Annotated in this window: 46 protein-coding genes and 3 tRNA genes (1 of these 49 running past the window's edge); 15 read left to right on the forward strand and 34 right to left on the reverse strand. The window is 73.6% G+C overall.

All coding sequences use genetic code 11. The annotated features are described in order from the left end of the window. Window positions 1–4 precede the first annotated feature (4 nt). The 5 genes from LWC33_RS26060 to gltX all read right to left on the reverse strand — a co-directional run bounded on the left by LWC33_RS26060 (window position 5) and on the right by gltX (window position 2,785). Window positions 5–217 (reverse strand): hypothetical protein, encoded by a 213-nt coding sequence (locus tag LWC33_RS26060; RefSeq protein WP_233307317.1) that lies wholly within the window; start codon window positions 215–217, stop codon window positions 5–7. A 715-nt stretch (window positions 218–932) separates the two neighbouring features. After that, window positions 933–1,005 (reverse strand) — tRNA-Glu (locus LWC33_RS26065). A 74-nt stretch (window positions 1,006–1,079) separates the two neighbouring features. Next, window positions 1,080–1,152 (reverse strand) — tRNA-Glu (locus tag LWC33_RS26070). Window positions 1,153–1,174: 22 nt separating this feature from the next. After that, window positions 1,175–1,246, reverse strand: a tRNA-Gln gene (locus LWC33_RS26075). Window positions 1,247–1,312: 66 nt separating this feature from the next. Beyond that, window positions 1,313–2,785, reverse strand: a complete 1,473-nt coding sequence (gene gltX / locus LWC33_RS26080; RefSeq protein WP_233307318.1) for a glutamate--tRNA ligase — start codon at window positions 2,783–2,785, stop codon at window positions 1,313–1,315. A 55-nt stretch (window positions 2,786–2,840) separates the two neighbouring features. On the opposite strand from gltX, the gene LWC33_RS26085 reads away from it, so the two are divergent. Further along, on the forward strand, window positions 2,841–4,118 hold the full coding sequence (locus LWC33_RS26085; RefSeq protein WP_233307319.1) for an FAD-dependent oxidoreductase: 1,278 nt from the start codon (window positions 2,841–2,843) through the stop codon (window positions 4,116–4,118). Window positions 4,119–5,182: 1,064 nt separating this feature from the next. Here LWC33_RS26085 and cimA read toward each other — a convergent pair. Then, on the reverse strand, window positions 5,183–6,802 hold the full coding sequence (cimA, locus tag LWC33_RS26090; RefSeq protein WP_233307320.1) for a citramalate synthase: 1,620 nt from the start codon (window positions 6,800–6,802) through the stop codon (window positions 5,183–5,185). A 280-nt stretch (window positions 6,803–7,082) separates the two neighbouring features. Between cimA and LWC33_RS26095 the strand changes: the two genes are divergently transcribed. Beyond that, on the forward strand, window positions 7,083–7,397 hold the full coding sequence (locus LWC33_RS26095; RefSeq protein ID WP_233307321.1) for an EthD family reductase: 315 nt from the start codon (window positions 7,083–7,085) through the stop codon (window positions 7,395–7,397). A 73-nt stretch (window positions 7,398–7,470) separates the two neighbouring features. Beyond that, the gene (locus LWC33_RS26100; RefSeq protein WP_233307322.1) at window positions 7,471–9,786 is read left to right on the forward strand and encodes a helicase-associated domain-containing protein; all 2,316 of its coding nucleotides are present in this window, start codon (window positions 7,471–7,473) and stop codon (window positions 9,784–9,786) included. 142 nt (window positions 9,787–9,928) lie between these two features. Here the strand turns inward: LWC33_RS26100 and LWC33_RS26105 are convergent, their stop codons facing one another. From LWC33_RS26105 to LWC33_RS26135, 7 genes are all read right to left on the reverse strand, one after another. Then, the gene (locus tag LWC33_RS26105) at window positions 9,929–10,981 is read right to left on the reverse strand and encodes a 3-isopropylmalate dehydrogenase (protein ID WP_233307323.1); all 1,053 of its coding nucleotides are present in this window, start codon (window positions 10,979–10,981) and stop codon (window positions 9,929–9,931) included. A gap of 235 nt (window positions 10,982–11,216) precedes the next feature. Then, the gene (locus tag LWC33_RS26110; protein ID WP_233307324.1) at window positions 11,217–14,372 is read right to left on the reverse strand and encodes a S8 family peptidase; all 3,156 of its coding nucleotides are present in this window, start codon (window positions 14,370–14,372) and stop codon (window positions 11,217–11,219) included. 246 nt (window positions 14,373–14,618) lie between these two features. After that, window positions 14,619–16,226 carry a phosphoglycerate dehydrogenase gene (gene serA, locus LWC33_RS26115; RefSeq protein ID WP_308191008.1) on the reverse strand — a complete coding sequence of 536 codons (1,608 nt, stop codon included), beginning with the start codon at window positions 16,224–16,226 and terminating at the stop codon, window positions 14,619–14,621. Window positions 16,227–16,363: 137 nt separating this feature from the next. Then, window positions 16,364–17,359 (reverse strand): LLM class flavin-dependent oxidoreductase, encoded by a 996-nt coding sequence (locus LWC33_RS26120; protein WP_372476693.1) that lies wholly within the window; start codon window positions 17,357–17,359, stop codon window positions 16,364–16,366. A gap of 154 nt (window positions 17,360–17,513) precedes the next feature. Continuing rightward, entirely contained in the window at window positions 17,514–18,518 is a 1,005-nt protein-coding gene (gene ilvC / locus LWC33_RS26125; RefSeq protein WP_233307325.1) for a ketol-acid reductoisomerase, read from the reverse strand. A 76-nt stretch (window positions 18,519–18,594) separates the two neighbouring features. Continuing rightward, window positions 18,595–19,104 (reverse strand): acetolactate synthase small subunit, encoded by a 510-nt coding sequence (ilvN, locus tag LWC33_RS26130; protein ID WP_233307326.1) that lies wholly within the window; start codon window positions 19,102–19,104, stop codon window positions 18,595–18,597. A 34-nt stretch (window positions 19,105–19,138) separates the two neighbouring features. Beyond that, window positions 19,139–21,094, reverse strand: coding sequence for an acetolactate synthase large subunit (locus LWC33_RS26135; RefSeq protein WP_233307363.1), 1,956 nt, complete (start codon window positions 21,092–21,094; stop codon window positions 19,139–19,141). A gap of 316 nt (window positions 21,095–21,410) precedes the next feature. On the opposite strand from LWC33_RS26135, the gene LWC33_RS26140 reads away from it, so the two are divergent. The 3 genes from LWC33_RS26140 to LWC33_RS26150 all read left to right on the forward strand — a co-directional run bounded on the left by LWC33_RS26140 (window position 21,411) and on the right by LWC33_RS26150 (window position 24,823). Next, a complete protein-coding gene (locus LWC33_RS26140; RefSeq protein WP_233307327.1) occupies window positions 21,411–21,863 on the forward strand; it encodes a PH domain-containing protein in 453 nt (150 codons plus the stop codon). Window positions 21,864–21,870: 7 nt separating this feature from the next. Further along, the gene (ilvD, locus tag LWC33_RS26145; RefSeq protein WP_233307328.1) at window positions 21,871–23,712 is read left to right on the forward strand and encodes a dihydroxy-acid dehydratase; all 1,842 of its coding nucleotides are present in this window, start codon (window positions 21,871–21,873) and stop codon (window positions 23,710–23,712) included. A gap of 133 nt (window positions 23,713–23,845) precedes the next feature. Further along, window positions 23,846–24,823, forward strand: a complete 978-nt coding sequence (locus LWC33_RS26150) for an aldo/keto reductase (RefSeq protein ID WP_233307329.1) — start codon at window positions 23,846–23,848, stop codon at window positions 24,821–24,823. Window positions 24,824–24,888: 65 nt separating this feature from the next. Here LWC33_RS26150 and LWC33_RS26155 read toward each other — a convergent pair whose 3' ends face one another. Both LWC33_RS26155 and LWC33_RS26160 read right to left on the reverse strand, forming a co-directional pair. Then, window positions 24,889–25,743: a phosphotransferase gene (locus tag LWC33_RS26155; protein WP_233307330.1), complete on the reverse strand. Its 855-nt coding sequence runs from the start codon at window positions 25,741–25,743 to the stop codon at window positions 24,889–24,891. After that, window positions 25,740–26,321 carry a DoxX family protein gene (locus tag LWC33_RS26160; RefSeq protein ID WP_233307331.1) on the reverse strand — a complete coding sequence of 194 codons (582 nt, stop codon included), beginning with the start codon at window positions 26,319–26,321 and terminating at the stop codon, window positions 25,740–25,742. Before LWC33_RS26160 ends, LWC33_RS26155 begins: the two co-directional genes overlap by 4 nt. A gap of 88 nt (window positions 26,322–26,409) precedes the next feature. Between LWC33_RS26160 and LWC33_RS26165 the strand changes: the two genes are divergently transcribed. Then, window positions 26,410–26,856 carry a PPOX class F420-dependent oxidoreductase gene (locus tag LWC33_RS26165; RefSeq protein ID WP_233307332.1) on the forward strand — a complete coding sequence of 149 codons (447 nt, stop codon included), beginning with the start codon at window positions 26,410–26,412 and terminating at the stop codon, window positions 26,854–26,856. Between the two features lie 39 nt (window positions 26,857–26,895). On the opposite strand, the gene LWC33_RS26170 is transcribed toward LWC33_RS26165, so the two are convergent. Then, window positions 26,896–27,807, reverse strand: coding sequence for a 2-hydroxyacid dehydrogenase (locus LWC33_RS26170; RefSeq protein WP_233307333.1), 912 nt, complete (start codon window positions 27,805–27,807; stop codon window positions 26,896–26,898). Between the two features lie 52 nt (window positions 27,808–27,859). Between LWC33_RS26170 and LWC33_RS26175 the strand changes: the two genes are divergently transcribed. Further along, entirely contained in the window at window positions 27,860–29,026 is a 1,167-nt protein-coding gene (locus LWC33_RS26175; RefSeq protein ID WP_233307334.1) for a PQQ-dependent sugar dehydrogenase, read from the forward strand. An 816-nt stretch (window positions 29,027–29,842) separates the two neighbouring features. Here LWC33_RS26175 and gatB read toward each other — a convergent pair. The 3 genes from gatB to gatC are packed head-to-tail and all read right to left on the reverse strand — an operon-like array spanning window position 29,843 to window position 33,203. Beyond that, window positions 29,843–31,348, reverse strand: coding sequence for an Asp-tRNA(Asn)/Glu-tRNA(Gln) amidotransferase subunit GatB (gene gatB, locus LWC33_RS26180; RefSeq protein ID WP_233307335.1), 1,506 nt, complete (start codon window positions 31,346–31,348; stop codon window positions 29,843–29,845). Continuing rightward, window positions 31,345–32,850, reverse strand: a complete 1,506-nt coding sequence (gatA, locus tag LWC33_RS26185; protein WP_233307336.1) for an Asp-tRNA(Asn)/Glu-tRNA(Gln) amidotransferase subunit GatA — start codon at window positions 32,848–32,850, stop codon at window positions 31,345–31,347. Before gatA ends, gatB begins: the two co-directional genes overlap by 4 nt. After that, window positions 32,847–33,203 carry an Asp-tRNA(Asn)/Glu-tRNA(Gln) amidotransferase subunit GatC gene (gene gatC / locus LWC33_RS26190; RefSeq protein WP_233307337.1) on the reverse strand — a complete coding sequence of 119 codons (357 nt, stop codon included), beginning with the start codon at window positions 33,201–33,203 and terminating at the stop codon, window positions 32,847–32,849. Before gatC ends, gatA begins: the two co-directional genes overlap by 4 nt. A 292-nt stretch (window positions 33,204–33,495) precedes the next feature. Here gatC and LWC33_RS26195 point away from each other — a divergent pair, with 292 nt between their 5' ends. Continuing rightward, window positions 33,496–34,155: an ACT domain-containing protein gene (locus LWC33_RS26195; protein ID WP_233307338.1), complete on the forward strand. Its 660-nt coding sequence runs from the start codon at window positions 33,496–33,498 to the stop codon at window positions 34,153–34,155. Between the two features lie 5 nt (window positions 34,156–34,160). Further along, window positions 34,161–35,318, forward strand: a complete 1,158-nt coding sequence (locus LWC33_RS36255; protein ID WP_233307339.1) for a PucR family transcriptional regulator — start codon at window positions 34,161–34,163, stop codon at window positions 35,316–35,318. A gap of 149 nt (window positions 35,319–35,467) precedes the next feature. Here LWC33_RS36255 and LWC33_RS26205 read toward each other — a convergent pair whose 3' ends face one another. From LWC33_RS26205 to LWC33_RS35675, 7 genes are all read right to left on the reverse strand, one after another. Further along, window positions 35,468–36,673, reverse strand: a complete 1,206-nt coding sequence (locus LWC33_RS26205; RefSeq protein ID WP_233307340.1) for a fatty acid desaturase family protein — start codon at window positions 36,671–36,673, stop codon at window positions 35,468–35,470. A gap of 54 nt (window positions 36,674–36,727) precedes the next feature. Continuing rightward, a complete protein-coding gene (locus tag LWC33_RS26210) occupies window positions 36,728–37,783 on the reverse strand; it encodes a ferredoxin reductase (protein ID WP_233307341.1) in 1,056 nt (351 codons plus the stop codon). 187 nt (window positions 37,784–37,970) lie between these two features. Then, window positions 37,971–38,693, reverse strand: coding sequence for a 3-keto-5-aminohexanoate cleavage protein (locus LWC33_RS26215; RefSeq protein WP_233307342.1), 723 nt, complete (start codon window positions 38,691–38,693; stop codon window positions 37,971–37,973). 164 nt (window positions 38,694–38,857) lie between these two features. Then, entirely contained in the window at window positions 38,858–41,224 is a 2,367-nt protein-coding gene (gene ligA, locus LWC33_RS26220) for an NAD-dependent DNA ligase LigA (protein ID WP_233307343.1), read from the reverse strand. Window positions 41,225–41,300: 76 nt separating this feature from the next. Further along, the gene (locus LWC33_RS26225; protein WP_233307344.1) at window positions 41,301–43,004 is read right to left on the reverse strand and encodes an AMP-binding protein; all 1,704 of its coding nucleotides are present in this window, start codon (window positions 43,002–43,004) and stop codon (window positions 41,301–41,303) included. Next, the gene (locus tag LWC33_RS26230; RefSeq protein WP_233307345.1) at window positions 43,001–43,822 is read right to left on the reverse strand and encodes an alpha/beta fold hydrolase; all 822 of its coding nucleotides are present in this window, start codon (window positions 43,820–43,822) and stop codon (window positions 43,001–43,003) included. The genes LWC33_RS26225 and LWC33_RS26230 overlap by 4 nt, the downstream gene beginning before the upstream one ends. Then, window positions 43,819–44,649, reverse strand: a complete 831-nt coding sequence (locus LWC33_RS35675) for a MaoC/PaaZ C-terminal domain-containing protein (RefSeq protein WP_308191009.1) — start codon at window positions 44,647–44,649, stop codon at window positions 43,819–43,821. The genes LWC33_RS26230 and LWC33_RS35675 overlap by 4 nt, the downstream gene beginning before the upstream one ends. Window positions 44,650–44,771: 122 nt before the next feature. Between LWC33_RS35675 and LWC33_RS26245 the strand changes: the two genes are divergently transcribed. Both LWC33_RS26245 and LWC33_RS26250 read left to right on the forward strand, forming a co-directional pair. Beyond that, window positions 44,772–45,395: a TetR/AcrR family transcriptional regulator gene (locus LWC33_RS26245; RefSeq protein WP_233307347.1), complete on the forward strand. Its 624-nt coding sequence runs from the start codon at window positions 44,772–44,774 to the stop codon at window positions 45,393–45,395. Between the two features lie 111 nt (window positions 45,396–45,506). Then, window positions 45,507–46,871: an MFS transporter gene (locus LWC33_RS26250; RefSeq protein WP_233307348.1), complete on the forward strand. Its 1,365-nt coding sequence runs from the start codon at window positions 45,507–45,509 to the stop codon at window positions 46,869–46,871. Between the two features lie 52 nt (window positions 46,872–46,923). Here LWC33_RS26250 and LWC33_RS26255 read toward each other — a convergent pair whose 3' ends face one another. Continuing rightward, on the reverse strand, window positions 46,924–48,171 hold the full coding sequence (locus LWC33_RS26255; protein WP_372476694.1) for a uroporphyrinogen decarboxylase/cobalamine-independent methonine synthase family protein: 1,248 nt from the start codon (window positions 48,169–48,171) through the stop codon (window positions 46,924–46,926). Between the two features lie 211 nt (window positions 48,172–48,382). Here LWC33_RS26255 and LWC33_RS26260 point away from each other — a divergent pair, with 211 nt between their 5' ends. Further along, entirely contained in the window at window positions 48,383–49,165 is a 783-nt protein-coding gene (locus tag LWC33_RS26260; protein WP_233307349.1) for an Rpn family recombination-promoting nuclease/putative transposase, read from the forward strand. A gap of 7 nt (window positions 49,166–49,172) precedes the next feature. Here the strand turns inward: LWC33_RS26260 and mnmA are convergent, their stop codons facing one another. The 6 genes from mnmA to LWC33_RS26290 all read right to left on the reverse strand — a co-directional run bounded on the left by mnmA (window position 49,173) and on the right by LWC33_RS26290 (window position 55,793). Beyond that, a complete protein-coding gene (gene mnmA / locus LWC33_RS26265; protein WP_233307350.1) occupies window positions 49,173–50,258 on the reverse strand; it encodes a tRNA 2-thiouridine(34) synthase MnmA in 1,086 nt (361 codons plus the stop codon). A gap of 47 nt (window positions 50,259–50,305) precedes the next feature. Beyond that, window positions 50,306–51,517: a cysteine desulfurase family protein gene (locus tag LWC33_RS26270; protein WP_255692994.1), complete on the reverse strand. Its 1,212-nt coding sequence runs from the start codon at window positions 51,515–51,517 to the stop codon at window positions 50,306–50,308. A 120-nt stretch (window positions 51,518–51,637) separates the two neighbouring features. Then, on the reverse strand, window positions 51,638–52,606 hold the full coding sequence (locus LWC33_RS26275; protein WP_233307352.1) for a lysophospholipid acyltransferase family protein: 969 nt from the start codon (window positions 52,604–52,606) through the stop codon (window positions 51,638–51,640). Between the two features lie 32 nt (window positions 52,607–52,638). Then, window positions 52,639–53,400: a GNAT family N-acetyltransferase gene (locus tag LWC33_RS26280; protein WP_233307353.1), complete on the reverse strand. Its 762-nt coding sequence runs from the start codon at window positions 53,398–53,400 to the stop codon at window positions 52,639–52,641. 613 nt (window positions 53,401–54,013) lie between these two features. Then, entirely contained in the window at window positions 54,014–54,973 is a 960-nt protein-coding gene (locus LWC33_RS26285; RefSeq protein ID WP_233307354.1) for an electron transfer flavoprotein subunit alpha/FixB family protein, read from the reverse strand. A 34-nt stretch (window positions 54,974–55,007) separates the two neighbouring features. Further along, entirely contained in the window at window positions 55,008–55,793 is a 786-nt protein-coding gene (locus LWC33_RS26290) for an electron transfer flavoprotein subunit beta/FixA family protein (protein WP_233307355.1), read from the reverse strand. Between the two features lie 477 nt (window positions 55,794–56,270). On the opposite strand from LWC33_RS26290, the gene LWC33_RS26295 reads away from it, so the two are divergent. Continuing rightward, window positions 56,271–56,585: a hypothetical protein gene (locus tag LWC33_RS26295; RefSeq protein ID WP_233307356.1), complete on the forward strand. Its 315-nt coding sequence runs from the start codon at window positions 56,271–56,273 to the stop codon at window positions 56,583–56,585. 6 nt (window positions 56,586–56,591) lie between these two features. On the opposite strand, the gene LWC33_RS26300 is transcribed toward LWC33_RS26295, so the two are convergent. Further along, entirely contained in the window at window positions 56,592–57,155 is a 564-nt protein-coding gene (locus LWC33_RS26300; RefSeq protein ID WP_233307357.1) for a Uma2 family endonuclease, read from the reverse strand. Window positions 57,156–57,274: 119 nt separating this feature from the next. On the opposite strand from LWC33_RS26300, the gene LWC33_RS26305 reads away from it, so the two are divergent. After that, window positions 57,275–57,671, forward strand: the 5' portion of a protein-coding gene (locus tag LWC33_RS26305) for a class I SAM-dependent methyltransferase (protein ID WP_233307358.1). It continues 395 nt past the right edge of the window; only the first 397 of its 792 coding nucleotides appear in the window; it begins with the start codon at window positions 57,275–57,277; its stop codon lies beyond the right edge, outside the window.

A 57,671-nucleotide genomic window follows, 5' to 3' on the forward strand; every position in this document is an offset into this window, starting at 1 on the left:
ACTCCTACGCGGAGTACGACGACGCCCCGCCGAGCAAGGGCCGCTCTCCCTTCCTCATGATCGGGGCGGGCGGGCTGGTCGCGGCGGTGGCGCTGGTCGCCACGGTGGCGTTGTGGCCGGACAACAGCTCGGTGAGCAACGCCACCAACCGGATCGACAGCAGCGCCATCGCGCCGGTCCCCACGCCCGACCCCGCCACCCCCGCACCCACCGCCACGATCGACCCGACGCGTGAGGAGACAGCACCGGAGCAGGCCGGGCGGGCCAACCCGCGTCCACAGGGGCCGGCTCCCAGTCAGCCCCCTGTGGCACCTCCGCCGGTGCCGCAGCCAACCACGCCGCCGCCCACGACACAGCCGACTACCCCGCCGCCGACTACCGAGCCAACGACGCCGAAGCCCACGACGCCGAAGCCCACGACGCCGGAGCCGACGACGCCATTGCCTTCAGGAGCGGCTCCGCCCGTCTAGCCATTGCTAACGCAGTGGCCCTCTCTGGGTACGCGGAGGTGCTTCGGATGAGGCGTGCCGCGATCTTGCGGTAGCGAGACGGCTCGCACTAGTAGCCGTCCTCTGATGGCGAGATGAACCTCAGGGCTATGGGGAGCGCGTCCACCAGCCCTGAGGATCATCTCGACCAGGGGCGGCCGGCGCTCAGCTACACATCATCATCTGGTGCCGCCACGGCCTCTCGCCGACCTCCGCACACCCCATCGCGTCCCACTCTCGTGAGATGAGCACCACTGTTCTTCCGCGTCTCCTGAACAGCGCTGTTGCTCATCGGACGACCCGTTGTCCCGCCGAGCCGCATTGAGGCCCCGTCACACAGCAGCGGGAGCCGCGCAGATTGTGAGCCGACCCACGACATTCATCGGAGAATGGGCCGGAAATGCAAAGATCCCCATCCCGGAGAACGGGATGGGGATCTTCGAGTAGCCCCGACGGGATTTGAACCCGCGCTACCGCCTTGAGAGGGCGGCGTCCTAGGCCGCTAGACGACGGGGCCTCGAACAACACACAGCATGTACGTACCACCAGCGAAGATGCCCACCCCGGCGAACCGGGATGAGAACCTTCGAGTAGCCCCGACGGGATTTGAACCCGCGCTACCGCCTTGAGAGGGCGGCGTCCTAGGCCGCTAGACGACGGGGCCGCGTGGAAACCGTGTGTTTCCGCTGGGGTACCAGGACTCGAACCTAGACTAACTGAACCAGAATCAGTCGTGCTGCCAATTACACCATACCCCAAGGAGACACGCGCACCGGCGGGCTGCCGGAGCAGTTCCGGTGTCCGCGTCCCTTGCAGAGAAGACTCTAGACCACGCCCTCCGAGCCCTGCACGGCACCCCCCAGTCGCTGCAGGGACCGGTCGCGTCCGAGCAGCTCCATGGACTCGTACAGCGGCGGCGACACGGTCCGCCCGCTGATCGCGACGCGCACCGGGCCGAAGGCCTTCCGGGGCTTGAGGCCCAGCCCCTCGACCAGCGAGGTCTTGAGCGACTCCTCGATGGCGGCCGTGGTCCACCCGTCGACCTGCTCGAGGCCCTTGATGGCCGCGGTGAGGACCTGGTCGGCGTCGGGCCCCAGGGTCTTGGCCGCGGCGTCGGCGTCGAGCTCGAAGTCCTCCTCGGCCACGAACAGGAACTTGAGCATCCGCGCGGCGTCGGAGAGCACCTGGCTGCGCTCCTGGACGAGCGGGGCGGCGGCGGTGAGGACCGGGTCGTCGGCGGAGACGGTGACGCCCTCGGCCGCCAGGTACGGCACCAGGCGTCGGGCGAAGTCGGCCGGCTCCAGCGCGCGCAGGTGCGCGGCGTTGATGGCCTCGGCCTTCTTGAGGTCGAAGCGGGCCGTGTTGGACGACACGCGGGAGACGTCGAAGGCGGCGACCATCTCGTCGAGGGAGAAGACGTCGCGGTCGTCGGCGATCGACCAGCCGAGCAGGGCGAGGTAGTTGAGCAGGCCCTCGGGGACGAAGCCGCGGTCGCGGTAGTGGAAGAGGTTCGACTCGGGGTCGCGCTTCGACAGCTTGCGGTTGCCCTCGCCGGTCACCAGCGGCAGGTGCGCGTAGACGAACGGCCCGTTCCCGATCCCGACCCGCTGCAGCGCCTCCAGCAGCGCGATCTGCCGCGGGGTGGACGAGAGGAGGTCCTCGCCGCGCAGGACGTGCGTGATGTCCATGAGGGCGTCGTCGAGCGGGTTGGTGAGCGGGTAGAGCGGGGTGCCGTCGCCGCGGGCGAGCACGAAGTCCGGGACCTGGCCCTGCTTGAACGTGATCTCGCCGCGGATCAGGTCCGTGAAGGTGATGTCGCGGTCCGGCATGCGCAGCCGGTAGACGGGCTTGCGGCCCTCGGCGCGGAAGGCCTGCTTCTGCTCCTCGGTGAGGTCGCGGTCGGCGTTGTCGTAACCGAGCTTGGGGTCCCGGCCCGCCGCGCGGTGCCGCGCCTCGATCTCCTCGGCACTGGAGTAGGACTCGTAGACCTCGCCGGCCTGCACGAGCCGGCCGAGGGCGTCGCGGTAGAGGTCGCGCCGCTCGCTCTGCCGGTAGGGGCCGTGCGGGCCGCCCTTCTCGGGGCCCTCGTCCCAGTCGAGGCCGAGCCAGCGCAGCGCGTCGAGGATCGCCTCGTACGACTCGACGCTGTCCCGCTGCGCGTCCGTGTCCTCGATCCGGAAGACGAAGTCGCCCTGCTGGTGACGGGCGTGCGCCCAGTTGAACAGGGCGGTGCGGATGAGTCCCACGTGCGGGGTGCCGGTGGGCGACGGGCAGAAGCGGACGCGAACTGTACTCATGGTGGGGCCAGGGTAGCCCTGGCGCCCCGACCCGTTCCGGCGTACATTTCAACACATGATGAATAACGACCGCACCACCGCCTGCGTCGTCGGTGGCGGTCCCGCAGGGATGGTCCTCGGGCTGCTGCTGGCCCGGGCGGGCGTCGAGGTCACCGTGCTGGAGAAGCACGCGGACTTCCTGCGGGACTTCCGCGGCGACACCGTTCATCCCTCGACCCTGGAGCTGCTCGACGAGCTGGGCCTCGGCGCGCGGTTCGACGCGATGCCGCACCGCCGGGTCGACAGCATCACGGCGATGCTCGACGGCGGCACCGTGCCGATCGGCAACTTCTCGCTGCTCCACCACCCGCGGCCCTACGTCGCGCTCGCGCCGCAGTGGGACTTCCTGGACCTGCTGGCGGCGGCCGCCGAGGAGGAGCCGACCTTCACTCTGGTGCGCAACGCCGAGGTCACCGGCCTGCTCACCGACGCAGACCGGGTCACCGGCGTCCGCTGGCGGGACCGGGTCACCGGCGAGGAGCACACCCTGCAGGCCACGGTCACCATCGGCTGCGACGGGCGCGGCTCGACCGTGCGCGAGGCGTCGGGGCTGCGCAGCCGGGCATTCGGCGTGCCGCTCGACGTCGAGTGGTTCCGCCTGCCCCGCCTCGAGGGCGACCCCGCCGGGGGCGTCGGGCGGTTCACCCGCGGGCACTTCGCCGTCATGATCGACCGCGGCGACTACTGGCAGTGCGGCTACCTGATCCGCAAGGGCGGCGACGCGGAGCTGCGCGCGAAGGGCATCGAGACCCTGCGCACCCGGATGTCGCGGCTGATCCCGTGGACAACCGACCGGGTCGGCGCGCTGCCGAGCTGGGACGACGTCTCGCTGCTCGACGTCCGGCTCGACCGGCTCCGCCGCTGGTCCAGGCCGGGACTGCTGCTGATCGGCGACGCCGCGCACGCCATGTCCCCCGTCGGCGGGGTCGGCATCAACCTCGCGGTGGCCGACGCCGTCGCCGCGGCCCGGATCGTCGGGCCGGCCCTGCGCTCGGGCCCGGTCTCCCCCGTGCGACTCGCCGGGGTACAGGCGCGGCGGTGGTTGCCGGCGGCGGTGATCCAGGGCGTCCAGCGTGGGCTGCACCGGGTGATCCTGGGCGCGGCGCTCGACGTCGACCCCGACGCCCCGGTGGCGCCGGCGACCGAGCTCCCGCCGCTGGTCCGGTTCGTCCAGCGGCACCCCGGGCTGCAGATCGTGCCCGCGCGGCTGTTCGGGCTGGGCCTGCTCCCCGAGCACGCCCCGTCTTGGGCCCGGCGGCCGCAGGCCCCGGTGAGTGAGCCCGCGGGGGTGTGAGGGGCGGAGGTCTCCCGGACCCGGGGGGAACCTAGCCCCGGGTCCACCGTCGATGATCAACGATCCTGGACGAGGAAGGTCGAGTTCCGACATTCGACGTCCACGAGCAGTGATCATGGGCGGAGCGGATCCTTCGCCGCTCGGAGCCTCGCCGACAGGCCGAGATCACCAGATAGGGACCGAGAGGGTCGAATTCCGACCCTCCACGTCTACGACCGGTGATCATGCCGGGGAGCGAGGACCTCGCCGCTCCCCATGAGCCTCACCGTCAGCCGAGATCGCTCTCCGTGGACGGAGACGGTCGAAACTCAACCTTCCACGTCCAAGACCGATGATCATGCCGGGAAGCGACCCCTCGTCCCCCGGGGGGGCCTCACCGACAGCCAAGATCGCTCTCCGTGGACGGAGACGGTCGAAACTCAACCTTCCACGTCCACGACCGATGATCATGCCGGGAAGCGACCCCTCGTCCCCGGGGACCTCACCGACAGCCAAGATCGCTCTCCGTAGACGGAGACGGTCGAAACTCAACCTTCGACGTCCACGACCGGTGATCATGCCGGGAAGCGACCCCTCGTCCCCCGGGGGGCCTCACCGACAGCCAAGATCGCTCTCCGTGGACGGAGACGGTCGAAACTCAACCTTCGACGTCCACGACCGGTGATCATGCAGCGGAGCGGATCCCTGCCCCCCGGGAAGCCCCGTCGGCCGCCAAGATCACCACCCCCGGACTGAGACGGTCGAAATTCGACCCTCGACGTCCACGACGGGCGATCATGCGATCGTGGGCGTGACGGCCAGCCGCCCTTCCCATCTCAAGATCACTGACCGTGGGGGGCGAGAGTCGAATTCCGAGCCTCACCGTCCACGACCGGTGATCACGGCCCGCGCCGAAAGGTCAGGCCCGCTGGGAGCCTCCTCGCCCGCCGGGGAGCCTCGCCGGCGGGTCAAGATCACCACATAGGGACCGAGAGGGTCGAATCCCGACCCTTCACATCCACGATCGGCGATCATGACCCCGCCAAGACCTCAGAGCCGCGCCCATGTCTCGAACCGCCGGGATCTCAGACCGCCGCGGGGGTGCGGGTGCGGAGGGCGGCGAAGGCGAGGGCGTCGACCAGCGCCAGCCAACTGGCCTCGACGACGTTGGAGTGCACCCCGACCGTCGTCCACTCCCCGCGGTGGTCACTGGTCTCCACCAGCACCCGCGTGACGGCGTGCGTACCCGCCGAGCCGCCGGGCGTCAGGATGCGGACCTTGTAGTCCGACAGCTCGACGTCGGCGAGCCACGGACAGGAAGGCTCCAGGGCGGCCCGCAGGGCGGCGTCGAGGGCATTGACCGGGCCGTTGCCCTCCCGCGTCGCGATCCGCCGCTCGCCGTCGACCAGCAGCTTCACCGTGGCCTCGGCGACGGCGTCGGCCCCGGCCCGCTTCTCGATGATCACGCGGTAGGACTCGAGCGCGAACGGCACGGGCGACTCCTCGCCCAGCGCCCCGCGCATCAGCAGCTCCAGCGAGGCGTCGGCGGCCTCGAAGGACCAGCCCTGCGCCTCGCGCTCCTTGACCGTGCCGACGACCACCGACACGGCCTCCGGGCTGCCGGCCATGTCCAGGCCCAGCTCGGCCCCCTTGAGCTCGACCGACGCGCGCCCGGCCATCTCGGTGACCAGGACCCGCTGGGTGTTGCCGACCTCGGCCGGGTCCATGTGGTTGTACAGCTCCGGGTCGACCTTGATCGCGCTCGCGTGCAGCCCCGCCTTGTGCGCGAACGCCGAGGTCCCGACGTAGGGCTGGTGCGTGTCCGGGGCGAGGTTGGCGATCTCCGCCAGGGCGTGCGAGACGCGGGTGAGCTCGGACAGCGAGGGCAGCACGGGCAGGTCCAGCTTCGTCGCGAGGTTCCCGACGACGGCGAACAGGTCGGCGTTGCCGGTCCGCTCGCCGTACCCGTTGGCCGTGCACTGCACGTGCGTGGCCCCGGCCTGCACGGCGGCGACGGAGTTGGCGACGGCGCAACCGGTGTCGTCCTGGCAGTGGATGCCGAGCCGGAAGCCGGTGCGGTCGGCGACCTCGCGCACCACCTCGGCGAGCCCGAGCGGCAGCATCCCGCCGTTGGTGTCGCACAGGACGGCGACGTCGGCGCCGGCCGTCATGGCCGCGTCGAGCACGCGCAGCGAGGTGTCCGGGTCGAACCGGTAGCCGTCGAAGAAGTGCTCGGCGTCGACGAACACCCGCCGGCCCTCCCGGCGCAGGAAGGACACGGTGTCGGCGACCATCGCGCAGTTCTCGGCGACGTCCGTGCGCAGCGCCCGCTCGACGTGCCGGCGGTCCGACTTCGCCACCAGCGTGACGACGGGCGCCTCGGAGTCGAGCAGAGCGCGGACCTGCTCGTCGTCCTCCGCGCGGACACCGGCCTTGCGCGTCGAGCCGAAGGCGACCAGCACGGCGTGCCGCAGCTGCAGCTCCCCGGCCGCGGCGCGGGCGAAGAACTCGGTGTCCTTGGGCAGCGCCCCGGGCCAGCCGCCCTCGACGAACCCGACGCCGAGCGCGTCGAGGTGCCGGGCCACGGCGAGCTTGTCGGCGACGGAGTACGAGATGCCCTCGCGCTGGGCCCCGTCCCGCAGCGTGGTGTCGTAGACGTGGAAGGCGTCGCCGAGGGGCGTGCCGGCGGGCGTGGTGCGGGACATCCGGGTTCTCCGTGGGGTGATGGGGCGGGATCGGGCAACAAAAAAGACCCCCCGCGGATGCGAGAGGTCTGCGCGTCGGCTCCGATGAGCTGCCGACGCGCTAGCAGATAATGATCACGCTGGAAAGGCGCACGCGGGCAGTCTGCCCCGCGGATCCCGCGATGTCACACGGCCGTCCCACATCGTGGGAGACCCTGTTGTTCTGATGCACTCGCCTTCGATGATGGGGCGACGTCGCGGACGCCGGTGTTCGCGACCCGTACCCCCCGGAGGACCGTTCGTGTCGATCTCCCTGACCGTCCTGTACAACCCGCCCGCGGACCCGGCCGCGTTCGACAAGCACTACGACGAGGTGCACGCGCCCCTCGCGACGAAGCTCCCGGACCTCCAGTCGTTCACGATCGTCCGCCCGGGCCCCGGCCCCGACGGCTCGGCCCCGCAGTACCACCTCATCGCGACCCTGACCTGGCCGTCGGCCGAGGCGATGCAGGGAGCCATGGGCGGCCCCCAGGGCAAGGCGGCACAGGACGACCTCGCCAACTTCGCCCAGGCCGGCGCGACCATGCTCGTCGGCGAGGAGAACCGGGTCGTCTGACCCTGCGGCGGGGCCGGGCGGACCTTCCGGCCCCGCACCTCCGCCGGACCGCGGCTGTGGTGCGATCGGGGACATGTCACACGCTCGGTACCTCGGTGACCTCGACGAGGTGCGGCTCGCCGCCCTGCTGCGCCGCCGCCCGGACACCCTCCTCGAGCCCGCACCGCGGACGCTGGAGGAACTGAGCGACCGGCTGAACGGCGTGGCCTCGCTGGTGTCGGCCCAGCTGCGGTTGACCCGCGACCAACTGCTCGTCGCCCAGGTGATCGGGGGGCTCGGCGAGCCCACCGAGGCGGAGGTCGCGGCGCGCCTGCACGGCGCCGACGAGCAGGTGGCCGTCGTCCTGGGCGAGCTGCTGGAGCTGGGCCTCGCCTGGCAGGTCGACGGACGGGTCGGGCTGCCGCCCCGGCTGGCGGCCGAGCTCGGCGCCGACCCGGCCGCCTTCCGTCCGCTCTTCGCGGTCGCCCGGCACGTGCGCTCCGACGAGCTGAACCGTGCCGTCCGCGCGCTCGGCGGGGATCCGGGCTCGATGCGCAAGGTCGACAAGGTCGGGTTCCTCGAGCAGCGGCTGGCCGACCCCGCCGCGGTCGCCGACCGGGTCGCCGCCCTCCCCGACGAGGTGCACTCCTTCCTCCTCGACCTGCTCGACGGCGGCGGCCCGGTCACCGGCTTCTTCTCGTTCGGCCGCAGTGCTCGCGTCGAGGCCGCGCTGGACAGCGGGCTCGCGCTCCCCGGACCGGGCGCCGGCCTCGAGATCCCGCGGGAGGTCGCCGTCGAGCTGCGGTTCGTCGGCCTGCCGGTCCTGCAGGGCAGACCCGACCTCCCGCCCGCCTCGATCCCCGCGGACGACGGCCGCACCGCCGCCGAGGCCGCCCTCCTCGCGGTGACCACCCTGCTCGACCACGCCGAACGCGCCCCGCTCGCCGGGCTGAAGAAGGGTGGGGTCGGGGCCCGCGAGCGGACGCGGCTGCAGAAGCTGGGAGTCCCCGAGCCGTCGCTGTGGATCGACCTCGCCTCTGCAGCCGGGCTGCTCTCCCCGCGCGGGAGCGGGTACGGCACCTCCACCGGCTATCCGCGATGGCGCGAGAAGGCGGCCGGCCGCCGGTGGGCGGAGCTCACCCGCTGCTGGTGGCGTGCGGAGCACACCCCGACCGTGCGCGGCACCGGTCCGGACGAGATCGCGCCACCGGTCCCGGTGGTGAGCCGGGGCGGGGCGGTCCGCCGCGCGCTGCTGTCCGCGGCGGCGGGCGGGCGTTCCCTCGCCGCCGCCGCGGCCGCGATCGGCTGGTTCTGCCCCCTGCACGGGCTCGGACCCGACCCGTTCGAACCGGACGACGACGCGGACCCGCTCGCCGAGGTGCTCGCGGCCACGCTGCGGGAGGCGGAGCTGCTCGGCGTGGTGCACGGCGACCGGCTGACGGGCCTCGGGGAGGCCCTCGTCGTCGCCCCCGACGGGATCGTGGACCAGGCGGCCGATCTGCTGCCGGCGCCCAGCGGAGCGCTCGTCCTGCAGTCCGACCTCTCCGCGATCACCTCCGGCCAGCCACCGGCGGGGGCGGTCCGGGTGCTCGGCGCCGCCGCCACGGCCGAGACCGCGGGCGCGGCCACCACCTGGCGCTTCTCCGCGGCCTCCGTCCGCGCCGCGATGGATGCGGGCTGGACGGCGGACGCCCTGCGACGCGAGCTCGAGGCGGCGTCCGGCCGGGCGCTGCCCCAGCCGTTGGACTACCTGCTCTCCGACGTCGCCCGGACCCACGGGTCCGTGCTGGTGACGGGTGGCCTGACCTGCCTGACGGGTGCGGAGGCCGAGCTGCGGGAGATCCTGCACACCCGGAGCCTGCGAAAGCTGGGACTGCGGGCCCTCGCCCCGACGGTCCTGGCCTGTACCGCGCCGCGGGAGACCGTCCTCGCGGTGCTGCGGAAGGCGGGCTTCGCCCCGATGCCGGCCGGCGCCGACGGCGTCGTCGAACTTTCCGCCGTCGACCCGGATCCGGCCGGCGGCCGCCCGCCCGGGCCGGCAACCCGCGAGGCTCCGCAGGAGGTCGATCTCGCCATGAACGGGGCCGGTCCGGAGCGGCGGGCCGACGCCGACGAGCTGGCCCGCCGGCTGCTCCACGGCGAGGCCGCCGAGGAACGCCCGGCGGCCTACGGCGAGCTCGAGCGGCTCGGCCCGCACCTCGACACCGCCGAGCTCGCCCTCCTGTCCGACGGTCTCGAACACCGCCGGCAGGTGCTCGTCACCTACCGGAACGCCGCCGGCAACCGGACCGTCCGCGGCATCGTGCCGCTGGAGGTGTACGGCCCGTGGCTCCGGTCCTTCTGCCTCCTGCGCCGGGCCGAGCGCGACTTCACCGTCAGCGGCATCGAGGCCGTCTCGCCGTCGGACTGAGAACCCATCGGCCGCGAAGCCGAGGCCCCCTCCAACGGGGGCAATCCGCCGGTTCGCTTCGCAGCAGCCCAGGCTGCTCCCCCAGACGCCGACGGCCCGGCACCCCACTCGGGGTGCCGGGCCGCCGTCGTCGGGAAGGGGCTCAGGCCTCGCTCGAGGCCGGCTCCGCGGTGCGGCTGGACACCAGCGCGGCGAGCCGGTCGCCGATCGCCTGGGTGTGCCCGGTCGCGCTGTGGTCGCGGGTCGCGAGGTCGAACGCGACGGCGGCCTCGACGCGGCGGGCGGCGTCCTGCTGGCCGACGTGGTCGAGCAGCAGCGCGACCGACAGGACCGCGGCCGTCGGGTCGGCGATGCCCTGGCCGGCGATGTCCGGCGCCGAGCCGTGCACCGGCTCGAACATGCTCGGGTTGCGACCGCTGGCGTCGAGGTTGCCGCTGGCGGCGAGGCCGATGCCGCCGGTCACGGCGGCCGCGAGGTCGGTGAGGATGTCGCCGAACAGGTTGTCGGTGACGATCACGTCGAACCGGCTCGGGTCGGTGACCAGGTGGATCGTGGTGGCGTCGACGTGCTGGTAGGCGACCGAGACGTCCGGGTGCTCCAGCGACACCTCCTCGACGATCCGCGACCACAGCGCGCCGGCGAAGGTGAGCACGTTGGTCTTGTGCACCAGCGTCAGGTGCTTGCGCGGGCGGCGCTCGGCGCGGGCGAACGCGTCCCGCACCACGCGCTCGATGCCGAACGCGGTGTTGGTGCTGACCTCGGTCGCGACCTCGTGCGGGGTGTCCTTGCGCAGCAGGCCGCCGGTGCCGACGTACGGGCCCTCGGTGCCCTCGCGCACCACGACCATGTCGATCTCGGGGTTGCCGGCGAGCGGGCCGCGGACCCCGGGGTAGAGCCGCGCCGGGCGCAGGTTGACGTGGTGGTCGAGCTCGAAGCGCAGGCGCAGCAGCAGCCCGCGCTCGAGGATGCCGCTCGGCACGGACGGGTCGCCGACCGCGCCGAGCAGGATCGCGTCGTGCTGCTGCAGCTCGGTGAGGACCGACTCGGGCAGCAGCTCGCCGGTGGAGTGCCACCGGGCCGCGCCGAGGTCGTAGGTGGTCGTCTGGACGTCCGGGGTGACCTCGGTCAAGACCTTCAGGGCCTCGTCGATGACCTCCGGCCCGATGCCGTCGCCGGGAATGACCGCAAGGCGCATGCTGCGAAATGTCCTCTCTCGATACGCCCCACCACGACGTGCGATCGGGCGGCTATCGAACGCTACCCGCTGGAGCGGCGGGGACCGGCCACCGTCCACTCCGTCGGGGTCACCCGGGACGGTGAAGTCGTGCCAGCCGGCACCCCGATCCGGCCCGACACACCCCCGAGCGGGTCAGATTGTGCGCCTCCGGCTCGCCGCGACCGACGGCGGGTCCCCTGCGGTGCGCCACCCGTCACCCGGTCGGAGCAGCCGCGGGTGCGAGCGGGGCCGTGACGACCCGGCCGGAGGGGGCGGCGGCCCCGACCGGCGCGGGTCCGTCGAGCGCGGCCGCGTGGGCCCCCGTGGCGTTCTGCGGCAGGACGACGAGCAGCGGGCCGGCCGGCGCGGGAAGGCGGGTGCCGGCGTCGGCGGGGCGCAGCAGCGGCTCCGCGGACGGCGGCTCGGCCAGCGGATCCCATGCCTGCGGGACGTCGACGACGTCGACGGGCGCGGTGGGTTCGGCGCCCGGGTTCGTCACGTCGGTGGGCCCGTAGTCGCCCTCGACCACGACCTGCATACGCAGCGGCGCGGAACGGGCCGCGGGGTCGACGCCGAGCGCGGACAGCCGCACGGGCAGGACCCACGTGTCGGTGTCGAAGACGTTGGTGTCGGTGTCGCCCTCGAACCCGTTGACCGGCTGGGAGTCGACCTCCGCGGGCCCGTCCGGGGTCTGCCGCCGCAGGTCCAGGACCCGGGCGACCAGCACATCGGTGCCCGGTTCCTTCACCAGCCCGACGGCACGGTCGACGGAGCCGTCGCCGTCGACGTCGAACCCGACGGTCGGGACCGTGGTCGCGCCGACGTCGGGCAGGGTGCCCCACATCGACACGGCGATCCCGATCGTGTCGCCCGACCGCGCCGCGCCGACCCACCGGACGTCGCCGCCCTGGCCCGTGTCGTTGGCGACACAGCCGGTCGACAGGCCCGCCCGGCAGCGCGGCAGCTCCGGGCTGGTCGCGAGCAGCCGGAACACCCCGGCCCGGGAGCGGTAGGCCTGCGCGCCGCTCCCCTGGTCCACGGCGGTGCCGGCCAGCACGAGCGCGTCGCCGTCGACGGTGGCGGTCTGGTCCGCGACGGGTTTGGGCGCGGAGGTCACCGGGACCCGCACCTCACGCCCGCCCGCGGTGAGGACGATCCGGCCCGACGCGTCGGCGACGAACTGGCGGGCCCGGCCGCCCTGGGTCGCGGCCATGGTCGGGTCCAAGGTCTTGCGCAGGGCCTCGGCCTGCGCAGTGAGCCGCACCGTGACGTCGGCGGGGCCCGTGACCTGCGCGGGTTCGACCGAGATCGTCACGCCGGGCATGGTGGTGAGCGGCTCGTACCGCAGGCTCGCGGCCCCGCTGACGTGCAGCGTTCTCGTCAGCGTGGCGGTTCGGCCGGCCGGGACCTCGACGACACCGAAGGCGACGCCGACGGCACCGGGCTCCCCCGCGTCGGCGGCCAGCACGGGCGGGTCCACGGCGGCGCGGGCGTCGACCCGGCCCGATCCCACCCGCATCGGCGCCATCAGGCCCCCGGCCGTGCCGTGGACGTCGGCGGCCGTGGTGACGATCGCGGTCTTCACCTCGGCTGGCGACCACTCCGGATGCGCCTCCCGCACCAGCGCCGCGACGCCGGCGACGAACGGGCTGGCCATGGAGGTGCCGGTCTTGCTCGACCGCCCGGCCCCGGTGCCCACGGCCGCGGAGACGATCGACTCGCCCGGCGCTGCGACGTCCGGCTTCACACCGGGGCCGCGCCCGCCGCGGGCCGAGCTCTCGCTGATCGTGTCGGCGATGCCCGGGACCTGCACGGAGGCGCTCTGCGCGAGCGTCCCGTCGAGGTGGACCCGTAGCGTGCCGGCCTGCAGGACCGGGCGCAGCGCCGCCGTCGAGGCCCCGTCGAGCTGGAACATCGGGACGGTGGCGTTGCCCGCGATGCCCACGCCGCCCGGCTCCGGCGCCGACGAGGTCAGCAGCACCCCGGTCGCGCCCGCCGCCTTCGCGTTGTCCGCGCGGACCGCGGAGCCGCAGGTCCGGGCGCCGTCGCCCTCCGGCCACTCGAGCCAGACGATCTTCCCGGCGACGCCGGAGAAGGGCGTACAGCCCTGCGCGTCGTCCGCGGGCAGCGCGACGACGTCGCCGGTCGCGTCGGGCGTCCCGTGGAAGTCGACGCTGTACTGCCCGGTGACCCGGCGCGGCTCGGGCGCGACGACGTCCGCCCCGTCGAGCAGCACGCCGGCGTCCCGGACGTTCGCCACGGCGATGGCGCCGGGCGCGGTGGCCGGGGCGCCGGCGGCGTCGGTGATGTCACCGCCGTTGCCCGCGGCGGCGACCACCGTCACGCCGTGGTCGATCAGCTCCTGCACGAAGTCGTTGACCGGGTCGTCGGCCGGGGCGAAGTCCGAGCCGAGCGAGAGGTTGACGACGTCGAGACGGTCGGAGAAGTCGCCGTCGCCGTTCGGGTCGAGGGCCCGGTCGAGGGCGAGCGGGGTGAGCGCGGTGGCGCCGGAGCAGCCGAACACGCGGATCGCGTACAGCTCGGCCTGCGGCGCGGCGCCCGGGCCGATCCGCATCGCGTTCAGCGCCTCGGGGGTCAGGCCGGCGTAGTCGCCGCGGAAGGTCGTGCCGTCCGCGTTCACGCCGAAGCCCGCCGCGGTGCCGGCGACGTGGGTGCCGTGGCCCTCGCAGTCGAGCGGGTCGTCGTCCGGCTTCGGGACGGTCTTCGCGGGGTCGGTGGCCGCGGAGTCGTAGTCGTCGCCCGCGAGGTCGACGCCGCCGACCACCTTGGCCGTCGGGAAGGTGCCGTGCCCGGCCCGGGCCGCGCCGTAGGCCGCGACGGTGCCGGTGCCGCCGAAGTCCGCGTGGGTGTAGTCGATGCCCGTGTCGATGATGCCGATCCGGACGCCGTGGCCGAGCCGGCCGGTGTCCTGCCAGGTCTGCAGGGTGCGGCCGAGCTGGTCGGCGGAGGCGTTGCTGGGCCGGGCGTCGGTGATGCGGCGGACGGAGCGCACGCCCGGTCGGCTCGCGAGCCGGGTGGCGGTGGCGGCGTCGGCGCGGATCGCGACCCCCGGGACCGCGTTGGTCGTGCGGTAGAGCTCGCGCTCCCCCTCGGCGCCGCCCAGCCCGCCCAGGATGTCGGCGATCTTCGAGTCGATCCGGGCCCGGGTCTTCGCGGCGGCCCGCGCGGCGACGTCGGGACCCTGCGGCAGGGCCGAGGTGTAGTCGGCGACGGCGGAGGTGTCGTCGAACTCGACGAAGACGTTCTGCAGCGTCGACGTGTTCTCCTGCGCCCTTTCCTCGGCACCGGCCGGGCCGGCGGTGAGCAGGAGCAGCGAGGCCGTCAGCCCCGCGACGCCGAGACAGGTCACCCTCCGCCACCGCGCGCCCTGCACCGACCACCCCTTCCGCCGACCGGCGGACGCGGCGCGGCGGAGCAGAACCTAGATCGACCGACGCTGGGTGACCGGGCTTCCGCGCTGCCCGCACCGCATCGGGTGAGCGGTTCGTACACGGGCGGGTGTGATCATCGACGGCCGACTTGACGGGCGGGCCCGCACAGACGAACGGCGCCGCGGCTCACGGTGAGCAACGGCGCCGTCCGGCGAGGATCGGGATCAGTCGTCGAAGCTGATCAGGCGCGTGGTGCGGGCGCCGACCGAGGCACCGATCGGCTCGAGCACGCCCGGGTCGATCTGGCGGTCGACGCGGAGCAGCATGATCGCGTCCGCCCCGTCCGTGGTCTGGCTGATCTGCGCGGCCTCGATGTTGACGGCGGCCTCGCCCAGCAGCGAGCCGACGCGGCCCATCACGCCCGGGCGGTCGGCGTACTCGAGGAGCAGGACCTCGCCCTCGGCGCGCAGGTCGAAGTGCCGGCCGTTGACCTCGACCAGCTTCTCGACCTGGGCGCGGCCGGTGAGCGTGCCGGAGACGGTGATGGCCTCGCCGTCGGGCATCGCGGCCCGCAGCTGCACGACCGAGCGGAAGTTCTCGCTCTCCGGTGCCGTGGTCAGCTCGACCGCGACGCCCCGCTCGGCGGCCAGCGCCGGAACGTTGACGAAGGTGACCTGGTCCTCGACGACGTGGGTGAAGACGCCGCGCAGCGCGGCCAGCGACAGCACCGAGACGTCCTCGGAGGCGAGCTCGCCGGCGACGTCGACCGTGACCGAGGTGGGCACCCGACCGGCGACGGCGTAGAGCACCGTGCCCAGCTTCTGCACCAGCGGCAGCCAGGGCCGGACCTCCTCGCCGACCGCGCCACCGACCTGCACGTTGACGGCGTCGGGCACGAACTCGCCGGCCAGGGCGAGCTGCACCGACTTGGCGACGTCGGTGCCCGCGCGGTCCTGTGCCTCGGCCGTCGACGCCCCGAGGTGCGGGGTGACGGTGACGTTGTCCAGCTCGAACAGTGGGCTGGAGGTGGTGGGCTCGGTGACGTAGACGTCGATCCCCGCGCCGCCGACCTGCCCGGAACGGACCGCCTCGGCCAGCGCGTCCTCGTCGATCAGACCGCCGCGTGCGGCGTTGACGATGATCACGCCCGGCTTGGTCAGCGCGAGCTGGTCCTTGCCGATCAGGCCCAGGGTCTCCGGGGTCTTCGGCAGGTGGATGGTGATGAAGTCCGACACCCGCAGCACGTCGTCGAGCGAGAGCAGCTCGATGCCCAGCTGGGCGGCGCGCGCCGGGGCGACATAGGGGTCGTAGGCGACCAGCCGGACATCGAACGCCGCGAGGCGCTGCGCCACGAGCTGACCGATCTTGCCGAGGCCGACCACGCCGACCGTCTTGCCCTGCAGCTCGACGCCGCCGAACTGGCTGCGCTTCCACTGGCCCTGGCGCAGGCTCGAGTCGGCCGGCGGGATGTGTCGCGCGGTGGCGAGCAGCAGTGCGATGGCGTGCTCGGCGGCGGAGACGATGTTCGAGGTCGGCGCGTTCACGACCATCACGCCGCGGGCGGTGGCGGCGGGCACGTCGACGTTGTCCAGGCCGACCCCGGCGCGCGCGACCACCTTCAGCCGGGTCGACGCGGCCAGCGCCTCCGCGTCCACCTTGGTGGCGGAGCGGACGAGCAGGGCGTCGGCGTCGGCGATGGCCGCGAGGAGCGCGGGGCGGTCCGTGCCGTCGACATGGCGGATCTCGACGTCCGATCCCAGCATCTCGACCGCGGAGGGCGCGAGCTTCTCCGCGAGCAGGACGACGGGACGGGTGGCGGCTGCGGTACTCACGGCGACGCGATGCTCCACGGATCGGGGACGGGCGGGACTCGGACCGACCATGATTCTAGGTGGACGGTCCGACAGGACGACCCCCGGCGTGCTCGTGCTGATACCACGCGGGGATGAAACGTGCCGGATCGGACAGCTTAGCCCGCGTTCTGCACCTTGTCCGCAAGCAGCTCCCAGCTGCGCCACCAGCTCTCGCGCTCGGCGACGGGGTTCGCCACGATCAGCTCGTCGGCATCGGCCGTTGCGGCGAAGTCCTCGAGATACTTCGCCACGACGTCCGGGGTGCCGACGGCGGTGTACCGGGTCATCGACCGGATCTGCTCGCCCGCGTGGGTGTCGAGCACGGCCTCGGCCTCCTCGTCGGTCAGCGAGCGGCCGCCCCGGCTGTAGAACAGCCGCACGCGCTGGCGCTGCACGGCCCGGCGCAGGGTCTCGGCCTCCTCCGTCGAGTCCGCGGCGATGACGTTCACGCCGGCCAGCACGTGCGGCTCGGCCAGCTGCGCCGACGGGCGGAACTCCTGCCGGTAGAGCGCGACGGCCTGCTGCAGCGCCTCCGGCGCGAAGTGCGAGGCGAACGCGTACGGCAGGCCGAGCAGCGCGGCGACCTGCGCGCCGTAGAGGGACGAGCCGAGGATCGACAGCGGGACGCCGGTGCCGCGGCCCGGGTAGGCGTGCACGTTCGGCACCAGGCTGGAGTCGCCGAGGAAGGCCTGCAGCTCCTGGACGTCCTGCGGGAAGCGCTCCGACGCCGTGGGGTCGCGGCGCAGGGCGCGGAAGGTCTCCTGGTCGGTGCCCGGCGCGCGGCCCAGGCCCAGCTCGATGCGGCCCGGGTGGAGCTCGGCGAGGGTGCCGAACTGCTCGGCGACCTGCAGCGGCGAGTGGTTGGGCAGCATCACGCCGCCGGCGCCGAGCGTGATCCGCTCGGTGTGCGCGGCGACGTGCGCGATGAGCACACTGGTTGCCGACGAGGCGATCGAGCGCATGTTGTGGTGCTCGGCGTACCAGATCCGCCGGAAACCCCACTGCTCCGCGCGCTGCGCCAGCCTGGTGCTCGACTCCAGGGCCTCGCGGACGCTCTCGTCCGTCGAGACGGTGGCGAGGTCGAGGATCGACAACGGCAGCGGCAGGGACACGGCGGGCACCTCTCCTCCGGCGGACACAGACTTGCTGGACAACGCCCGCGCGTCGCCGTCTCTTCCGTCCGGGCCCCGTTCCGCAGGTCACCCCGAGAACGCGCGAACGGCACCCCCCGGGCGGAGGTGCCGTTCGCGAGCGTCGGGACGGGCCCTACTTGGCCTTCTCGCCCACCCAGCTCATGAGGCCGCGGAGCTTCTCGCCGACCTGCTCGATCGGGTGCTCGGCGCCCTCCTTCTGCAGGCGGGTGAAGTTCGGCCGGCCGTTCTCGTCCTCGGCCACCCACTCGCGAGCGAAGGTGCCGTCCTGGATCTCGCCCAGGATCTTCTTCATCTCCTCCTTGGTCGCGGCGTTGACCACGCGCGGGCCGCGGGTGAGGTCGCCGTACTCGGCGGTGTCGGAGATGGAGAAGCGCTCGTTGGCGATGCCGCCCTCGTACATGAGGTCGACGATCAGCTTCAGCTCGTGCAGGCACTCGAAGTACGCGATCTCCGGGGCGTAGCCCGCCTCGGTGAGCACCTCGAAGCCGGTCTGCACCAGCGCGGCCGCGCCACCGCAGAGCACCGCCTGCTCGCCGAACAGGTCGGTCTCGGTCTCCTCTTTGAAGGTGGTCTCGATGACGCCCGCGCGGGCGCCGCCGATCCCGGCCGCGTAGGAGAGCGCGATCGCCTTGGCGTCGCCACTCGCATCCTGTTCGACCGCGATCAACGCCGGCACGCCCTTGCCGTCGACGTACTGGCGGCGGACCAGGTGGCCCGGGCCCTTCGGGGCGATCATGACGACGTCGACGTCGGCCGGGGCCTTGATCAGGTCGTACCGGATGTTGAAGCCGTGGCCGAAGGCCAGCACGTCGCCGCTCTTCAGGTTCGGCGCGATGTCGTCGGAGTAGATGAAGCGCTGCTTCGTGTCGGGCGCCAGGATCATGATCAGGTCGGCCCACGCGGACGCCTCGGCCGGGGTGAGCACCTCAAGACCCTCGTCCTGAGCCTTCTGCCGGCTCTTCGAGCCCTCCGGGAGGCCGATCTTCACCTCGACGCCGGAGTCACGCAGCGACAGCGCGTGCGCGTGCCCCTGGGAGCCGTAACCGATCACGGCGACCTTGCGGCCCTGGATGATCGACAGGTCGGCGTCGTCGTCGTAGTAGATGTTGACACTCATGACGGGTGGTGAATCCTCTCCGAAGGGGTCTTGCGCAAGTATCGGTATCGACGCTCGGACCCTGACAAGCAGGTCCTCAGCGGGCGGAAGTCGCGGTGATGGACCGGGGTCCGCGGCCGACGGCCACCATCCCGGACTGCACCATCTCGCGGATCCCGTAGGGCTCCAGCATCCGGAGCAGCGCGTTCAGCTTGTCCATCGTGCCGGTGGCCTCGACGGTCAGGGCCTCGGGGGCCACGTCGACCACCTTCGCCCGGAACAGCTGCACGGTCTCCAGGACCTGGCTGCGCACGCCGGCGTCGGCGCGCACCTTGACGAGCAGGAGCTCGCGCTGCACGGAGGCGGCGGGCTCCAGCTCGACGATCTTGATCACGTTGATCAGCTTGTTCAGCTGCTTCGTGACCTGCTCGAGGGGGAAGTCCTCGACGGAGACGACGATCGTCATCCGCGAGATCCCCGGTGTCTCGGTCTGCCCCACGGCGAGCGAGATGATGTTGAAGCCGCGGCGCGAGAACAGGCCCGACACCCGGGCCAGCACGCCGGGCTTGTCCTCGACCAGGACCGACAGGGTGTGCGTCTCGGTCATGACTGCGCCTCCGCGGGAGAGAGAACGTCGGCGCTCACTCCGAGCCACCGTCCTCGAGTGCACGCTCGGTGACCTCGTTGACCTCGTCGACGCCGGCGGACAGCTCGTCGCCCTCGAACAGCGGACGGATGTGCCGGGCCGCCATGACCTCGTCGTTGCCGGTGCCGGCCGCGACCATGGGCCAGACCTGGGCGTCGGCGCCGACCGTGAAGTCGATGACGACGGGCTGGTCGTTGATCTCCATGGCCTGCCGGATGACCCGGTCGACGTCGTCCTTCGACTCGGCACGGAGCCCGACGCAGCCCATCGCCTCGGCGAGGAGCGTGAAGTCAGGGATGCGGTGCTTGTGGGTGCCGAGGTCGGTGTTGGAGTAGCGCTGCTCGTAGAACAGCGTCTGCCACTGCCGGACCATGCCGAGGTTGCCGTTGTTGATCACGGCGACCTTGATCGGGATGCCCTCGATCGCGCAGGTGGCCAGCTCCTGGTTGGTCATCTGGAAGCAGCCGTCGCCGTCGATGGCCCACACGACTCTGTCCGGCGCGCCGGTCTTGGCGCCCATCGCCGCGGGGACGGCGTAGCCCATGGTCCCGAGGCCGCCGGAGTTGAACCAGGTGCGCGGGTTCTCGTACTTCACGAACTGCGCCGCCCACATCTGGTGCTGGCCGACGCCCGCCGCGTACAGCGCCTCGGGGCCGGCGATGGCGCCGATCCGCTCGATGACGTACTGCGGCGACAGCGAGCCGTCGTCCGGCCAGTCGTAGCCCAGCGGGAACGTGGTGCGCCAGTGGTCGAGCTGGGCCCACCAGGCCGTCAGGTCGGCGACGGTGGTCTCGCGCTCGGCCCGCACGGCCTCGATCAGCTCGGCGAGGATCTCCTTGCAGTCGCCGACGATCGGGACGTCCGCCCGCCGGTTCTTGCTGATCTCGGCCGGGTCGATGTCGGCGTGGACGATCTTCGCGCCGGGGGCGAAGCTCGAGAGCTGCCCGGTCACGCGGTCGTCGAAGCGGGCGCCGAGGGCGATGAGCAGGTCCGACTTCTGCATCGCGCCGACCGCGGACACCGAGCCGTGCATGCCGGGCATGCCGACGTGCTGCGGGTGGCTGTCCGGGAACGCCCCGCGCGCCATCAGCGTGGTGACGACCGGGATGTTCGTGAGCTCGGCGAGCTCGCGCAGCTCGGCCGAGGCCTCGGCCTTGAGCACGCCGCCGCCGACGTAGAGCACCGGCTTGCGGGCGGCCGCGATCAGCCGCGCGGCCTCGCGGATCTGCTTGCCGTGCGGCCGGGTGGTCGGCCGGTAGCCCGGCAGCTTGAGCTCCGGCGGCCACGAGAACGTGGTCCGGGCCTGCAGCGCGTCCTTGGAGATGTCCACCAGCACCGGGCCGGGTCGGCCCGTGGCGGCCAGGTGGAACGCCTCGGCGATCGCCCGCGGGATCTCCGCGGCGTCGGTCACCAGCATGTTGTGCTTGGTCACCGGCATGGTGATGCCGGTGATGTCGGCCTCCTGGAACGCGTCCGTGCCGATCAGCGGCCGGGCCACCTGGCCGGTGATGGCCACCACCGGCACCGAGTCCATGTGCGCGTCGGCGAGCGGGGTGATCAGGTTCGTGGCGCCCGGGCCCGAGGTCGCCATGCAGACCCCGACCCTGCCGGTGGCCTGCGCGTACCCGGTCGCGGCGTGGCCCGCGCCCTGCTCGTGCCGGACGAGGACGTGCCGCACGCTCGTCGAGTCCAGCAGCGGGTCGTAGGCCGGCAGGATCGCCCCGCCGGGGATCCCGAAGACGGTGTCGCAGCCGATCGACTCGAGCGAGCGCACGAGCGACTGGGCTCCGGTCACCTGCTCCGGGCCGGATCGCGGCCCGGGCACGTCAGCGCGGTTCTCGGGGCGCTGGCCGGGGGCGCCGTTCTGGCGGCCCCCGGGCACTCCTGCGCGTCCCGGCGGCGGTGCCGGTTTGGGTCCCGGGGTGCCGGGACGGGGCGTGGCGGTGGTCATCTGCGCTGCCTCGCTGCTGTCGGTGCCGATGATCGGGTCTGCCCTGGACATGAAAAAACCCCCGCCGCCTGGGCCAGGCGTGACGAGGGTGGCGCGTCGTGGTCCGAGTACTCGGGAGCTACTCAGGCGTGGACGCGCCTGGGAAGTACGAGAATTCGGAGGGCCGACATGGCGACGACGCTAGCACGCTCGCGGGAGCGGGCGTCAACCGGCTGGGACGGCGTCTCCCGCATCGTGGGAGAGGCGCCGGTCACGCGGAGGCGCCGGTCACGGGACCGCACGGGAAGTGTCGGCGGGAGGTGCGACCATGGGGGACGTGAGCGCAGAGAAGACCAGCAGGCCCGGCATCGCGGAGGGGCACGTCGCCTCGGCGGACAAGCTCGCCCCGCGGGCGGTGCCCACGCGGCTGTCCTTCCGCCGTTCGCCGCTGGCCCTGGCCGGCGCCGCGTTCTTCCTGGTCGCCGCGATCCCGTTCGCCTTCGGGGCCCCGTGGCTGTGGCTCGTCTACGTGCTCCCGCTCGCGTTCTCGTACTGGATCGTGCGGGTGCGCACGGTGGTCGACGCCGACTCGGTCACCGCTCGTCGTCTGTTCTCCGCACGGCGCGTACCGTGGCCGGAGATCAGCTCGCTGCGACTGGGCAAGAAATCCCGGGTCAGCGCGGTGCTGACGGACGGGACCGAGCTACCGCTGCCGACCGTCCACGTCCGCGACCTTCCCGCGCTGGCCGCCGTGTCCGGCGGCAGGCTGCCCGACCCGGCTGGAGAGTAGAGACGAGATGCCGGCCCTTCGTTCCCGAGTCACCACGCACGGCCGCAACGCCGCCGGAGCCCGTTCCCTGTGGCGCGCCACCGGCATGGGCGACGACGACTTCGGCAAGCCGATCGTCGCCATCGCCAACTCCTACACGCAGTTCGTGCCCGGTCACGTGCACCTCAAGGACCTCGGCGACCTCGTCGCCTCGGCGATCCGCGAGGCCGGCGGCGTGCCCCGCGAGTTCAACACGATCGCGGTCGACGACGGCATCGCGATGGGCCACGGCGGCATGCTCTACTCGCTGCCCTCCCGCGAGATCATCTCCGACGCGGTCGAGTACATGGTCAACGGGCACGCGGCCGACGCGCTCGTCTGCATCTCGAACTGCGACAAGATCACCCCGGGTATGCTCAACGCCGCGATGCGGCTCAACATCCCCACCGTCTTCGTGTCCGGCGGGCCGATGGAGGCCGGCAAGGCCGTCGTCGTCGACGGGGTGGCGCACGCCCCCACCGACCTGATCACCGCGATCTCGGCGTCGGCGTCGTCGCAGGTCGACGAGGACGGACTGTCGATCGTCGAGCGGTCCGCCTGCCCGACCTGCGGCTCGTGCTCCGGCATGTTCACCGCGAACTCGATGAACTGCCTCACCGAGGCGCTCGGGCTCTCGCTGCCCGGCAACGGCTCCACGCTGGCCACGCACGCCGCCCGTCGCGAGCTGTTCCTCGAGGCCGGCCGCACCGTGATGGCGCTGGCGAAGCGCTGGTACACCCACGACGACGAGTCCGCGCTCCCCCGCAACATCGCCACCCGCGAGGCGTTCGAGAACGCCATGGCCCTCGACGTCGCGATGGGCGGCTCCACCAACACGGTGCTGCACATCCTGGCCGCGGCGCAGGAGGGCGAGATCGGCTTCTCGCTCGCCGACATCGACGCGATCTCCCGCCGGGTGCCCTGCCTGGCCAAGGTCTCGCCGAACTCGGACTACCACATGGAGGACGTCCACCGGGCCGGCGGCATCCCCGCCATCCTGGGCGAGCTGTGGCGGGCCGGGCTGCTCAACGAGGGCGTGCACTCCGTCCACTCCCCCTCGCTGGCGCAGTGGCTCTCCGAGTGGGACATCCGCGCGGAGAAGCCGTCGGAGAAGGCCGTCGAGCTGTACCACGCCGCGCCGGGCGGGGTCCGGACCACCGAGGCGTTCTCCACCGAGAACCGTTGGTCGTCGCTGGACACCGACGCCGCGGGCGGCTGCATCCGCGACCGTGAGCACGCCTACACCGCCGACGGCGGGCTCGCCGTGCTGCGCGGCAACCTCTCCGAGAACGGCGCGGTGATCAAGACCGCCGGGATCCCGGAGGACATCTGGCGGTTCGAGGGCCCGGCGCGGGTCGTCGAGAGCCAGGAGGAGGCCGTGTCGGTCATCCTCACCAAGCAGATCCAGCCCGGCGACGTCCTGGTCGTCCGCTACGAGGGCCCCGCGGGCGGGCCGGGCATGCAGGAGATGCTGCACCCGACCGCGTTCCTCAAGGGCGCCGGCCTGGGCGCGAAGTGCGCGCTGGTCACCGACGGCCGGTTCTCCGGCGGGTCGAGCGGCATCTCGGTCGGGCACGTCGCCCCCGAGGCCGCGGCCGGCGGCGCGATCGGGCTGGTGCAGGACGGGGACCGGATCCTCATCGACGTCCGAGAGCGGACGCTGCAGATCCTGGTCGACGACGAGGTGCTCGCCGAGCGTTCGGCCAAGATGGAGGCCTCCGAGCGGCCGTGGACGCCGAAGGACCGGGACCGCGTGGTCTCCAAGGCCCTCCGCGCCTACGCCGCCATGGCCACCAGCGCCGACACCGGCGCCGTCCGGCAGGTCCCGTAACCCCATTCCGTTCGCATTATGGAACCATAATGCGCATTCCGACCGCCCTCGAGCGCGTTATGGAACCATAAATGCGCTCGGGGCGGGGGAATACACGCATTATGGTTCCATAATGCTGGCGTAGGTTGGGGTCATGACGCTTCCTACGCGGACCCTCGGCTCCCTCACCGTCTCGGCCCAGGGGCTGGGCTGCATGGGCATGAGCCAGAGCTACGGCACCGGGGACGACACCGAGTCGATCGCCACGATCCACCGCGCGCTCGACCTGGGCGTCACCCTGCTCGACACCGCGAACGTCTACGGCGCCGGGGTCAACGAGGAGCTCGTCGGCCGGGCGATCCGGGACCGCCGCGACGAGGTCGTGCTCGCCACCAAGTTCGGGATCGTCCGCGACGCGGAGGGCCACCAGGGCGCCCGCGGCGACGCCGCCTACGTCACGCAGTGCTGCGACGAGTCCCTCGCCCGCCTCGGCGTGGACCACATCGACCTCTACTACCAGCACCGGGTCGACCCGGACACACCGATCGAGGAGACCTGGGGCGCCCTCGCCGAGCTGGTCGAGGCGGGCAAGATCCGGTACGCGGGGATCTCCGAGGCGGGTGCGGCCACCATCCGGGCCGCGCACGCCGTGCACCCGGTCGCCGCGTTGCAGAGCGAGTGGTCGCTGTGGACCCGCGACATCGAGGGCGAGATCGCGTCGACCTGCGCGGAGCTGGGGATCGGGATCGTGCCCTTCTCCCCGCTCGGCCGCGGCTTCCTGACGGGCTCGATCACCTCGACGTCGCAGCTCGGCGAGAAGGACATGCGCGCCGGCCTGCCCCGCTTCAGCGAGGAGAACCTGGCCGCCAACCTCGCGATCGTCGAGACCGTGAAGGCGCTGGCGGAGAAGCGCGGCGTCACCGCCGGGCAGCTCGCGCTGGCGTGGGTGCAGGCCAAGGGCGAGCACGTGGTGCCGATCCCGGGCACCAAGCGCCGCACCTACCTGGAGCAGAACGTCGAGGCCGCGACCCTGGAGCTCACGCCCGAGGAGATCGGCGAGCTCGACGCCGTCGGCGCCGGGGTGGCGGGCGCCCGGTACCCGGAGCACCTCCAGCGCAACGTCGGTCACTGAGGGACTGTCCGGGCGCCGAGACCGCGGCGGATGATCCCCCGGCCTGTGCGCGGTGAGTGGTCCACTCACCGCGCACAGGCGCGGAGTGCGGGATCGAGGCGGGCCAGGGACTCCGCGGCCGTCTCGATCATCTCCGTGACCCGGTCCGCGCCGAGGTGGTCGGCCGCGAACCCCAGGTACTGCACGTGCACGTGGGCCCGCGCCCACTCCCGTTCGACGGCGGCGAGCGGGCCGGGCAGGGCGGGGGCCTCGGCGCGGTAGGCCGAGTCGTCGGACCGGCCCTGGGCCTCGAGGACCGCGAGGTCGAGCCCGGCCGGCGCCGTCCGGGCGTTGCCCCAGTCGATCAGTGCGCCGCCCAGGATGTTGCCGCGGTGCGGATCGCCGTGGCAGAGCGTCCGGGGCAGCAGGGCGAGCGCCGCCCCGATCCGCGGGTCGTGCGCCCACTCGGCCACCAGCCCGGCCGCCCGCTCGTACGCGGGCTCGCCGGTGCGCGCGGCGCCGCCGCGCAGCGGGACGAGGGTCCGTTCGCAGAGCGCGACCCACCACGCGGCGTCGACCACCGGGACGCCGCGGGCCCGCTTGCGGAACCAGTGCCGGTGCACGCGCGCGAGGGTCCGCCAGACGTCGTCGGGCACCGGGTCGCCCTCCGCCGCGGGCTGCCCGTCGACCCAGGTCAGCACGAGCGGATCCGCATGGAGCAGGCGCGGCGCGGTCACCCCCTCGACCACGGCGACCGCGCGCATCGCGGCGACCTCGACCGGGGCCGCGGGCTTGACCACGACCGGCGTCACCCGGTCCCCGACCCGCAGGTCGACGCGCTCGACCCCCTGTGCGACGTATCCGCCGGTCAGCGGGCCGCGGCCGACGATCTCCGCCTGGCCGCCCAGCCGTCGTCCGACGGCGGGGAGCCAGTCCGTCACCGCAGGCCGAACAGCACGCCCACCGCGACCGCGACCGCGACGACCAGGAAGAGCACGGCCCACGGCACCGGCCGGCGCTGCCAGGTCCGGCCGCTGTCCAGCGAGATCCGCCCGGCCCCGACGAACAGCAGCGCGGCGAGCCCGGCGCCCAGCGCGACGTCGAGCTCCAGGGCGTTCGGCGAGACCGCGACGAAGAACGGGCTGCCCCACTTGACCGCGACCGCGCAGATCTTGACGGCGAGCAGGCCGGCCGCCGCCAGCGGCGTGAACAGCCCGAGCACCAGCAGCGCGCCGAGGATCAGCTCGCCGAAGCCGAGCGCCCACGCCAGCATCGAGGCCTGCCGGAAGCCCAGGTCGGTCAGGATCGCGGTGGTCGCGCCGATGCCCCGGCCGCCCCACATCGCGAAGACCTTCTGCAGGCCGTGCGCCACGAAGATCCCGCCGACGCCGAGGCGCAGCAGCAGCATGCCGACGTCGGCCCCGCCGCTCCACGCGACCGGCCGCCGGTCCGTGTCCTGCTCCGGGGGCCGGGTCCCGCCGAGCGTGCCGATGTCGAACTGCCTGGTGGGCTCGGTCATGGCCCCGAGGGTATCGGCGCGCGGGCCGCCGTAGGCGTCGCCGACCAGCGTGTTCGCCAGGTTTCGCCCGGTGGGGCCGGGGCACTCGATGACCATGGCGGACACCAAGGACGGACCCGAGCTGCACCCCGACACGCTGAAACTGGCCGAGGGCGCCAACTTCGCCGCGGTCGCGACCGTCTTCCCCAGCGGGCTGATCCAGAACCACATGATCTGGTGCGGGATCAAGGACGGGAAGCTGGTGCTCAACACCGAGACGCACCGGGCGAAGGCGCGCAACGTCGGGCGGGACTCCCGGATCACGGTGCTGATCCGCGACGAGGACAACCCGTACCGCTACGCCGAGGTCCGCGGGCGCGTCGCCGACACGACGACCGGCGACGAGGCGCGCACCCACATCGACGAGCTCTCGCAGAAGTACAACGGCCAGGACTACCCGCCCGACATGATCAAGAGCGAGCGGGTGATCCTCTGGATCACTCCCGAGCGGCAGACCCTCGTCGACCAGAGCAACGACGTCGGCACCGAGGACTGAGCGTCGGAGCTGGTTCGGATCCGGCCTCGGTAGCCGTTCTCAGTAGCCGTTCTTCACCACGTTCGGCGGCTCCTCCCCGCGCGCGAAGTAGCCGAGCTGCTCGCGCATCACGCGGAAGGCGCGGCTCATCGCGGCGGGGACGCTGCCGCCGACGTGCGGGGTCAGCAGCAGCCCCGGCGCCTCCCACAGCGGGTGACCGGCCGGGAGCGGCTCCGGGTCGGTGACGTCGAGCGCCGCCCGCAGCCGGCCGCTGCGCAGCTCCGCCAGCAGGGCGTCCGTGTCGGCGACGGGTCCGCGCGCGCCGTTGACCAGTACCGCGCCGTCGGGCATCGCGGCGAGGAAGTCCTTGTCGACCAGGCCCCTGGTCTCGTCCGTCAGCGGGACGATCACCACGCAGACGTCGTGCTGCGGCAGCAGGTCGTGGACCTCGTCGATGCCGTGCACGCCCTCGCGCTTGCGCCGGCCCACCAGCGTGGTCGTGACCTCGAACGGCTCGAGCCGGCGCACGAGGTTCTCCGCGACGTCGCCCGCCCCGACGATCAGCACGCGCTTGCCGCCGAGCTCGTCGGTGATGTGTTGGGACCACTCGCCGCGCTCCTGCGCCTGCACGAACCCCGGCAGCTCCCGGTACACCGCGAGGAGCACCGCGACGACCCACTCCGCCGTCGCGCCGCCGTGTGCGCCCTTGCCGTCGGAGAGCAGGACGCCGTCGGGGAGCTTCCCGATCCACGCCTCCGCGCCGGCGGTGAGCAGCTGCACGAGCCTGAGGTTCGGCAGCTGGTCCGCGAGCTCCACGACCTTCCCGATCGCGAGGAACGGCGGCACGAGGACCTCGGCCTCCTCGGCGCCCGCCGGGAGCGGCTTCTTCGGGTCGTAGACCAGGGGGCGGAGGTTCGGCAGGTCGGCGAGGGCGTCGGCACCGCGCGGGTGCGGGACCAGGACCACGGTCATGACGCCGACGCTACTCACCGGCCGCTCACCTCAGCGCGCCTAGCCTGATCACGTGCGCCACCGCCCTCCCCGCCTGCGGCTCGCGCTGGTCGCCCTGATCGGCCTGCTCGGGCTCATGGCGGGCTGCGCGAGCTTCCCGGACGAGGGCCCGCGGAACTGGCAGGAGAAGACCGAGGGGCAGGGCGAGCTGGGCGGGCCGCCCTCGGTGCAGGAGGCGCCCGGGAGCGAGCCGGGCGACCAGAACGGCGACGGGTCGCCCGACTCCGGCGCCCCGCAGGCCCCGTCGGGCTGCGACGACCCGGACCCCCAGGTCGTCGCCACCTGCCTGGATCCCGTGGGTGCGGTCGCGGTCCTGCCCAACGGCGTGTCGGCGCTGGTCGGCGAACGCGCGACCGGCCGGGTGCTGCGGGTCGAGCGCGGGAAGGACCCGGTGCTGGTCACCACCGTGCCGGTCGACACGGCCGGCGGTGGCGGGCTGACCGGGCTGGTGCTCTCCCCCACCTACGAGGAGGACCGGCTCGTCTACGCCTACGCGACCACGCCGGAGGACAACCGGGTGCTCCGGCTCGCCCCGAACGAGCCGCCGAAACCGGTGCTGACCGGTATCCCCAAGGGCCCGGCCGGCAACGGCGGCGCGCTCGGCACGGACGCCGGCAACACGCTGCTCGTCGCCACCGGCAACGCCGGCGACCCCGCCCCCGCGCCCACCGCGCTCAACGGCAAGGTCCTGCGGATCGACACCCTCGGCCGGCCCGCCGCGGCCAACCCGAACCCCGGTTCGCCGGTGCTGAGCACGGGCCTGGCCCAGCCGGGCGGGATCTGCACGGACCCCGCCAGCGAGTCGGTGTGGGTGACCGACCGGACTGCCGCACGCGATGTGCTCTACCGGGTCGCGCCCGGCCCCCTCGGCCCCGCGGCGTGGACCTGGCCGGACCGGCCGGGCGTCGCAGGCTGCATGGCCCAGCCGGGCGTGCTCACGGTCGCGCTGACCGGCGGTGCGGCCCTGTCGGTGCTGCGCCCCGCCGACGACGGCAGCTTCTCCGGCGCCCCGGAGACGCTCCTGGTCAACGTCTACGGCCGGCTCAACGCCGCCACCCTCGGCTCGGACGGCCTGCTCTGGCTGGGCACGGTCAACAAGTCGGGCGGCAAGCCCGTGGCCAGCGACGACCGCGTCATCCGCATCCAACCGCCCAGCGGGGGCGGGGCCTCCCGCGCCTGACCGCGGCCGCAGTCGGGTCCCCGATCAGTGATCACTGCGACGGGCCGGGCGTGGTGCGGGTCGAAGCAGGGGTCGGTGATTCTCGCGAACCGTCCCGGGTCGTGATCACCCGCCATGGACGCGCACCGTCGAATTCCGACCTTCCCCGTCCACGATCAGTGATCACGGCCAGGAGCCCGGTCAGCCCCTGCCCGCAACGACGCGGCCACGGACAGACCCACAGCCATGATCACTCATCGTGGACGCACGCAGTCGAATTCCGACCTTCCCCATCCACGATCGGCGATCACGGCGAGGAGCCGGCGACCCCTCACGAACCACAGCGCGGCCCACTCCAAGCCATGATCACGTCCCGTGGACACGGGACGTCGAATTCCGACCTTCCCCATCCACGATCGGCGATCACGGCGAGGAGTCGGCGACCCCTCACGAACCACAGCACGGCCCACTCCAAGCCATGATCACGTCCCGTGGACACGGGACGTCGAATTTCGACCTTTCCCGTCCACGATCAGTGATCACTGCTCGAGCGGGCGTGCCGCGGGCCCGGGCCGGGGCGGGCCGGGGCGGGGCGGCGATCCTCACGAACCACAGCACGGACCACCTCAGGCCATGATCACGTCCTGTGGACGCGGAGCGTCGCTTTCCGACCCTCCCCATCCACAACGGACGATCATGGGCTGAGGAGCTCGGTGGAACGGGCACGGCCCCACCCTCCGGCGAGCGCGCCGGTGGATGGGGCCGTGGAGCCGAGCTGTGGGCAGGTCGTGCGTGATCAGTGGTGCTCCTGGGCACCACCGACCCCGCACGGGCCGATCAGCTGCAGCGTTCGATGATCAGCTCGCGGACGCGCTTGGCGTCGGCCTGGCCCTTGGTGGCCTTCATGACCGCGCCGACGATCGCGCCGGCGGCCTGGACCTTGCCGCCCTTGATCTTCTCGACGACGTCGGGCTGGGCCGCGAGGGCCTCGTCGACGGCGGCGATGAGGGCGCCGTCGTCGGACACGACCTTCAGGCCGCGCTTCTCGACGACCTCGTCCGGCTCGCCCTCGCCCGCGAGCACGCCGTCGACCACCTGACGGGCCAGCTTGTTGTTGAGGTCGCCGGCGGCCACCAGCGCGATCACGCGGGCGACCTGGGCCGGGGTGATCGGCAGGTCGGCCAGCTCCACGCCGCGCATGTTGGCCTGCTGGGCCAGGTACGCCACCCACCACGAGCGGGCCTCGCCGGCGGGCGCACCCTCGGCGACGGTCGCCTCGATGAGCTCGAGCGCCCCGGCGTTGACCAGGTCGCGCAGCTCCTCGTCGGACAGGCCCCAGGCCTCCTGGATGCGCTTGCGGTGTTCCCAGGGCAGCTCGGGCAGCGTGCCGCGCAGCTCCTCGACCCACTCGGCGCTCGGCGCGATCGGGACCAGGTCGGGCTCCGGGAAGTACCGGTAGTCCTCCGAGGTCTCCTTGCGCCGGCCCGGCCGGGTGGAGCCGGACTGCTCCTCGAAGTGCCGGGTCTCCTGGACGATCGACCCGCCGCCGTCGAGCACGCCGGCCTGGCGCTGCATCTCGAACCGGACGGCCCGCTCGACCGACCGCAGGGAGTTGACGTTCTTGGTCTCGGTGCGGGTGCCGAGCACGCCGGAGCCGGTGGGCGAGAGCGACAGGTTGACGTCGCACCGCATGGAGCCCTGGTCCATCCGGACGTCCGAGACGCCGAGGGACTTGATCAGGTCCCGCAGCTGCGTGACGTACGCGCGCGCCACCTCCGGCGCGCGGGCGCCGGTGTCCGGGATCATCTTCGTGACGATCTCGATCAGCGGCACGCCGGCCCGGTTGTAGTCGAGCAGCGAGTACTCCGCGCCGTGGATCCGGCCGTCCGCACCGCCGACGTGCAGCGACTTGCCGGTGTCCTCCTCCATGTGCGCGCGCTCGATGCCCACGCGCACGACCTCGCCGTCCTCCAGCTGGACGTCCATCCAGCCGTTCACGGCGATCGGCTCGTCGTACTGCGAGGTCTGGAAGTTCTTGGGCATGTCCGGGTAGAAGTAGTTCTTCCGCGCGAACCGGCCCCACGGCGCGATCGAGCAGTTCAGCGCCAGCCCGATCCGGATCGCCGCCTCGACCGCGGCCTGGTTGACCACGGGCAGCGAGCCGGGCAGACCCAGGCAGGTCGGGCAGACCTGGGTGTTGGGCTCGGCGCCGAAGTCGGTGGGGCAGCCGCAGAACATCTTCGTGGCGGTCGACAGCTCGACGTGCACCTCGAGCCCGAGCGTGGGCTCGTAGCGGGCCAGCACGTCGTCGAAGTCGACCAGGGCGGGAGCGGTGGTTGTCACTTCGCGACCTCCGGGACGCGGGCGATCAGCGGCCCGCCCTCGTCGGCGTCGCGCGCGGCCTCGAAGGCGGCGCCGACGCGGTACATCACGGCCTCGCCCAGCGCGGGCGCCATGACCTGCAGACCGACCGGCAACCCGTCCTCCTCCGCGAGGCCCGACGGCACCGACATGCCGGCCACGCCCGCGAGGTTGGTCGGGATGGTGGCGAGGTCGTTGAGGTACATGGCCAGCGGGTCGTCGACCTTCTCGCCGATCGGGAAGGCCGTGGTCGGCGCGGTGGGGCTGACCAGCACGTCCGCCTGCTCGAACGCGGCGGCGAAGTCCCGGCTGATCAGGGTGCGGACCTTCTGCGCCTGGCCGTAGTAGGCGTCGTAGTAGCCCGACGACAGCGCGTAGGTGCCGAGGATGATCCGACGCTTGGCCTCGGGGCCGAACCCGGCCTCGCGGGTCGCGGCCATGACCTCCTCGGCCGAGGCGCCCTTGTCGACGCGCAGGCCGTAGCGCATCGCGTCGAACCGCGCGAGGTTCGACGACACCTCGCTCGGCAGGATCAGGTAGTACGCGGCCAGCCCGTACTCGAAGTGCGGGCAGGACACCTCGACGATCTCGGCGCCGAGCTTCTCCAGGCGGCGCAGCGCCGCGTCGAACGACGCCCGCACGCCGGGCTGGTAGCCCTCGCCGCCCAGCTCGCGCACCACGCCGATGCGGACGCCGGACAGATCGCCCTGCGCGCCGATCCGCGCGGCCTCGACGACGGCCGGCACCGGCGCGTCGATCGAGGTGGAGTCGAGCGGGTCGTGCCCCGCGATCACCTCGTGCAGCAGCGCGGCGTCGAGCACCGTGCGGGCGCACGGGCCGCCCTGGTCGAGCGAGGACGCGCAGGCCACGAGGCCGTAGCGGGACACCCCGCCGTAGGTCGGCTTGACGCCCACGGTGCCGGTGACGGCCGCGGGCTGGCGAATCGAGCCACCGGTGTCCGTGCCGATCGCCAGCGGCGCCTCGAACGCGGCGAGCGCGGCCGCGGACCCCCCGCCGGACCCGCCGGGGATCCGGGAGAGGTCCCACGGGTTGCGGGTGGGCCCGTACGCCGAGTGCTCGGTGGAGGAGCCCATGGCGAACTCGTCCATGTTCGTCTTGCCCATGATCGTGATCCCGGCGGCGCGTAGCCGGGCGGTGAGCGTGGCGTCGTACGGCGGGCGCCAGCCCTCGAGCATCTTCGAGCCGCAGGTCGTGGGCATGTCCACGGTGGTGAACACGTCCTTGAGCGCGAGCGGGACACCCGCCAGCGGCGACGCGGGCGCGGTGCCCGCCTTGATCGCCTCGTCGACCAGCGCGGCGTTGGCCAGCGCGGCTTCCGCGCCGACGTGCAGGAACGCGTGCACCTCGCCGTCGACCTCGGCGATCCGGTCCAGGTGGGCCTGCGCGGCCTCGACGGCCGAGACGTCGCCGGTGTGGATCCGCGTGGCCAGCTCCGCCGCCGTGAGGCGGGTCAGGTCGCTCACTGTTCCTCCCCCAGGATCCGGGGCACGCGGAAGCGGCCCTCCTCGGCGGCGGGCGCACACGCGAGCGTCTGTTCCTGGCTCAGCCCGGGACGCCGGACGTCGGGCCGGAAGACGTTCTGCAGCGGCACCGCGTGCGACGTCGGCGGGATGTCCTCGGCGGCCACCTCGCCCACCCGGGCGACGGCGCCGAGGATGACGTCGAGCTGGCCGGCGAAGACGTCGAGCTCGTCGTCCGTGACGGCCAGCCGGGCCAGCCGGGCGAGGTGCGCGACCTCGTCCCGGGAGATGGCCCCCGTGGAATCGGGCCCCCTGGAATCGGGCCCGGAGACGGCAGGCCCAGAGTCGGCGGGCATGTCCCTCCTCGAGGAGACGGGTGCGGACCCGCAGCCGTGCGCCGCGGTCCGTGGAAACTTCGGTCCCGAGCGGGGGCGCGCCTGGGGTCGGTCGGAGGGCACCTCGCCCGCTCGTCCACCAGTCTATTCGCGCCCACCGACAGTCCGCCGACGGGTTTCGCCGCCGCTGTCAACCCCCTGCGCCTGTCCCCACCCGCCCCGGGTTTGGCAGGATCGGGCGAGAGGCGACGCCCCAGTCGAGGCGGGTGGGCGTCGTCGTGTCGTGCATTCGGTCAGAGGGAGGCGTGGCGGAGTGTCGTTCCTGCTCCGGGTGGTCCTGCCGGACAAGCCGGGCATCCTGGGCGCGGTCGCCACGGCCCTCGGCGACGCCGGGGCGGACATCCTGGGTGTCGACGTCGTCGAGCGTTCGGACGGGCAGGCGGTCGACGACCTGGCCGTCGAGCTGCCGTCGGGGCGCCCGCCGGACGTCCTGATCACCGCGGCCGAGTCGGTGCCCGGGGTCCAGGTGGAGTCCGTGCGGCCCTCCAGCGGTCGCCTGGACACCCACCGCGAGCTGGAGCTGGTCGACGCGATCGCCTCCGATCCCGCGAACGGGCTTGCCCGGCTCGCCGAGGAGGTCCCGCGGCTGTTCCGGGCGGGCTGGGCGATCGTCGCCGTGCGCGAGGAGGGCCGCTCCTACCGGGTGGCCGACTCCTCGGCGGCGCCGGAGACGCGGGCGGGCGACCTGCCGTGGCTGCCGCTGGACAAGGCGATGGTCGTCGACCCCGAGGTGCACTGGGTGCCCGAGCCGTGGAGCGCGCTCGACACCGAGCTGGCCGCCGCACCGTTCGGCACCTCGCTGCCCGCCAAGGCGCTGGTCGTGGGGCGTCCGGGCGGGCCGGCGTTCCGGCCGTCGGAGCTGGCGCGGCTGGCCCACCTCGCCGGCATCGTCGCGACGGTCCTCGGGTCCTGACGGCCGTGGACCGGCCCTGGGCGCGCGTCCCGCCGGCGGCCGGGAAGGCGCTGCGCCCCTACGTCGTGGGCGCCACCGACGAGATCATCGCCGAGGTCCGGGCGCAGGTCTCGGAGTACTCGCGGCCGCTGAAGGGCAACTTCGGCAACCGGATCACGCAGGGCGTCACGGTCGCGCTGGACCAGTTCGTCAGGCTGCTGGGCTCGGACACGGAGCTGCCGGACACCCGCATCTACGCCGAGCTGGGCCGCGTCGAGCACCGCGAGGGCCGCACGCTCGCCGCGCTGCAGAGCGCCTACCAGGTCGGCACGCGCACGGTCTGGCGCGCGGTCGGCGAGAGCCCGGTCGCGCGTGCCCTGCCGCCCGACGTGATCTTCGCGCTCGCCGAGGCGCTGTTCTCCTACGTCGAGCAGCTGTCGGCGGCGTCGGTCTCCGGCTGGGCCGAGGAGGAGGCCATGCGGGCCGGGTCCCTGCAGACCCGGCGCAACGCCCTGGTCGAGGCCCTGGTCACACAGCCGCCGGTCCCGCCGGCGGAGATCGAGAAGCTCGCCACCGCGGCGGGCTGGCCGCTTCCGGCGCGGCTGGCGGCCCTCGTCGTCGACGACGCCGTGGAGGTCGCCGGCCGGATCCCCGGCGCGGTCGCGGCCGACCTCGACCCGGCCGGGGTCGCGTTCGTGCCCGCGGTCCGCGAGGGGCTCGACGAGCTGGTGCGGGCCGCGCTGCGGGACCGGACGGCGGTCCTGGGGCCGGTCGTGCCGGCGGCCGAGGCACACCGGTCGGCGGCGCGGGCGCGGGCGGCCTGGCCGGCGCACGCGGCGGGGCTGCTCGCCCGGGACGGCGACCCGCTGCTGCGCGCCGACACCCACCTCGTCGAGCTGCTGCTGGTCGGGGCGCCCGACCTGGCCGCGGACCTGCGGGAGCGGGTACTCGGGCCGGTGCAGGACATGCCGTCCGGCGCGGCGGCCCGCGCGCTGGAGACGCTGCGGGCCTGGCTCGACGCGCACGGCGACGTCACCACCGCGGCCGCGGCCCTGCACGTGCACCCGCAGACGGTGCGCTACCGCCTCGCCGGCCTGCGGGAGGTCTACGGCGAGGCCCTCGACGACCCCGCCCGCCGCCTCGAGCTGGAGGTCGGCCTCCGCGCCCTCGACGCGAAACCCTGACGGGTTGTGGCTCCATGACGCGCGTATTCGGCCATCGATGTCGCCTTATGGAACCATAACGCGCTGATCCTGCCGTGGAATCCGCGTTATGGAGCCATAATGCGGTCGATGAGGATCGGAAACCGCATCATGGCTCCATGATGCGTGGTCTACGCGGCGAGGCGGGCGGGGGCGACGCGGCGGACGGCCTTCCCGATCCGGCTGCGGGGCGTGGGCTTCGGGGCGCCGTAGCGCTCGTGGCCGCCGGGGAAGGCGAGCCGGAGGATCTTGCGCCACACCTTCGCGTACTGCGTCGGGAGCGGGCCGGCGTTGTACGGCAGGCCGTAGCGCTCGCAGATCTCCCGCACGCGCGGCGCGATCTCGGCGTAGCGGTTGCTGGGCAGGTCGGGGAAGAGGTGGTGCTCGATCTGGTGCGACAGGTTGCCGGTCATCAGGTGCATCGCCTTGCTGCCGGTCAGGTTCGCCGAGCCGAGCATCTGCCGGATGTACCACTCGCCCTGGGTCTCGCCCTCGAGCCGCTCCTCCTCGAAGGTCTCCGTGCCGTCCGGGAAGTGGCCGCAGAAGATCACCGCGTGCGACCAGACGTTCCGCACGGTGTTGGCGGTGAGGTTCGCGACGAGCGTCGACAGCGCCGACGGGCCGGAGAGCAGCGGGAACAGCACGTAGTCCTTGGCCGCCTGCTTGCCGATCTTCCGGAAGGTCGCGGCGATCTGCGGCTTGGCCTCGGCCCAGGGCTTCTCGCCGCTCTTGATCTTGTCGGTCTCGATGTCGTAGAGCGCGATGCCGTACTCGAAGATCAGCGACAGCCCGATGTTCGTGAACGGCTGCAGCAGGTGCTTCGGCCGCCACTCCTCCTCCGGCGTGATCCGCATGACCGTGTAGCCGAGGTCGCGGTCCTTCCCCCGGATGTTGGTGAAGGTGTGGTGCTCGTAGTTGTGCGAGCGCTTCCAGAACTCCGCCGGGTCGACGTGGTCCCAGTCCCAGGTCGTCGAGTGGATCTTCGGGTCCCGCATCCAGTCCCACTGGCCGTGCAGGATGTTGTGCCCGAGCTCCATGTTCTCGAGGATCTTGGCGACCGACAGCGCGGCGGTGCCCGCGATCCACGCCGGCGGGAACTTCGAGAACAGCAGCAGGGCGCGACCGCCGAACTCCAGGCCGCGCTGGGCGCGGATCACCGCGTGGATGTAGCGGGCATCGCGTTCGCCGCGGGTGGCGACGACCTCCTCGCGGATCGCGTCGAGCTCCGCGCCGAGCGCCTCGACCTGCTCGGCCGTGAGGTGGGCGGCGGCGGAGACCTTCTCCCCGCCGTCCTCGGGGACGGTCTCGAGGGTGGTCCGGGGGTCGCGACGAAGCATGCGGTGTCTCTCCAGCTCAGTGGGTCGTGAGTCGCAGGGGGCTGCGCTCACGGTCTACAGGTCGAGGGTGATGTCGCCGGTGGGAGCGGAGACGCAGGTGCGGACCGGACGGCCCGGTTGGTCGGCGGCGTCGATCAGGTCGCCGGACTGCAGGTCCCGGACGGCGCCGGCCTGCAGCTTCCCGACGCAGGTGTGGCAGATCCCCATCCGGCACCCGTTGGGCAGCAGGGCGCCGGCGGCCTCCCCGGCCAGCAGGACGGGGGTGTCGGACTCGGCGTCGGCGACGAGGCCGCTGGCGGCGAACGTGATCCGCCCGCCGGTCCCGGTCGCGCTCCCGACCCGCTTCGGGGCGAACCGCTCGACGTGCAGCAGCTCCGGGTCCCCCACCCGCTCCCAGTGCTCGGCGAGGGTGTCGAGCAGGCCGGCGGGCCCGCAGGCCCAGGTCTCGCGGACGGCCCAGTCCGGCACGGCGTCGGCGAGGGTGTCCGGGGTGAGCCGGCCCGCCCCCGCGGTGTGCCGCTCGACGAGCCGGAGCCCGGTCCGCGCGGCCAACGCGCGCAGCTCCGGGCCGAACACCACGTCGTCGGGCGTGCGGTCGCAGTGGACCAGGACCGCGCCGGAGAGCGCTGCGGGGTCGAGCGAGCGCAACATCCCCATGACGGGCGTGATGCCGCTGCCCGCGGTGACGAACAGCAGCTTCTCCGGCGTCGGCTCGGGGAGCGTGAACTCCCCCGCCGCCGGCCCGAGCCCGACGACGGTGCCCACGGGGGTGTCGTGCGCCAGCCGGCCGGACAGGATCCCGCCCGGCACGGCGGTGACCGCGACCGACAGCAGCCGATCGCCCGGCCGCGAGGTGACCGAGTAGGTCCGCCAGTGCCAGACGCCCGCGACCTGCAGCCCGATCCCGAGGTACTGGCCGGGGACGTGCCGCGCGAACGGCGTGCCCGGCCGCAGCACCAGCGTGGTGGTGTCGGGGGTCTCGCGGACGACCCGCACCACGCGGGCGCGCGGCGCGGACCGCGACCACATCGGGTTCAGGGTGCCCAGCACGTCGTCGGGTACCAGGGGCGTGATCAGCAGCCCGGCGGCGGCCCGGACACGCCGGGCCATGCGGCTGTCCCGAAACCGGCTTGCAGAGCTCATGGCGTCAACGGTAGGGATCACGGATCGGTCACGACCACGACGACGGCCACGGCGTGCGGCCGGTTTCTGTTGCCCAACCAACAAGCTCGACGGACGGGCGTGACGATCGGCCCGAGCGGGAACTCCCGGGATTTCCCGGTCGTTCGGGCGGCCCTCAGACGCGGATGGCGAGCGCGGCGCGGACGAGGTCGTCGTTGCCCGTGGCGAGCCAGCCGTCCGGCCGCACCAGCACGTCCTCGAAGCCGATCCGGGTGTCGACGCCCATCCGCAGCGCGTACTCCAGCACCGGCCAGGCGCCGTCCTCCTCGCCGTGCAGCAGCACCGGCACGGGGAGCTGGCCGAGCGCCCGCACGATCCGGACCGCCTCGGCGACCGCGGTCTCCGGGTCCGACACCACGGTCGACTCGGCGAGCACGCGCACGGTCATCGGCGGGACGCCGCTCTGCCGCAGGGTGACGGCGTCGCCGCTGGTCCACACGCCGAGCTCGACGCCGATGCCCACCGACGCCGCCGCGCGGCAGACCTCCACCCAGCCCTTCTCGTGGACGTTGACCGAGCAGACGTCCGGCTTGCCCAGCCCGAGCCGCCCCCAGCTGAGCACGGCCTCGATGCGCAGGTTCGGGTCCGGCTGGATCCACCGGCCCGTGGTCACGCCGATCTCGACGCCCGGGGCCTCCTGGCGGATCAGCGCCACCGCGTCGCCGACGTGGACCGGGTCGATCGTCTCGTGGCCGAGCGGGTCCCGCGGGTGGACGTGCACGGAGTTGACGCCGAGGCGGGCGACCGCGCGGGCGTCGCGGGCGAGGTGCCGGGCGAGGACGGGCAGCGCCGGGTGCGCGTCCTCCGGACGCGAACCGTTCAGAACCGCCTGCAGCACCGTGCTCTCCTCCGTCTCCAGGATCCGCACCGCACCCCACGCCGGCACCGGACGGCGCGACGACCGGTCAGGCCCGTGCGGGGAGCGGAAGCCGCGAGCCTAGTGGGCCGCCGGTACGGGTCCGCGCGGCCGGGCCGGGAGGTCCCTCCATGTGCTGACGCGTGTCACGATCCCGACGCGGCCCCGGCGTGTCGGGTGGCCTCCTCCGGGCCGCGGTCCAGCAGCACCCGGAAGCCCTCCTCGTCGAGCACCGGGACGCCGAGCTCGACGGCCTTGTCGTACTTGGAGCCCGGGGCGTCGCCGGCCACGAGGAAGGCCGTCTTCTTCGAGACCGAGCCGGCGGCCCGGCCGCCGCGGGCCATGATCGCGTCCTTGGCCTCGTCCCGGGAGAAGTTCTCCATCGAGCCGGTGATCACGATCGACAGGCCCTCCAGGGTGCGCGGGACCGACTCGTCGACCTCGTCGACCATCTGCACCCCGGCGGCCCGCCACTTCGCGACGACCTCGCGGTGCCAGTCGACGGTGAACCAGTCCCGCACGGCGGCGGCGATCGTGGGGCCCACGCCCTCGACGCCGGCGATCGGCGCCAGGGCCGCTGCGACCGCCTTCGCCTGCGCGCGGGTGGCCGTCTTCTGGGCCTTCTCCTCCTCGGCGGCGAGGGCCTCGGGATCGGCGTCGTCGGTGGAGGTGTCGGCGGAGCCGTCTGCCGAGCCGTCGGCGGAGCCGCCGGCGTTCGCGTCGGCGGGGACCGCCGGCGCCTCCGACCCGTCCGGCTCCTCGGCCGCGGACCCGTCCGAGGTGATCTCCACCCCGGCCTTCTCGGTCTCCTCCCACGCCGTGGCGGCGGCCTGCTCGATCGCCTCCATGGAGTGGAACTCGCGGGCCAGGGCCTGCGCCGCGGTGGGCCCGACGTGCCGGATCGACAGCCCGACGAGCACCCGCCACAACGGCCGGTCCCTCGCCGCCTCGAGGTTCTGCAGCAGCTTCCGGCCGTTGGCCGACAGCGCCCCCGCCTTGGTGCGGAAGAGGTCGACCTGCAGCAGGTCCTCCTCGGTGAGGGCGAAGACGTCGCCCTCGTCGTGCACCACGCCGGACCTCAGCAGGGCGGTGGCGGCCTCGTAGCCCAGGCCCTCGATGTCGAACGACCCGCGGCCGGCCACGTGGAACAGGCGCTCGCGCAGTTGTGCGGGGCAGGACCGGGCGTTGGGGCAGCGCTGGTCGACGTCGCCCGCCTTCTGCCGCACCAGCTCGGTGCCGCACTCCGGGCAGTGCGTGGGCATGACGAACGCCCGCTCCTCGCCCGTGCGCACGTCCGTGACCGGGCCCAGTACCTCGGGGATCACGTCGCCCGCCTTGCGGATGACCACCCGGTCGCCGATCAGCACGCCCTTGCGGCGCACCTCGTCCTCGTTGTGCAGGGTGGCCATCGAGACCGTGGACCCGGCGACCAGCACCGGCTCCATGACCGCGAACGGGGTGACCCGGCCGGTGCGCCCGACGTTGACCTGGATGTCGAGGAGCGTGGTGGTGGCCTCCTCGGGCGGGTACTTGTAGGCGATCGCCCAGCGGGGCGCGCGCGAGGTGGCGCCGAGCCGGCGCTGCAGGGCCACCTCGTCGACCTTCACGACCACGCCGTCGATCTCGTGCTCGATGTCGTGCCGGTGCTCGCCCCAGTACGCGACGTGCGCCACCACCTCGTCGATCGAGGTGAAGACGGTGGTGCGGGTGGAGACGGGCAGCCCCCACGCCTGCAGCGCCTCGTAGGAGTGCGACTGGGTGACCGGGGTGAAGCCCTTCCGCTTGCCCAGCCCGTGGCAGATCAGCCGCAGGTTGCGGGACGCGGTGACCCGCGGGTCCTTCTGCCGCAGCGAGCCGGCGGCGGTGTTGCGCGGGTTCGCGAACGGGGGCTTGCCCGCCTCGACGAGCGCGGCGTTGAGGCGCTGGAAGTCCTCGAGCCGGAAGTAGACCTCGCCGCGCACCTCGACGAGCTCGGGCACCGGGAACTCCGCGGTGCCGGTGAGTTTCTCGGGCACCTCCTCGAGGGTGCGCATGTTGAGCGTGATGTCCTCGCCCGTGCGCCCGTCCCCCCGGGTGAGCGCCCGGGTGAGCACCCCGTTCTCGTAGAGCAGGTTCACCGCGAGCCCGTCGATCTTCAGCTCGCACAGGTAGTGCAGGTCCGACCCGACCTCGCGGACGGTGCGCTCCGCCCAGGCGCGCAGGTCCTCCTCGCTGAACGCGTTGTCCAGGCTGAGCATGCGCTCGAGGTGGTCGTACGCGGTGAACTCGGTGGAGAACCTCCCCCCGACCTTCTGGGTCGGCGAGTCCGGGGTGCGGAGCTCGGGGAACTCCTCCTCCAGCGCGATCAGCCCGCGCCACAGCTCGTCGAACTGGCCGTCCGAGACCACGGGTGCGTCGAGCACGTAGTAGCGGAACTGGTGGTCCGCGACCTCGGTGGCCAGCGCGGCGTGCCGCTCCCGCACGTCGTCGGGAACGGTGCTGGTGGGGGGGCTCGCTGTCCGGTCCGCGCTCACGGGTGGCAGGTTAGTAGGCCCCACCGACACTTCCCGGACGAGCGGGCGCCGCTCACCGCGCCGCTCACCGCGCCATTCACCGTGCCGCGGCCGCCCACTCCCGCAGCGCGGCGGCGCGGATCTTGGTGCCGTTGGTCCCCGAGGTGGTCGGCATCGCCTCGATGACGTGCACCGTCTCCGGGACCTTGAACTTGGCCAGCCCCTCGGCGCACCAGGCCCGCAGCGCAGCCGGGTCCGGCGCGCGGCCCTCCTCGGGCACCACGAAACCGATCGCGACCGTGGCTCCGGAAGTGTCGGGGACGCCGACGACCTTCGCGGTGTGCACGTCCGGGTGCGCGGCCAGCCGCACCTCGATCTCCGCGGGGTCGACGAGGAAGCCGTGCAGCCGCAGGGCGTCGCCCATCCGGCAGACGTAGGCGAACACGCCGTCGTCGACGATCGTGCCCAGGTCGCCGGAGTGGAACCAGCCGTCGCGCGTGAAGGCGCCGGGGACCTCGGCGCCCAGGTACGCGTCGACCACGTTGGGCCCGCGGAACTGCAGCTCGCCCTCGTGCCCGGTGGCGAGCACCTCCTCGGTGACCGGGTCGGCCACCCGTACCTCGATGCCGGGGTGGACGACGCGGCCGCCGCCGACCCAGCGGGCCGGCTCCGGCTCGTCGTGCGGCCAGTGGGCGGTGAGCGCGAACAGCTCCGAGGAGCCGTAGACCCCCGAGGTGAGGGTGCCGAACTCGTCGCGCGCCCACGCGGCCAGCTCGCGGGAGCGGCCCTGGAAGTCCGCGACGCCCCACCAGCGCCAGGCCGAGAGGTCCCGCGGGCGCTCCCGCCACGCCTCCGCCAGCCGCAGCACCAGGTCGTCGCCCCCGACGACGTGTGTGACGCCGAGGGACTCCATGTCGTCGAGCACCGCGTCGGCCGAGAACACCGGCGCGAACACGCAGACCCCGCCGGCGGCCAGCGCGGCCATCGCCGTCTGGTAGCCGAACACCCCGGACAGCGGCAGCGCGCAGAGCACGGGGTCGCCCTCGGCGATCCTGAGCGTCGCGGCGTCGGCAGCCGCGTGGGCCAGTACGCCGGCGGCGGAGTGCGCCGCGAGCTTGGGCATGCCGGTCGAGCCGGAGGTCGTGAACGCCACGGCGAGGTCCGCCGGGTCCGAGGCAGGCACCGTGCCGTCGATCGAGCCGTCGGCCAGGGTGGGCACCCAGGCGCCGCCGCCGGCGTCGGCGACCGCCGGGTCCGGCGCCTCCCGGCCCGGTCCGGCGACGACCGCGACGGGCGGGGCGGGCCCGTCCCCGATCGCCTCCTTCAGCCGGCCGAGCAGGTCGAGCCCGTGGAAGTCGTGCGCCAGGGCGACGAGCTTCGGCCGGGCGCGCTCGAGGACGTGCCGGACCTCCTCGACGTTGTACCGGGTGTTGATCCCGATGACGTGCGCCCCGCGCGCGGCGACCGCGAACTGCCAGGCCAGCGCGTCGCTCCAGTTGGGCATCCACACGGCGACGCAGTCGCCGGCGCCGATCCCGCGGGTGCGCAGCTCCTCGGCCAGCGCACCGGTGCGGCGCCACAGCTCGCCGCGGGTGACCGAGATCCGCTCGCCCGCCGGGCCCTTGTCCACCACGACGACCGGGTCGGACTCCCGCGCGGCGAGCCGGCCGAGCAGGTCGGGGAGGTCCCGCGGCACGGGGCCCGACGCCGGGAGCGGCGAGACGCGGTGCGGGGCGACGAGCGGCTCGCGCTCCACGTCCTGGCCGACCGCCACGTCCGTTCCGTCCGCGACCCCGCTCATGCCGCCACCTCGCTCCCGAGCTCCGCCAGCCACCCCGCGAGGACGCCGTCGAAGCCCTCGATCTCCTCCATCGGATAGTGCCCGATCCCGTCGAGGACCGTGCACCGCGCGCCGGGGATCAGCGCGGCCGCCGCCCGGGTGCCGGCGGCCGGGACCCACAGGTCGTCGGCGCCGACGACCAGGTGCGCCGGGCAGCGCACCCCGCCGAGGCGCTCGCGCAGGTCGTGGGTGGTCCAGCCGATCAGGTCCGAGTTGGAGATCGCCGGGTCCTCGCGCCGGTGCATCGTCGCGATCAGCTCGGCCCGCTCCGCCGGCACCGACCGCCCGACGACGGCGAGCGTCCCCAGGTAGGTCCGGTCCGTCCGGCTCGGCGCGGCGACGTCGGCCAGCTCCCGGCGCAGCCCGCGCTCCGAGGGAGTGCCCCCGGTCCAGGCGTTCGCGGCCATCGCGACGATCCCCGCCAGCCGGCCCGACGCCCGCGCGGCCAGATCCAGCGTGATCTTCCCGCCGATCGAGCAGCCGACGACGTACGGACGCTCCAGCCCGAGGGCCTCGATCAGCTCCAGGCACCAGCCCGCGTAGACACCCAGCTCGGTCACCGGGCCCCCCGGCGCGGGCTCGGAGCGGCCATGGCCGGGCAGGTCCGGCACCACCACCCGGAAACCGCGGGCGGCCAGCGCCGGGGCCACGTGGCGCCACTGCACCCCGCTCTGGCCCGCCGTGTGCAGACACAGCACCGGGGTGCCGGCCGTGTCGTCCCCGCCCGGGCCGTGCTCCTCGACGAACGCCAACGCGCCCGCGATGTCGATGTACCTCATGCGATCCCCCGGGCCGCGTCGACGATCAGGTGCAGGGCCTTCGTCAGGCGCAGGTACTCGTAGCCGTTGCCCCGCATGCCGAACCGGCCGGACATCGCGAAGCGGGTGAACTCGTTGGCCGGCGCCGTGACCAGCTCGGTCCAGGTCAGCTCGTCGGCCTCGACGGTGAAGGTGGGGCCCAGCGCCGCGCGCCCGGCCACCTCGATGACCTTGCCGCGGTACACCCGCAGGCACACCTCGTGCTCGCCCGCGCGCAGCCCGATCGCCCCGTCCCAGGTGGCCAGCGACTCGGCGAACCCCGGCGCGAGCGCCGCGACCAGCGCCTCACCCCAGCCGAGGGTCCCGAACGCGCGGCCCACCGGGTCCGGGCCCGGGCCCGCCGCCGCGACCAGCGCGGAGGTGGTGCCCTCCTGCACGGTGCGGCCCTGCTCGTCGACCAGCCGCATGTGCCGGGTGACCACGCCGGCGTCGCCCTTGCGCGTGCGCCGGCAGCGCACCACCGTCAGCTCCAGGCGCACCGTGTCCCCGACCCGCAGCGGCAGCCGGTAGCTCCAGTGCGTGTCCAGCAGCCCGCGGACCGCCGACCCGTGCAGACCCAGGCCCTGCAGCAGGCCCATCGCCACCGCGATGCCGAACGGCCCCTGCAGGACGCCGTCCGGGCCCGCGTGCAACGGATGGTCGTCACCGGAGAGCCGGGTGAACTCCGCCAGGTCGGTGGCCGTGACGGTCCGGGGCGCGCTGGTGAAGCGCTCCCCGACCGTGAACTCCTCGAACCGGCGGCCGGGCCCGGTCCGGGTGTCGGGTCGCAGGACCTGCTCGGTCGTCACGCGGACCCCCTTCGTGGACGACAGTGTACGGACGGCTACACGAACGAACGTTCTTGCATATTCGACGAAACCACCCGCCTGCACCCGCCGTCAAGCGCCGGTCCTGCACTAGCCTGGGCGACATGAACGATCGTTCCTCGGTGCTCCTGGTCGCCGACACGGGGCGCGGGAACGAGGCCGCGATCCTCAACGCCGCGCTGGCCGCGTTCGGCGCGCAGGGGTTCAACGGGGCCTCGATGCGCGACGTCGCGAAGCGGGCCGGCACCAGCCTGTCGAACCTCTACAACTACTTCCCCTCGAAGTCGCACCTGCTCGCCGAGGTGCTGCGACACGCCAACGCCGAGCTCGAGGCGCGGGTCAGGCGGGCGGTCGCCGACGCGGGCGACGACGCCACCTCGCGGATGCGCGAGGCGGTGCGCGCGTACGTCGGGTTCGTGGTGGACCAGCAGCTCGCGATGCTCGTCTCCACCGCGGAGGTGCGCTACCTGCAGGGCGAGGACCGGGCGCGACTGGTGGCCGACCGCGACCGCACCCAGGCGATCTTCGGCGACATCGTGGAGCAGGGCGTGGCCGGCGGGGAGTTCCGCACCCCGCACGCCGCCGACGCCGCGCGCGCGATCCTGTCCATGGTCAACGCGGTCGCCACCTGGTACCGGCCGGAGGGCCGGCTCTCCCGCGGCCAGCTCGCCGAGCAGCACGCCCGGTACGCGCTCGCGCTGCTCGAGGCCCCGCTGCCGCACGTCTGACACCCCGCCCCTTGTCCACCCGGGACACCGCGGTTACGGTATGAACGATCGTTCGTACCGCCGCCCGCACCCCGCGGGCGACGCAGCCGCACCGTGGCGGAGGTTGCCGACATGTCCCCCGACAAGCTCGACCGGGCGGAGCACACCGCTCCCCCGCGCATGGGAAGGCTCGCCGCGGCCGCGGTCTTCGCCACCACCCTCGAGTGGTTCGACTTCCTGATCTACGCGACGGCCGCCGCGCTCGTGCTCGGCCACCAGTTCTTCCCCTCGGCCAGCCCGGTCGCCGGCACGCTCGCCTCGTTCGCGACCTTCGCCGTCGGCTTCGTCGCGCGACCGCTGGGCGGCATCATCGCCGGGCACGTCGGCGACCGGTTCGGCCGCAAGCCCCCGCTCGTCGTCGCGATGCTGGTCATGGGCCTCGCGACCACGGCGATCGGCGTGCTGCCCGGCTACGCGACCATCGGCGTCTGGGCGCCGGTCCTGCTGGTGGTCGCGCGGCTGGTGCAGGGCCTGGGCGTCGGCGCGCAGTGGGGCGGCGCCGCGCTGCTGCTCACCGAGCACGCACCGATCGAGCGCCGCGGCTTCTACGGCAGCCTCGTGCAGACCGGGGCGATCTTCGGCGCCGTGGCCGGCAACGTCTTCTTCCTCGTCATCACCGCCGTGACCACCCCGGAGCAGTTCGACTCCTTGGGCTGGCGGATCCCCTTCCTGTCCGGCCTGGTGCTGGTCCTCATCGGCATCTACGTGCAGCTGAAGATCGAGGACACGCCGGTGTTCCGCGAGCTGCAGCAGCGTTCCGTCGAGTCGAAGCGGGAGGCCGGGCTGCGCAAGGCGCCGCTGGTCCAGGCGGTGCGCCGGTACTGGAAGGAGATCCTCCAGGCCGCGGGTGCGTTCTTCGTGGTCAACGCGACCTTCTACATCCTCATCAGCGGCATGCTCGACTACGCGACCAAGACCGTCGGCATGTCCCGCACCTCCATCCTGTGGTGCGTGATGGGCGCCGGCCTGACCCAGGTCGTCACGATGCCCTTCTTCGGCGGGCTCACCGACCGCATGGGCACCCGCAAGAAGCTGTACCTGACCGGCACCGTGCTGATGGCATTGTTCGCCTTCCCGATGTTCTGGATGGTGAACACCGGCTCCGTGCCGCTGGTCTTCCTGGCGCTGCTGATCGGCTTCACGATCCACGCCACGATGTACGGCCCGCAGGCCACGTTGTACGCCGAGATGTTCCCGGCCGACGTCCGGTACTCCGGTGCCTCGCTCGGCTACCAGTTCGCGTCCGTGTTCGCGGGCGGGCTCGCGCCGTTCATCATGGCGGCGCTGCTGGCCGCGACAGGGGCCTCGTGGTCGGTGTCGCTCTACATCGTCGCCGGCGCGGCGATCACCTTCATCGCCGTCGTGACGATCAAGGAGCGGTTCCGCCGGGACCTCTACGAGACGTCCGACGCCCCGGTGGCCGTCCACGCCTCCTGACTCGCACGAACGGCGCTCCCACCTGGTGGGGGCGCCGTTCGCGTGCGGGCGGTCAGCGGCCTGTCTGCTCGCTGCTCGGCAGCTCGTCGGGGTCGGCGAACGCCTTGCCCAGGTCCCGGCTGAGCTCCATCGCCCGGCGCGCCCAGTCCGGGGTCGCACGGGCCAGGCCGCCGGCCGGCGTCGGGACGGCCAGCTCGGCGAGCCGGACCCGGTCGAACCCGAGCCGGTCGGCCAGATCGAAGGCCCGCCGCGCCAGGGTCGCGGTCTCCAGCGGCTCGCCGGGGTCGCGGACCGGGACGAGTCCCAGGAAGAGCGGCAGGCCGGCGTCCCACACCTCGCCGACGGCGTCGAGCGCCGCGGGCAGGGCGGTGTCGCCGGAGATCGACGGCCGGGTGGCGTCGATGCCGAGGGCAGCGGCGCCGACCTCGCGCAGTACCCGCAGCGGGGGGCGGTCGCCCGGGACCCGCACCGTGACGGGCACCCGCAGCGCGGAGATCATGTCGCGCAGAGTGTCCTGCACGTCCGGCTCCGGCACCGCGCGCACCGTGCCGTAACCCGACGCGGTGGGCAGCGCGCCGGCGAGCACCGCGGCGAGACGCGGCTCGTCGAGCTGCACCACGACGTGGGCGCCCGTCCGCTCCGCCACCTCCGCGACGTGCGCGCGCAGCCCCTCGGTGAGGCTCACGGCGAACTCCCGCACGGCCCCGTGGTCGGTGAGCACCCGGTGCCCGCTCGCCAGCTCGACCGACGCCGCGAGCGTCCACGGGCCCACGACCTGCACCTTCACCCACTCCGGCCGGGTCCGGACGCAGGCCTCGTCGAGGGCGTCGAGATCGGCGCGCAGCAGGTCGACGGCGCGGCGGTGGTCCTTGCCCGGGCGCGCGGTGACCCGCCAGGCCGTGGGCACGACCTCCACCGCCAGGTCGACGAGCAGGCCCGCGGCCCGGCCGACCGGATCCGCGCCGACACCCCGGGCCGGCAGCTCCGGCAGGTGCGGCAGCAGCGGGAACTCCCCCGCGACGGTCTCGGCGGTCTCGCGCGGGTCGGTGCCGGGCAGCGAGCCGACGCCGGTCGCCGCGCCCGGGGGCCAGCGCTCGGTCGGGCCCTCCTCCTCGGGTTCCTCCGGGGCCGCGCTGACCTGGATGCGCGGCTCGGGGGCGACCGTCTCCCCCGGCCTGACGTCGCCGAGGCCGGCCGCGGCGAGGGCGGCGGCCAACGGGTCGTCGTCGGGTTCGGACTTCTCCTCGCCCAGGCCGGCGGCGGCGAGGAGGGCGGCCAGCGGGTCGTCGGGCGTGCTCACGGGTCGAGTCTCACACTGCGTCTCCCACCGCGGCCGGCGGGGTGCCGCGCCGGGCCCGCTGTGTGAGGCGTCGTGCGGACTCTCTGCAGAGCGGTGCGACGCGGTGCGGGAACTGCGTACCGGTCGGGGTCCTCAGCCCCTGCCCGGCAGCCCGCCGCGCGCCCATGCTCGACCTCGCGTGGGCGGCGCCGCCTCAGGGTTGGGGGACCTCATGGGCACACGGACGGGCATCCGGACGACGCGGCTGCTGGGCGCGGCGACGGCGGTCGCGGCGCTGGTCGGCGGGGCGGTCGCGTGTGCGGCCCCGGCCCCCGCCGCGGGTGCCGCGGAGGCGGCCCCCGCGCCCGTCGACGCGACCTGCGCGACCCTGGTGAAGGTCGACGCCGTCCCCCCTCCCGCCGGTGATCCCTCGACACCGGACCCGGCCGCGGTGCGGGAGTGGGCGGGCCGCATCCTGCCGCTGCTCGACTCCGCGGTCGCGACGGCACCCGCGGACGTGCGGCCCTCCCTGACCGCCCTGCAGGGCGTGCTGAAGTCGGCGGCGACGACCGGCACCGCGGCCCCGACGGACGCCCCGGTCGTCGCGCAGAGCGTGAACCAGTACGAGGCCTGGGCCTACGACCACTGCGGCTACTCGCGGGTGGAGGTCACGGCCACGGAGTTCCGGCTCGACGGCGTCCCCGCGACGCTGCACCCGGGCCCGGCGGCGTTCCGGCTGACGAACCGGTCGACGGCCAACCTGTACCACGGGCTGCTGATCGTGCGACCGAAGGACCAGGCCATGACCGTCGCGCAGGTCGTCGCGACGACGCCGGAGCTGCTGGCGCAGCAGGTGGACGTGGTCCCCGGCGCGACGACCGCGGCACCCGGCCAGCAGGGCGGGATGCTGGTCGACCTGCCCGCGGGGCGCTACATCGTGCTCTGCCCGCTGGGCAGCGGCGACGGGCCACCGCACCTCATGCGCGGCATGGTCGCCGAGGTGTCGGTGGCCTGAACCGGCGTCACGCGGTCGCGGTGATGGTGGCCGAGCCGAGCACGACGTCGCCCGCCGGGTCCTCGCGGTAGAACGCGACGGCCTGGCCGGGCGCGACCCCGCGGAGCGGCGCGGCGAGCGCGACGCGCACGCCGTCCTCGGGCCCGTCGAGCGGCGTGACCTCGGCGGGGGCGGTGCCCCCGTGCGCGCGGACCTGGACGGTGCACGCGAAGGGGCCGTCGGGCGCGGTGCCCGAGCACCAGACGGGGCGCCGGGCCTCGATGCTCCGGACGTCGAGCGCCACCCCGGGGCCGACCGTCACGGTGCCGCTGACCGGCTCGATGCCGAGCACGTACCGGGGCCGCCCGTCGGCGGCCGGCCGGTCGACGCCGAGGCCCTTGCGCTGGCCCACGGTGAAGCCGTGCACACCGGCGTGGGCGCCGAGGACCTCCCCGGTCACCGCGTCGACGATCTCGCCGGGCCGCGCGCCGAGGCGCTCGCGCAGGAAGCCGCGGGTGTCGCCGTCGGGGATGAAGCAGATGTCGTGGCTGTCCGGCTTGGCCGCGGTGCGCAGCCCGAGCCGCGCGGCCTCCTCCCGGATCGCGGGCTTGCCGGTGTCGCCGACCGGGAACATCGCGTGCGCGAGCTGGTCGGCGCGCAGCACGGCGAGCACGTAGGACTGGTCCTTGCCCGCGTCGGTCGCCCGACGCAGGACACCCCCGTCGAGGCGGGCGTAGTGGCCGGTGCACACGGCGTCGAAGCCCAGCGCGAGCGCCCGGTCCAGCACGGCCGCGAACTTGATCTTCTCGTTGCAGCGCAGGCACGGGTTGGGCGTCTCGCCCGCGGCGTAGCTCGCCACGAAGTCCTCGACGACGTCCTCGGCGAACTCCTCCGACAGGTCCCAGACGTAGTACGGGATCCCGAGCACGTCGGCGACGCGGGCGGCGTCGGCGGCGTCCTCGCGCGAGCAGCAGCCGCGGGAGCCGGAGCGCAGCGCGTCGCGCGTGCGGGAGAGCGCCAGGTGGACGCCGACGATCTCGTGCCCGGCCGCGACGGCCCGCGCCGCGGCGACCGAGGAGTCGACGCCACCGGAGAGTGCCGCCAGAACTCTCATCGACACAGAACCCTCATCGACACAGCATCCTCATGAACCCGGAACCCTCATGCGCTGCCGGCGGTCTCCCGCCGGCGCGTGGCGCCCGCGCTGGCCCGGCGGGCCCGCTCGACGACCTGGCCGATGACGTCGACGACCGCGGCGACGTCGGCCTCGGTGGTGGTGTGGCCCATGGAGAACCGCAGCGACCCGCGGGCCACCGCCTCGCTCGCGCCCATGGCCAGCAGCACGTGGCTGGGCTGGGCCACCCCGGAGGTGCACGCCGAGCCGGTGGAGCACTCGATGCCGTGCGCGTCGAGCAGCATGAGCAGGCTGTCGCCCTCGCAGCCGGGGAAGCTGAGGTGCGCGTTGCCCGGCAGGCGCGAGGGGCCGCCGTCGATCACCGCCGTGCCCGGGTCGCCGTTGAGCGTGGCGTCGGGGACGATCGCGCGGATCCTGCTCACCAGCTCGTCCCGCAGCCCGGTGAGCACGGCGGCGCGGCGCGGGGCGTCGGCGACCGCCTTCTGCACCGCGGTGGCCAGGCCGAGGACGGCGGGGGTGTCGAGCGTGCCGGAGCGGACGTCGCGCTCCTGGCCGCCGCCGTGCAGCAGCGGCACCATCCCGACCTCGCGGCCGAGCAGCAGCGCGCCGGCGCCGTAGGGACCGCCGAGCTTGTGTCCGGTGAGGGTCAGCGCGTCGACCCCGCTGGCGGCGAAGTCGATGGGCAGGATCCCGACGGCCTGCACCGCGTCCGTGTGCATCGGGACGCCGTGCCCGTGCGCGACGGCAGCGAGCTCGCGGATCGGGTTGACCGTGCCGACCTCGTTGTTCGCCCACATCACCGAGACCAGCGCGGTGGCGTCGGGGGCCTCCTCGATCGCGGCGCGCAGCACCTCGGGCCGCACGCGGCCGCCGGCGTCGACGGGCAGGAGGACCAGCTCGGCGCCCTCGTGCTCGACGAGCCACTCCGCCGACTCGAGCACGGCGTGGTGCTCGATGGCCGAGACCAGCACCCGGGTCCGGCGGGGATCCGCGGCGCGCCGGGCCCAGAAGAGGCCCTTGATCGCGAGGTTGTCGCTCTCGGTGCCGCCGGTGGTGAACACGACCTCCGACGGCCGGGCGCCGACCGCCCCCGCGATGCCCTCGCGGGACTCCTCGACCTCGCGCCGGGCCCGCCGGCCCGCGGAGTGCAGCGACGACGCGTTCCCGGTGCGGGCCATCGCCTCCGCCATCACGGCGACGGCCTCGGGCACCATCGGGGTGGTGGCCGCGTGGTCCAGGTACGTCACGGCCGGGACCCCGCTCGGCGTCGGGCTCCCGTGGCGGGCGCGGTCTCCTGGTCGCTCATCGCCGTTCAGGGTAGACGCCGGACCGCGGTCCGGCCCTCCCGCGGGTGGGTTCTACGCGGCCGCGACCGCGCGTTCGGCCCGGGCGGCGAGGGTGCGGCGGTCCCCCTCGGGCGGCAGCACGGGCAGCAGGGTGAGCGTGCAGTCCAGGCGTTCCAGCCGCAGGACCCGCAGCAGCGAGGCCCAGAGGGTCTCGTCGCCCACGAAGGCACCGGCGGTGGTGGGCCGTCCGTCGGGCAGCGTGAGGTCGATGCGGACGGGCCGGACCGGGCGGCCGGCGTCGAGCGCGGCCTGGAACGGGGCCCGCCGGAACGGGCCCGACGCCGAGCCGCACCAGGTCGTGCCCTCGGGGAAGACGCCGACAACGGCGCCGCCGCGCAGGGCTCCGGCCGTGCCCGCGACGACGGCGGGGAGCCCGCGCAGGCCGGCCCGGTCGACGAACAGGGCTCCGGTGCGGCGGGCGATCGGGCCGATCAACGGCCAGTCGGCCACCTCGCGCTTCGCGATCATCCGGACCGGGGCGACCGCGCCGAGCGCCACGACGTCGATCCACGACAGGTGGTTGGCGACGACGAGCACCCCGCCCTCTCCGTAGCTGGTGCCGCAGACCCGAAGGCGGACGCCGGCGGCGCGCAGCACGGCCCGGAACAGCCGTGGGTTCGGGCCGGCGAGGAGGACCGGCAGGGCGACGAGCAGGAGGGCGACCAGCGCGGTGAGCCGGCGCGCGACGCGGAGGGCGGCCCTCGGATCGGCACGGCGACCGGCGGCGGGGAGGCAGTCGAGGCCGCAGGGCGAGCAGGGTGCCCAGGCCGGTCGGTCCGCGGCGGGCGGAAGGCCGGGGTGGGTGGGGGGAAGGGTGCGGAGGGCGGCGGGCGGGAGGCTGGCCCCGCCGGCCGGGAGGTGCTCCGGGAACCGGGGCGTCGCGCGCCGGAGGCGCAGCGCTGTGGTCAGCGAGTCCGCGAGCGGCGTGGTGCGGCGCGCGGGCTGCTCGCGCACTGGTAGGCGCGCGGTCCGGTCGCTCATTGCTCGCCCGGGTAGGCGCGCGGTCCGCTCGGTCACTGTTCGCCCAGGAAGAAGCGGAGGTAGCGCTGGTCGGCGTGCTCGAGGCCGAGGAGGACGAGGAAGTCGGCGCAGCCGAAGGCCGGGTCGTGGGCCGGCTCCCCGCAGACCCAGGCGCCCAGCCGCAGGTAGCCGCGCAGCAGCGGCGGCAGTGCCGTCCGGCGGTGCCGGGTGGCGGCCGCGGCGTCCCACGGCTGGTGCGGCGTCACGCGGTACTCGGCCGGCGAGAGGTGCGAGGCGAAGGCGGTGTCGCGGACCCCGGCGGCCAGCGCCCCGCCGTCGGCGAGCGGGACGCTCGCGCAGCCGGTCAGCCAGCGGTTGCCGGTGAGCAGCATGTACCGGGCGATCCCGGCCCACACCAACCCGACGACGCCCCCCGCGCGATGGTCCGGGTGCACGCAGGAGCGCCCGGTCTCGACCAGCTCCGACCGGATGGGGTCGAGGGCGGTGAGATCGAACTCTCCGTCGGAGTACAGGCCCCCCGCGGCACGCGCCCGGCGCGGCGGCAGCATCCGGTAGGTCCCGACGACCTCGCCGGTCGCGTCCTCCCGCACCACGAGGTGGTCGCAGAGCTCGTCGAACCGGTCGGCGTCGAGGCCGGGACGCAGGCTGTCGAGCCGCGCGCCGAGCTCCCCGGCGAACACCCGGTGGCGGAGCCGCTGGGCGGCCTCGACGTCCGCGGAGTCTGTGGTCAGCAGCAGCGAGTAGCGCGTGGCCGCCGCCTCGGGCGTCCGGACCAGAACCTGGGATGAGGTCACGGGTGCTTGGTATCGGCCGGGTCCGAACACGCACGCCACCGGCGGCGTCTCGCGCGTGAAGGCCCGGTGAACCTCGGCGCGCCGCCACTCCGACGGGTGAGCCGGCTGGGCGACGGCGACCATGATCGGGGTTCACGAGTGGGAAGGGGTGGTGCGGGCCGCCGAGACCGCACCGAGCCGCCGATCTTGAGGTGGCAAGAGCTGGTGCAGCGGCGCTCGGCTGCAACGGCGGCGGTCGAACAGGAGGTCGGCGCAGCAACTGGAGGCGGCACGACAAGCTCGACCCGGCCTGATGATCGCCGTTCGGGTGCGGCGGTGGCACTGCCCAGCACCCTCAGCGCACCGAGCCGCCGGTCTTGGGCGAGACCTGGTGCAGCGACGTTCGGCTGCCTCAAGCGGCGATTGACAAGCCGGCGGCGCAGAACTCGGAGACGCTACGACGAGCCCGGCCCGCCTCATGATCGTCGTTCGAGTGCGGCAGGGGCGGCGCGAGGCGCCTTGACCGCACCGTGTCGCCGATCTTGGGCCAAGCCCTCCAGCTGAGTTCGGCCGAAACGCGGCGGCCCCGCCCCCGGGAGTGAGGGGGACGGGGCCGCACGCAACCCTGCGCAGGTCAGCTCTTGCGCTTGGTGACTTCCTCCTGCAGCTGGGGCGCGACCTTGAACAGGTCGCCCACCACGCCGAAGTCGGCGATCTCGAAGATCGGGGCCTCGGGGTCCTTGTTGACCGCGATGATCGTCTTCGAGGTCTGCATGCCCGCCCGGTGCTGGATCGCACCGGAGATGCCCAGCGCGATGTAGAGCTGCGGCGACACGGTCTTGCCGGTCTGCCCGACCTGGAACTGGTGCGGGTAGAACCCCGAGTCCACCGCCGCCCGCGAGGCGCCCACGGCGGCGCCGAGCGAGTCGGCCAGACCCTCGACCACGGAGAACTGCTCCGCCGACCCGACACCACGACCACCGGAGACGATGACCGAGGCCTCGGTCAGCTCCGGGCGGTCGCCGCCGGTGACCGGCTCCCGCGACTGCACCGTCGCCGACCGACCGGACGCGGCCGGGACCTCGACACTCTCCTCGGCCCCGGCGCCGTCGGCCGCCTCGACCTCGACCGAGCCCGGGCGCAGCGTGATCACCGGGTGCGCGGTGTTGGCCTTGGCCTCGGCGATGAACGCCCCACCGAACACCGAGTGCGTCGCCCCCGCCCCACCATCGACAGCGGACACCCCGACGACGTCGCCGAGCAGCGCCGAGTTCGTCCGCACCGCCAGGCGCCCGGCGATCTCCTTGCCGTCGGCGGACACGCCGATCAGCACCGCGGCCGGGTCCTTGGACTCGACCAGCGAGGCCAGCACCGACACCTGCGGGGTCAGGAAGTCCGACGAGTCGGTCTCCGCCACGTAGATCTTCGCCGCGCCGTGGGCCTTGAGCCCCTCGGACAGCTTGCCGCCCGACCCGGCCGGGCCGACGACGACCGCGGACGGCTCGCCCAGCGCGCGGGCGGCGGTCAGCAGCTCGAACGTGCTCTTCTTGATCTCCCCGTCGAGATGGTCGACGAGGACCAGAACCTCAGCCATGTTCCTCTATCTCCTCAGATCGCTACGGGTGGTCTCAGATGAGCTTCTGGCCGACCAGGAACGCGGCGATCTTCTGGCCGCCGTCGCCCTCGTCCTCGACCTTCTCGCCGCCGGACTTCGGGGGCTTGGGCTGCGAGGAGGTCACCGTGGACAGCGCGGTGGCCAGCCCGACCTCGGAGGCGTCGATCCCCGCATCCGCGAGCGTGAGCGTGGTGACCGGCTTCTTCTTCGCCGCCATGATCCCCTTGAACGAGGGGTAGCGCGGCTCGTTGATCTTCTCGTTCACCGAGACCACGGCCGGCAGCTCGGCGCTCAGCACCGTGACGCCGTCGTCGGTCTCCCGCCGCACGGTGACCGTCGAGCCCTCCACGGTCAGCTCACGCCCGTGGGTCAGCGCGGGCAGCCCGAGCACGTCGGCGATCATCGCCGGGACCGCGCCGGTGCGGCCGTCCGAGGCCTCGTTGCCGGCGAGGATCAGGTCGACCTCGCCCAGGGTGCCGATCACCTTGGCCAGCGCCCTGGTGGTCTGCACCGCGCACGAGCCGTGCAGCGCCTCGTCCGACAGGTGCACCGCCTTGTCCGCACCCATCGACAGCGCCTTGCGGATCGCGTCCGTGGCCCGGTCCGGGCCCATGGCCACGACGGTCACCTCGGACCCGTCGTTGGCCTCCTTGAGCTGCAGCGCGGACTCCACCGCACGCTCGTCGATCTCGTCCAGCACCGCGTCCGTGGCGTCCCGGTCCAGGGTGTGGTCGCCCGAGGACAGTTTCCGCTCGGAGTAGGTGTCCGGCACCTGCTTGACCAGCACGACGATGTTCATCGGACCTCTTCGACCTCCTGCCGGTTGCGCGGCGGCCGCCCCGCTCCTGCGAGGGGGCGCCGCGGCTACTCGCCTGCCAAACCTGCGTGCGAACCTAGCGTCGATCCCGGCGGGCTGCGCCGTCGCGACGCGGGCGGGTGACGCCGGGTTCTCCGGGTCCCGTCCGCGGCCGGCGCGACACCGCCCGGACCACCGGTCCGCCGGCCCCGCGCCGCCCGCCGGACCCCGTGGATCGGGGCCCGCAGGGGCCGCGGCATGCCGTCTGACCTGGGCCCGATTGTTACCGTGCGGTATCCGAACAGCAAACGGCGCCCGGGGTGAGCCTGCTCACCAGACCCCTCACCAGCAGCGGCTCGACGCCCTCGGAGTGACATTCCCCGCGTCGGGGCACGGGGTTCGACGGCCCCGTCCGGAGGCCCACCGGCCCTAGGATCCCCGTGCCGGCCGGCTCCCGCGCCGGCGGACGGGGGTGCGCGCGTGCTGGTGACGGGCTTCGACGACCGCACGGGTCAGGGGTACGTCGTGCGGACGGGCTCCGACCTGGCCGCGGGTGACCGCGAGGCGGGCACCCGCGAGGTCACGCACGAGGGCGTGACCGTCCTGCTGACCGACGGCCTCGCCCTGCTCCTCGACGACGCGCTGGCCCACCGTCCCGTCACCCGGCTCGGGTGGGGCGGGCCCGAGGTTCCCCTCACACTCGACGACCACACGTTGCTGGCCTGGCTGAACGAGTGCGTCGGCGGCATCGTCACCGTGTCCGGCGACCCCGGCCCCGATCCCCGGACCGCCTGACCCGGGTCAGCGGCGGGCGACGAGGGCGGCCAGGTCGATCTCTGCGGAGAAGGGCTCGTCGAGCCGCAGGACACCGCCGGGCGGAGCCGCTGCCACCTGCTCGTACCGGCCGGAAGCCAGCGCGAACACCGCAGCCGACGGCGCTGCGCCCAGTTCGACGCGCAGGTACGACGGGATGCCCGCCGCGGCGTAGAGCTGCGGCTTGAGCGCCCGATGCGCGACGACCGCTCCCGGGCTCAGGATCTCGACGACGAGCGCGACGAGTGCGGCGTCGGCAATCGCCACGTCCAGGCCGGGCTCGGTCACGACCACGAGGTCGGGGATCAGGATGCGTCCCGACCCGACCCGCACGTTCACCGTCTCGAACACTTCGACCTGGCGCGGCGCCGCCTCGTCGAGCACCCGCCACAGCCGCGAGGCCACGCGCTGGTGCCCGTAGCCCGCGAACGGGCTCACGAGCAGCTCCCCGTCGAGCAGCTCGATGCGCCGGTCCTCCGGGAGCGCGAGGAAGTCCTCCTCCGTCCACGGGCCGGTGTGGTCGAGGATCCCGGCGAGCTCGGGGGTGGCCATGGCGCGTCCTCCTCGGGATGCGTGGAACTCATGCTCGCACGGTCGCGGCCCGCCCCGACAGTTCCGCGCGCCGCCGCCGGGTTGTCCACAGGGCCCGGCGGCGGTGTGGCGCGACCCGCATGGTTTCGTCGTGGGGCCCGTCCGTCCCGACCGCCGGAGGCCTCGTGAGCACCTCCTCCCTCCCGTTGACCGGCGAGCGGACCGTGCCCGGGATCCCGGAGGAGAACTACTGGTTCCGCCGGCACGAGGCGGTGTACGCCGCGCTCGCGGCGCAGTGCGGCGGCGCGACCGTGCTGGAGGCGGGCTGCGGCGAGGGCTACGGCGCGGATCTGCTCGCGGGCGTCGCCGACCGCGTCCTGGGACTGGACCACGACGCGCTCACCGCGGCGCACGTCGCGCGGCGCTACCCGCGCGTCGGGGTCGCGCGGGCCAACCTCGTCGCCCTGCCCGCCCCGGACTCCCGGTTCGACGCGGTGGTGTCGCTGCAGGTCGTCGAGCACCTGTGGGATCAGGGCC

It is taken from the genome of Pseudonocardia terrae (assembly GCF_021343995.1).
Classification (GTDB): domain Bacteria; phylum Actinomycetota; class Actinomycetes; order Mycobacteriales; family Pseudonocardiaceae; genus Pseudonocardia; species Pseudonocardia terrae.

Excerpts from the sequence above, each read along its gene's own strand:
- gltX (WP_233307318.1), bottom strand. The coding sequence starts at position 2,785 with ATGAGTACAGTTCGCGTCCGCTTCTGCCCGTCGCCCACCGGCACCCCG.
- LWC33_RS26085 (WP_233307319.1), top strand. The coding sequence starts at position 2,841 with ATGATGAATAACGACCGCACCACCGCCTGCGTCGTCGGTGGCGGTCCC.
- cimA (WP_233307320.1), bottom strand. The coding sequence starts at position 6,802 with ATGTCCCGCACCACGCCCGCCGGCACGCCCCTCGGCGACGCCTTCCAC.
- LWC33_RS26100 (WP_233307322.1), top strand. The coding sequence starts at position 7,471 with ATGTCACACGCTCGGTACCTCGGTGACCTCGACGAGGTGCGGCTCGCC.
- LWC33_RS26105 (WP_233307323.1), bottom strand. The coding sequence starts at position 10,981 with ATGCGCCTTGCGGTCATTCCCGGCGACGGCATCGGGCCGGAGGTCATC.
- ilvC (WP_233307325.1), bottom strand. The coding sequence starts at position 18,518 with ATGAGTGTCAACATCTACTACGACGACGACGCCGACCTGTCGATCATC.
- ilvN (WP_233307326.1), bottom strand. The coding sequence starts at position 19,104 with ATGACCGAGACGCACACCCTGTCGGTCCTGGTCGAGGACAAGCCCGGC.
- LWC33_RS26135 (WP_233307363.1), bottom strand. The coding sequence starts at position 21,094 with ATGACCACCGCCACGCCCCGTCCCGGCACCCCGGGACCCAAACCGGCA.
- ilvD (WP_233307328.1), top strand. The coding sequence starts at position 21,871 with ATGCCGGCCCTTCGTTCCCGAGTCACCACGCACGGCCGCAACGCCGCC.
- LWC33_RS26150 (WP_233307329.1), top strand. The coding sequence starts at position 23,846 with ATGACGCTTCCTACGCGGACCCTCGGCTCCCTCACCGTCTCGGCCCAG.
- LWC33_RS26160 (WP_233307331.1), bottom strand. The coding sequence starts at position 26,321 with ATGACCGAGCCCACCAGGCAGTTCGACATCGGCACGCTCGGCGGGACC.
- LWC33_RS26165 (WP_233307332.1), top strand. The coding sequence starts at position 26,410 with ATGACCATGGCGGACACCAAGGACGGACCCGAGCTGCACCCCGACACG.
- LWC33_RS26170 (WP_233307333.1), bottom strand. The coding sequence starts at position 27,807 with ATGACCGTGGTCCTGGTCCCGCACCCGCGCGGTGCCGACGCCCTCGCC.
- gatC (WP_233307337.1), bottom strand. The coding sequence starts at position 33,203 with ATGCCCGCCGACTCTGGGCCTGCCGTCTCCGGGCCCGATTCCAGGGGG.
- LWC33_RS26205 (WP_233307340.1), bottom strand. The coding sequence starts at position 36,673 with ATGCTTCGTCGCGACCCCCGGACCACCCTCGAGACCGTCCCCGAGGAC.
- LWC33_RS26210 (WP_233307341.1), bottom strand. The coding sequence starts at position 37,783 with ATGGCCCGGCGTGTCCGGGCCGCCGCCGGGCTGCTGATCACGCCCCTG.
- LWC33_RS26225 (WP_233307344.1), bottom strand. The coding sequence starts at position 43,004 with ATGAGCGGGGTCGCGGACGGAACGGACGTGGCGGTCGGCCAGGACGTG.
- LWC33_RS26230 (WP_233307345.1), bottom strand. The coding sequence starts at position 43,822 with ATGAGGTACATCGACATCGCGGGCGCGTTGGCGTTCGTCGAGGAGCAC.
- LWC33_RS26245 (WP_233307347.1), top strand. The coding sequence starts at position 44,772 with ATGAACGATCGTTCCTCGGTGCTCCTGGTCGCCGACACGGGGCGCGGG.
- LWC33_RS26250 (WP_233307348.1), top strand. The coding sequence starts at position 45,507 with ATGTCCCCCGACAAGCTCGACCGGGCGGAGCACACCGCTCCCCCGCGC.
- LWC33_RS26260 (WP_233307349.1), top strand. The coding sequence starts at position 48,383 with ATGGGCACACGGACGGGCATCCGGACGACGCGGCTGCTGGGCGCGGCG.
- mnmA (WP_233307350.1), bottom strand. The coding sequence starts at position 50,258 with ATGAGAGTTCTGGCGGCACTCTCCGGTGGCGTCGACTCCTCGGTCGCC.
- LWC33_RS26275 (WP_233307352.1), bottom strand. The coding sequence starts at position 52,606 with ATGAGCGACCGGACCGCGCGCCTACCAGTGCGCGAGCAGCCCGCGCGC.
- LWC33_RS26285 (WP_233307354.1), bottom strand. The coding sequence starts at position 54,973 with ATGGCTGAGGTTCTGGTCCTCGTCGACCATCTCGACGGGGAGATCAAG.
- LWC33_RS26290 (WP_233307355.1), bottom strand. The coding sequence starts at position 55,793 with ATGAACATCGTCGTGCTGGTCAAGCAGGTGCCGGACACCTACTCCGAG.
- LWC33_RS26300 (WP_233307357.1), bottom strand. The coding sequence starts at position 57,155 with ATGGCCACCCCCGAGCTCGCCGGGATCCTCGACCACACCGGCCCGTGG.